Raw genomic sequence first — 42,843 nt, 5'->3', positions numbered from 1 at the left:
TCCAATAGTCTTCGCAGAAGTATTGGTATGTCTCCTCCTTGCTTAAGTGTTTTGTTTTTCCACTACAAATATATGTTACATTATTCCTGTCCAGGGTCAAGTCATCGTTTATTTTGACTTCAAGATAGTCGTATCCTCCATTTTCATTTGGAATGTTGTATACTTTCTTTCCCTGCAGATATCCTGGGCGAGTGAATGTATATGTGTCCATTGCCGAATGCCAGTCCTTTTCATCTATCATTCCATCCCTGTATTTGACGCCTCCATCCTGTATTAAAATCATCGCAGTATATAATCCGATTGCGGCTGATGATGCACCAGTCAATGTCTTGCTCAATATGAAGCTAAGGGCTTTTTGAGCCAAAACGCTCACGGGATGAATCTTGTTCAATTTGTCGGTCAGTTGGTATAATCCTGGTGATGTAATTTTTATGGTTTCCCTTATTCCCGCAAGGATGTCCTTGGGTATGATTGTCACTCCGCAGCAATCTTCTGATGTTGCAATTTGAGATCCTTTATAAACCGCATCATTATGGGATAAAACTACATTGCATACTCCACTTGTAGTATTCAGGATAATAGCGCTGTTATTTTCACCAAATAGATATATTAAGTCACTGAACTGGGTAATGCTGTAATTGCCATTAGCTATTGATGAAAACACATTGGCTTGAGAATTTGAAGCGTTGTGTAGGAATCTTTTTGCAACCAAGGAAAGTGAATAGTCTTCAATGTTTGGTAGGTTTAAGGAATTTATTAACCTGAATAATGCAACGTTCTTTTCATTTCCTTTGACTACCATTCCCATATCCGAATTCAAAACATGTAGGTATGTATCATCTAGATTTATTCCGCCAAGTATTGTCAAACTTTTGTCCCGTCTCCATTCCACATCATATTCCTTGGTGTAATTGTTGGCCAGCTTGTCTGCAATCCATGCAGTCTCAAGGGATGCCATGAACATTCCGTAAACGTTCATCACTCCAAATTTATTGAGGTAACCCGGGCCTGCCGAAAGCCAATTTTCAACGATTTTCGTAGTAATCTTTTCATTGATTATCGCATAGCTTTGCAGGACTTCAAAGCCGAAAGTGTACCGGTATTTTTCTCCAAGTCCATAGCTTATTGTTTCACATTTTTCAAGCTCTTCTTCTCCATCAATTACAAATTTGGTTATGATGTCTTCCCTTGACGGATAACCCACAATATATTTTCCAAAATAGCTCAGTGTTACGGGCTGCCATGTATTTGCAAATTTTATTAAATTGCTCTGGTTATTTGTCAGGTCATCATAACTTTTGTAATAATATTCTCTGAGATTTTTTCCATACAGCTTGGCCAGATTGTATTTGATGCCATATTCATCATAATTCACGGTATAGAAGTTTATTTTGGCTTTGATTTTGTCATTTTGCACATAGGTGATTGTTTCGCTGTTTTCAAATCCTTTGTCTGCATAGGCTCCAAACATTTCAGTATTGTTCTTACATGTATTTCTGTACTCGATTTCTGTAAAATCGGGGCTTGCTGAAATGATGATGCCGGTCCCTTTCAATTTCGATTTGTCAATGTCACTTGTGATTTCACTTCCATCAAAAGGCACCAAATGACTTTCTGACCCGATAATTCTTGTATCAATGCCGGAAATAGCTGAACGTGAAAACATGTATTCCTTTCCGTTAATCAGAATTGTGAATATCTCATTTTTTGGCATTCTGATTATTCCATTTGGCCCTGTTTTTACCACATACGCGGAATTATGAAAGACATATTGGTTCGAAACGTTGACATAACTGGGAATCAAGGTTATGTGGCTGAACAGGCTGTGTTTTATCAACGGTTTTACAGTTATCTTATTTGTTTTCTTAAGTCCGTCGAATTCTGTTGTTATAGTGTATGTTCCAGCTTCCAAATCAATCGACAAACTTGCCATTCCGTTTTTATCGGTCGTTTTGGCATATGTTTTTTTATTTACCTTTATGGTGATTTTCTTATTGGGAGACGGCTTGCCGTAACAGTTAAGGATTTTCACGTTAAATTTGCTTTTGTCTTTATAGGTCATTGTCAAATCAGTTGTTTTAATCAAGGAATTGATGGTGATTGTTTTTATGATGGTTTCTGCTGTTTTTGGATTAATTGAGGATATCCTGTAGGATCCAGGTTTCAAATTAATTTTTAGTTTGGCAACACCCAGATTATCTGTTTTTGCAGAATATGTCTTGCCGTTCAATTTAAATTTGACTGCGGTGTTTTTCAATAGATTCCCTTTTGTATCATAGAATTTGGATGAATATTCCTTTGGATTCTTATAAAATTTTGTAAGATCATAGCATTTTATGGTGCTTTTGATGTTTACAGTGCTTTTCTCACTTTGTTTTGCATATTTTCCATCCCCTTCAAAGGTAGTGAGGACAATATAATTTCCACTTTTCAAATTCAGATTAATCGAAGCAGTCCCTTTTGAGTCGGTTATCTTGTTATAAGTAGCTCCATTAATCGAAATTTTTACTTTAGCTTTGCTGATGGCTTTTTTGCTTTCATCTTTCAAAGTAACGCTGAATTTATGTCCGTCTTTGTAGTACATGTTTACATTGGGGGCATTTAGAACGACTTTCTGTTTTGTTGCTTTTTGTGTAGCCGTTATTACTTCATTAGTCTTTAAGCTTTCACTTTCAAGTTTCACATATTCGTTGGGGGCCTGGCATATGTCCTGATTTTCATCAGTGCATGCCCGATAAATGGTTTTTTGGGTTTCATTTTCACATTCCGCTGCAGATACTGCACAGATTAAAAAGAAAAATAAGAAAATGAAACATATGGTGTTTATTTTCCGATTCATAGTATTAACCTTCTGTTAATTTTTTCATCAAATTAACAATTAAACTATGATAATCGGTTTATATATTCTTTAATTTTAAATTTAAATAGTAAATATTTATTAAAATGAATTTTTAAACCTAATTGTCCTAGTATATTATCATAATACACATATAAGTAAATTCACTGTCTGCAATTTTCTTTAAAGTGGATGCAACAATTCTTTCGTCAGGATAACTTAGGCGTTCACAGACCACAACTTTCCTTGTCTCTTCAACACCATTGTCCAGTAAAAATTGAGCCATGTCCTTTACTTTTCTTGAAGGAAGTGCAATGGTTGTTTTTCCATTGTTGATGACAGGCATAATGTCTTCAATATTCTCTCGGCCGTGGAATGTCATAACGTTTGCATTGTCCCATTGGATATGGTTCTTTGCGGCAGCAAGCTGAAGGGAACTGATTCCAGGTATCACTTCAATGTTTCCCTTGTCAAATCCCTTTTCGGATGAAATCCTTAAAACTGTGTTCAATACTCCTGAAAAGCCAGGATCTCCTGTTGATAATATTGAAACGCTATTTCCTTCACAGGCCAGTTGAACTCCCTCTTCGAGTTTGTCAAGCAATTCCTTAACGTTGAATGCGATTTTGTTGTTGACATCATCGAATAATTCGATAGCGCGTGTACTTCCCACGGTATAATCACTGGCTTTAACGGTATCAACAGCTTTTTTTGTTAAATATTCGCTTGAACCAGGTCCAATTCCAACAATATAAATTTTTCCGGTCATTTTAATCATCAATCTCTAAAGTTTGTCTAAATGTGTCTTTTAAGTTATCGCGAATTTCGTCTGTGTATGCATTTTCATTTTTCAGAGTAAACATTGCAAGCTCATAAACGATTTTGTTCATGGATTTTCCATATTCAGTAAGATAGTATTCTGTAGTGACAGGGGTTGTGTTCAGAACCTCTTTCCTAATCAATCCGTTTTCTTCCAATTCTTTTAAACAATTGGATAATACCTTATTGCTTAAATCGGGCTTATCTTCCTTAAACTCCTTGAAACGTTTTTTACCAAAGAACATATCTCTGATGATTTGTATGCTCCATTTTTTGTTAATCAGATTAAGTGTCCTGTCAACTGGGCAAACAATTTTCTCTGTATCCATAATAATAGTTCTATTTGTATCCTTAAAAATATTTTCTTATGGTTACTTTCAAGTAACAAGGTTCCTTTTTAGTTACTAAATCATTTAAATAGTTAGATTGATATTATAATTATTATCGGAGGGATTTAAATTAACAGTCAGGAACAATTAGATTTTTTAATTAAATACTTGATTGATGAGCGTGATGATTTAATCGAAATTCCCGATAATTTCCATGACAAAAAAGTATTGTTCCGCTCTTTAATGAACATCAGAATGCCGGGTGAGGTATCTGACGAATTTTTAAATATTCAGGACGAATATTTGACCAGTGAAACATTGAATAAAAAATTAACATCTTTAAGTGACATTGATGAAGTTAAGGGAAAAATTGCTTTATGGCAGGGCGATATTACAACTTTAAAAGTCGATGCAATAGTAAATGCAGCCAATTCCAAATTATTGGGTTGCTTTATTCCAATGCATAACTGCATAGATAATGCAATCCATTCTGCAGCGGGCATTCAACTGAGGGAGGAATGCAATGCCATAATGAAAACACAGGGTGCGGATGAGGAAATAGGACAGGCAAAAATTACAGGAGCTTACAATTTACCTTCCAAACATGTAATTCATACCGTAGGGCCTGCAATTCCTCAAGGGACTTTGCCTTCTGATGATGATTGCAAAAAATTGGCGAGTTGCTATAAGTCCTGTTTGGACATTGCTGATTCTAACAAATTGGAATCCATTGCATTTTGTTCCATTTCAACAGGTGTATTCAATTTTCCTCAAGAACTTGCTGCAGAAATTGCCATCGATACAGTCACAGATTATTTGAATTCAAATGAAACTACATTGAAATGCATCGTTTTCAATGTATTTTCGAACAACAGTTATTTGACCTATAAGAAGTTATTGTTTGGTGAAAAGTAATGGATAAATTTGTTTTAAGATTGGATAAAGCGATAAAAGCTATTGATGATGCTGATTACATAATCATTGGTGCAGGTGCAGGATTTTCTGCAGCTGCAGGAATAGAATATGTTGGTGAAAGATTTGAAAGGTATTTTGAAGATTTCATTGAAAAATATCATTTCACTGACATGTACTCTTCAGGATTTTACCCTTTTGAAACTTCAGAAGAAAAATGGGCATATTGGGCAAGGCATATTTTTGCAAACCGGTTTGATGTCGGCAAAACAGATCTTTATCAGAAGTTATTGAAATTAGTGGAAAATAAGGATTATTTTGTCCTCACAACCAATGTTGAATCCCAATTCTGGATTAACGGTTTTGAAGACGAGCGAATATTTGCCACTCAAGGGGATTATGGGCTGTTGCAATGCGAAAAAGCTTGCCACAATAAGTTATATCAGAATTATGACCAGGTTTTTGAATGGTTGGAAAAAACTGAAGACTGTAAAATTCCAACTGAATTGGTTCCAATTTGTCCAGTTTGCGGTGGAGAAATGGATTTAAACTTAAGAAAAGATAATTTCTTCGTTGAGGATGAAAAATGGCATGAGATGCATGATAATTATTCTAGATTTCTGGAGCATGTCGATGAAAATAAAAACATAGTATTTCTGGAATTGGGTGTCGGATTCAACACTCCAGTCATTATAAGATATCCCTTTGAGCAGATGACTTATAATTGTCCTAACGCAACATTGATTAGATTGAACCGTAGTCATGCGGAGGCAATTCCTGAAAATATCGATAAGACAATCAGCTTTGACGAAAACATTTCTGAAATTTTTGATTATTGGCTTTCAAGACTTTAAATCTTCTAGTTCATGTTTTAGGAATTTATAGATGGATGGTGCACCCACCAGTTCTCCAGGGTCTTTCCATTCTGAAGGGTATAATATAAACGGCTTTGTCTGGTCTCCTCCAAGTCCTCCGTGGGAACCAATCAATTCCTCAAAAGCACATACCTCATCATTTATTTCATCATAAAAACTGTTTACAAGAATATCTGGCATATTTTTAAATGAATTTTGATGCTTTAAGTGTCTGGCAGCATTTTTTCCAAAACCTTCAAGAGGGTTTTCACCTACAATTTTGTCGCTTTCCAAGTAATAGATTCCATCCTTGCCTATCACCATTCCTCCGTTTGTCATAGAGTTTACAAGGATAAATCCGATTCCAGGATGGTTAACAAGGCCAGGAATTAAATCTGGAAACAGCAATACTAGTTCTTCATAGCTTAGGCGTTGTTTCCATTGGGTCAAATAAATCAAGCCAAGGTTTCCAGATCCCAAAACGATAAGTTCAGAATCTTCTGCCTTTTTAGCGCTGTGTTCAACTGTTTCGTAACCTTTGATATAATCTAAGCTATTTGTGTATCTTTTACGCAAATTGACATATGTTTTATTCTCAAAAATAATTTTTGGCTTTTTGTTTCTAAGTTCTTCCCTAATGTTTTGCAGAGGTTCTCCCTCTTCAAACAAATCGTCATGTATATCTCCAAATCTGTTTTTAAGGGTTCTTATTTGTTTATTTTCTGGAATAACTGCATCTCTGAAGTGGTCAATATTATAAGCATTTCCAAACATTTTCAAATCGTCAGGAAGGAATCGTCTTACATAGTTTCCTAATGAAATTCCATATCTTTGCTTGAATGTTGCCCCGTTTGATTGGCCGTGGTCAGATAAAACCACTAATTTGTAGTCTCTGTCGCTCATTTCGATTGCGGAAGTTATCTTTGAGAATTGTGAGTCTATCATTTTCAATGCGCCCCAGACGTCTTCGTCCTGCACTCCGGAATGGTGAGCTATTTCATCGTAGCCCATATAAGTGGAATACGCAGTATCAATGTTTCCAGTCAATATTTCATTTGTCAAGACGTCTGTTGTAACTTCCCTAAGCGCCACATTAGCTCCAGCTCTAACTGCAGCATAAACAATGGTTCGTCTAAGGCGAGGCTTTATATTTTTTAATCTATGAACAATTTGGGATTTCAATTCAAGAATGATGTCCCATAAAAAGAGTATAAATAATCTTTGGAAGTTATATGAATCCAAGAATGTAGCGTTCAATGTCTTATTATATAACTTGCTCAATCCTCCTAATTTGGATGAGGTTAATGTGGGGATTTTGCTGTCTCCTGAAAACATGTTTGCAATGCTGATTCCATCAACAAGCAAACCGTGCCCATCACTGATTTTTTCTTCTATTTCGGGAGCATCGCTTAATTTTCCTGAAACTACAATTCTATTGTCATTTTCTTTTTCAACCCATCTATACGCTACAATGTCCTTATTATTTCCATGCAGGATTCCCGCTTGGCTCGCTCCGGTCTGTGATGACAGATTAGTTTCCCATCCTTTCAGGGTATGTGTTTTTTCATCAAGATACTTTTTGATGTTTGGCATCACACCTTTTTCAATGGCTTTTTTCAATGTATTTATTGATAATCCGTCTATTTCAACCATTATCAATCCGGGATATCTTTTATTATAAGGGGTTTTTTGTTCCAGAGCATATTTCAGTATCTTCTTGATATAGCTGTCGTAGTAATTGGTGTTTGTAATATTTGTGGTGAAAGTTGTAGCTATTGCCATTACAATTGGAAATTGCAGAACTCCATAGATGCCTGCTGAAACTCCAGGAACAAAAAGTGATGCTATATAAAATATAAACGAATTTATGAATAATGATCCTATCCCAAAAGTGAATATGATTAATTTCATAAAGAATCTTCTGAATATTGGCCATAGCGCAGCATTTGCGATAGCTACGGCTATTACTATAATTATCGCATTGTACCATGGGCCGACTGTGAAATCGGCGCTGATGTAATCTAGGATATATATTGCAATAATGTTGGATGCAACTAATAATAATGTAGTTATTATTGTTCGAAGTGATGAAATTAATCTATTTTTAATCATTCTATCTTAATCTTTTGTTTTTTTGATGTTTTTAATGTTATTATTGTAATTTCTGGTTTACAATTTATTCTTATTCTAAACGAATTTGTGCCGAGACCCTTGCTTGTATATTGAATCATATTCCTGACCTTGTAAAGTCCAACAGGATATCTTCTGGAATCAGGGCCTCTGAATGGTGTTGTTTCAAATTTGGGGATTATGAATTGCCCTCCGTGGGAGTGTCCAGAAATTTGAAGGTCAAACAGATTGGTTTGTGAAGATTCATCCGCAAAATCAGGTTCATGGGCGAGCAAAATGCTTGGAACATGTTTTGGCATTTTGGCTATTACCTTGTCCAAATTATCCGCACACACTGTAGAGCTGTCAACACCGCAGATATTCAATCTTTCTTCACCTATTTTAATTGTGCAGACGTCATTGCTCAAATCGGTAACATGCGCGTTTTCAAATATTCTCCTGATTTTATTGGCATCCATCCAATGGTCATGATTTCCCAGGACTCCGAATTTTCCGTATTTTGCATTCAGCTTCTTGAACGATTCTTCCAATGATTTTTCATACCCGTCAATGACATATGAGAAGTAATCCCCTGTTAATGTTATCAAATCTATGTTCAGGGTATTTACATAATCGACAAGGTCTGATAGGTATTTCGGATTAATCCATTGGCCCAGATGGATATCGGTCAGGTTTAAAATCCTTAAATTGTGAAAGTTCCAACCTAAATTCTCAAGTTCAATGTCTATTTCAACCAAGTCGATATCTTCAACATCAAACTTTTTTTCGGGAAGAGAATTGGTCATCACATCTTGAATTTCCTGTCTGATTTTCATAGCCTGAGGTCTTTCAACATCTTCATCTTTCATTAAATATTAATTAATTCTGAAACTATTTATAATTTTAAAAACATACATTTAGTTGTTATTAAGTATTAAGTGATTATTATGCTTCAAATTGCAGTTTGTGGAAAACCGAATGTTGGAAAATCATCTTTTTTCAATTCAGCAACTGCATCTAGTGTAGAAATGGCTAATTATCCATTTACAACTATTGATGCAAATAAGGCTGTTGCTCATGTAATTAAAGATTGCCCATGTAAAGAACTGGGCGTTACATGCAATCCACACAATTCAATATGTGTTGATGGAAAAAGATTGCTTCCGATTGAATTAATAGATGTTGCAGGATTAGTTCCTGGAGCACATGAAGGAAAAGGATTAGGTAATAAGTTTTTAGATGATTTAATGCAAGCTAAAGTATTCATCAATGTTATTGACGCTTCTGGTTCTACAGATTTGGAAGGAAACCCTGTCGATGCTGGAAGCCATGATCCACTTGAAGATTTGGAATTTTTGGAAAACGAGATTGTGATGTGGATGTATGGAATATTGTCTAAAAATTGGGTAAGGCTCATAAGAAAAGTCGGTGCTGAGCATCTGGACATTTCAAAAGTATTGTTTGACCAATTGTCTGGTACAGGAATATCTATTGAGGACATTATTGAAGCAAAAAGGACTATCGAACCGGACTATAACAAGTGGGAAGAGGAAGATTTGATTGAGCTTACTAGAAATATTTTACATATTGCAAAACCTATGATGATTATTGCAAATAAGGCAGACTTGCCAACATCTGCAGCCAATATAGAAAGAATCAAGGAAAAGTATCCTAATGTAATTCCAACATCCGCTGAATCTGAAATCGCACTTGTAAGGGCGGCAGAAGCCGGTTTGATTTCATATGTTTCAGGTGATGACCACTTCGAAATATTGAAAGGTGATGAATTAAATCCAAATCAAATCAAAGCTTTAGAATATATTCAAACAAATATTTTAGATAAATATGGCAGCACTGGTGTTCAGGATGCTTTAAATTACGGCATTTTTGACTTGTTGGATAGAATTGTCGTTTATCCTGTTCAGGATGAACACAAATACACAGATCAAAAAGGAAATGTATTGCCTGATGGATTTTTGGTTCCAAAAGGCTCCACTCCACGTGAATTGGCTTACATTGTTCACACAGATATTGGTGATAAGTTCATGCATGCAGTAGATGCAAGGACACATATGCGCATAGCCAGTGATTATGAACTGAAAGATGGTGACATTGTCAGCATCGTGACTAGAGGTTAAACCCTCTACTTTTTTTATTTTAAAGATTTTCATGCCAAAATTAACTAAAAATATAAGTCCTGACGAATTCAGGGAGTATTATTTTTTAAAGGAAGAATTAAAGGATTTTTGCCGATTGGAAGGTTTGAAAATAAGCGGTAGCAAGGAAGATTTGGAAAATAGGATAATCCACTATTTGTCTACCGGTGAGGAGTTAAAGGAGAATCCCATTAGGCAATATCCTAGCAATAACTTATCTGAAATTAGTCTGGATTCCAAATTAGGTGATAATTTTAAATGCAGTGAAGATAAGAGGGCATTTTTTGAAAAAGAAATCGGCAGCAGTTTTAAATTTAAGGTTAAATTCCAAAAATGGTTAAAATCAAATCCTGAAAAAACTTATAGGGACGCCGTTGAAGCATATTATGAGATTCAAAATTCAGGCGAAAAAACTAAGATTGATAAGCAATTTCAATATAATCAGTATATAAGAGATTTCTTTGAAGACAATGAAAATAGGTCATTGGATGATGCAATAAAATGTTGGAAATATAAAAAGAGTCTTAAAGGCCATAACAGATATGAAAAAAGTGATTTGGAGGCATTATTATGAAAAAGGTAAAGATTACCGTCATGAGAAAAGTCAGGCACGATGATTTGATAGAGAAATATGAAAATCCGCTGGAGCATGAATGTGATGTCGAAGAGGGGGATGTTTTCATAGCTAATGGGTGGCTGAAACCTGATAATTTCTGTGATAGTGCATGGGAAAGTCTTTCACCATTCGTTCTAGCTTTAGCAAATGGGGCAAGCGATTTTTATGACGGCTGGATGAAGAACAAAAGGTCCGCAATGATATCCTGCAATGATGGATTCAGGCCAGTAAGCTTTCTTTTGGAAACCCTTGACGAGGATGCCGATTAAGTTATTATAATAATTTAAATAAAACAAATACCATGGCTGAATTAATTGATAAGAGTTTTAGTTTCATTAAAGAAGAGATTATTTTTTCAGTATCATTAATATTGGCCATTATTTCCTGCTTTTTTGTCCATCCCAATATCAACTATTTGAATTATATTAATTGGGACACGATCATCTTGCTTTTAGTCATCATGGTCGTTGTTGAGGTTTTAAAAAATTTAGCTGTTTTTGAGATTTTGGTCCGTAAGCTATTGGTCAAAATTGGGAATGCAAGAGAGCTGATTTTAGTTTTGGTTTTTACTTGCTTTTTAAGTTCCATTTTCATCACGAATGATGTTTCATTGATTATTTTTGTTCCATTTTCCATATTGGCTTTAAAAAAAGTTGACAGAATCGATTTAACAATAATCACAGTTTCTTTACAGACAATCGCTGCAAATGTAGGGTGTATGGTCCTTCCTATTGGGGCTCCTCACAATATCGTAATGTATACCGTCTCTAATATTCCTTTCGAGTCATTTTTCTTATTGCTCCTACCGTATATAATTGTATCTGTTGTATTTTTGGCAATATGTATGTTATTCGTTCCAAAAGACAAGATTTCACTGCCTAAAATGAGCAAAATAGGAGTAGATAAAAAAAATTTCGTTAAAAGGGTTTTTTTAGGTGTTGATTATTACCTGCTTTTAACTTTCATAGCTCTTTTTATCTTGATTGGTAATTTGGAGAATATTTCGGTTTTCAATTTGTTTTTCAAAAAATGGATCATTGGAAATGAGGTTTTGTGGGGAATTATAGCATCTCAAGTAATTTCGAATGTGCCTGCGGCAATGCTACTTAGCGGTTTCAGCACTAATTATGAAGCAATTATTGTTGGAATTAACATTGGAGGTTTTGGAACGCTCATAGCATCTATGGCAAACCTTATATCTTATAAGATTATTGTTCGCGAATATAATGAATTCAAAATCAGATATTTTATTGTATTTACAGTTTTAAATGTAATCTTGTTGGCTATTTTAATAAGCCTTTATATGATTGTTAAATAATGGTTTGCTGTAGTGCTGTCGATATTTTCACTATTCATCAAGAACCTTGATATCATTAAATGCATCATAGTCGGATACATAAATCATGCATACCTTGTCTTTCATTCCAAATACAAAGGAATAGCCTTCATTGTCGTATTTTTGGTAATATCCTGAATGGCCTAGCATTTTAGTTGGAGAACCGCCTACAGTTGCCGCAACTTCATTACCGTTAATTCCCGAACCCGGTGTTCTGGTTATACCGATTTCTATATAGCTTTCATCATTGCTCCAGCCCATGGCGCTTGATTTGACATTGCCGTCATAACTGACTTCAGTCCTTGAAGGTTCACTTACATAGTCTGCAGGAATTTCAAATTCAACATTATCTACTTCAACAATTTGGGTTTGGGGAGTCAAAAGGGCAAATGCGATTAAAGTGATGATTATAATTCCTCCGATTATTAATGGAATTTTAAATTTTTCAAAAAAGTTTTTATTTGGTGCAATGGCCTTTTCACCGCAATTAGGGCAGAATATGGCTTCTTCTTTAAGTTCAACACCGCATTTTCTACAATATTTTACCATTTTTGACCTCAATCATGCTAATCCGATAGTTATGTGGATTTAAGATATTTTATTTCATTCTTTGAATTAAGTTATCATATCAATTAACAATTAAATATTTCCTTTTATGCATAAGTTTTTAAGTAACTTCATTCAAACTATCAACGGATTAAACCGATATTTTTGTGAGGAATAACAATGAAAATATGTAATCAATGTGGTGAAAGGGTTGAAGACAAATCAAACTTTTGCCCGCACTGCAAATCAAATTCATTTCGGCCGGTTGGAGAAGTAATAACTCCTAATCAAGATGGAATTAAATATAATTTGCTCTATTGGGAGCATGATGGGGGATATGTTTTATCAAAGTCCAAATTAATTTCAGTATCTGTATTCGTGGTATTTTTCCTAACAGCATTCTCTTCACAACTGGTGGGGGGCATGATCTTAGTCGCTTTAATTTTAGCGATGATTACATTCCTTTTAGGATTAGGATTTCATAAAATATTAGGTCGTGAGAATAAATCAGAGATTTTATTGAAATACAATGATTATGGGATAATTACCGACTTGAAGCATTTATTATTCTATTGGCAAAACAAAAAAACCGGAGCATATGCATTTTCAAAAACCAAATCAATTTCAGTTTTGCTATTTCTATTGATTGTAGTAGTGTCTTGCATGTTCAATCCACCGAATGTCCTTGCAGTTGTTCTTGCAGGAGTAATTTTTACAGCACCGCTGTTTGTAGTGGGTTGTGGAATTCATTTGCTGACAAATTCAAACCCTGAAGGGAAAATCGTTCAAAAGAAAATTGAAAATAAGTCCAAACCACAAATCAAGATTAAAAAACCAAAAATTCTTGAAAAATCTTCACAGAAAAGTGAAAAATTTGGCCAATACAAATCACAGGTTGAAGATTTGCACAAACAATTCAATTCAAAAGATAAAAATGCTAGAAAATTAATTAAACAACGTTTTGAGCCTCCTCAATTAACCTATACTAGATTCATTGCTGTTGTGGACAAATCAGAGGAGTTATTTAATCGCGAATATGATTCTGCCATGAATTTAATTAGGTTGGGCGATGAAAATTCTCCTAAAATTGAAGCTGAAATAAAATCAAAAATTGAAGTTTTAAAGTCTATTATTCAAAAAATCGATGATTTGTCCAATGAGTTGGTTCTGGCAATGGATTCTTCAGATGACCATGATGTGGATAATCTAATCGGTGATATGGAAAATCTAATAAAATCAGTAAAGGATTATAATTGAGTTTAATTTTAGAATTTAAACTACTAACAATATTTTATGAATGATATTGTTAGTAATTTTTCCTATTTTTTTTGAACGGGATTTCTTAATTGTTACTATTCATCCCACAAATCAGCCACTTTATTTGCAATGAAAACACAGCAGTCAACGCATGGGGATTTGTCTTTACCGTTGTTGGTTATTGTACCGCAACATACACTTCCGTATTCCTCTTTAAATGTATTAAATATTTCTTTTGCATTTGCCTTAATTTTTGACGGGTCGTCTATAACTAGTCCGTTTGCAATTATTGCACCAGTAACTGCACCGCAGGTTCCTTCATCGAAGGTTCCGCCTATTCCTCCTGCAAATCCACATCCCAATTTCACCATTTCTGGTTGTGTAATGGGATATTCTGCGGTTTCGCAAAGCCCCATCAATGTTGATTCAGAACAGCTTTTGAATTCTCTGTATTCTCTAATTTTTTCCTCTAAAATTTGTTTGTCGAGTTTCATAATGCAATCTCCTGGATTTGTTAATTAATTATATTAATTAAGAATTAAAAATAGTTATTTGTTAAAAGTTTATTAGGTGATAAAAATTATACATCCAAGACCGAGTCCGATTGCTGCTACTCTTTATACCTTAAGGGACATGAATGTCGATGTTATTGTCATGCATGGGCCTACAGGATGCTGTTTTAGGACAGCTAGACTTTTAGAGGGTGATGGAGTACGTGTTGTAACTACAGGAATGTCCGAAAATGATTTCATATTGGGTGCTGGTGAAAAATTAGCCGATACATTGGTTGAAGCTTATGATGCATTCCATCCAAAACTGATGGGCATTGCAGGAACTTGCGCAAGTATGATAATTGGTGAAGATTTGAAGGAAGCAATAGCAACTGCCGATTTGCCATGTACTGTTATTCCGGTTGAATCCCATGGTGGATCCGGTGAAGGGGACAATACTGTAGGGGCAATAATGGTTTTAGATGCGGCAGTCGAATGTGGAGTCATTTCCAGGCAAGAGGCCGACAGACAAATTGAAATGCTTGAAAAAGCAACCGAAGTTGAAAAAACTCGAGGAATGGCTCAAGGCAAGTACATTAAACCTAATTTTGGAGATTCTAAAGAAAAAGTTGCTAAAACTGTTGTAAAAGCATTGAAAGATAATAAAAAAGTGGCTTTCGTACTTAATGTTAAAAAAGAAACATCATATTTATTTGCAGATATCATCGATTTTGACTACACAGAAATCAACCCAGAAAATAAGCCGATTTTTGTAGCCAATTTGGATGAGAATATTGGACTTCCAAGAATCAGGCAGCATGCGATAAACATTAGAAGCCAGCTGGATATTGAACCTGATTTTATTACTGGAGGACTTGATGAGTATCCTATAACAGCCGATAAAGCTGCAGAATACCTGAATGATAAGGATTTGGATTTAATTGTAGTGTTCGGTGTTCCTCATGCATTTCCAATAGAAGATTTTGAAGTTGAATCAGTTGCAGTAACCGATGGGCCTCGTTTGGTGGAACCTCTAAAGGAATTGGGTTATACTCACGTTGTTGCAGAGCTTGATGCACATTCAAAAACTTTAGGAACTGATGAAATAGTATTTTCTGACTTTGGTGGCATGATCAGGTCAGCAATCGGGTGGTTGGACGAATGATAACGATAATTGATTATAAAAGTGGAAACTTGAAAAGTATCTCAAACGGGTTTAAAAAAATAGGTGTTGACTTCCAGATAACCGATGATGCCCAAATCATTGCAGATAGCGATTATTTGGTTTTGCCAGGTGTTGGAGCTTTTGGAAGCGCCATGGAAAATTTAAAGCCTTTTGAAGATGTTATTCATGAGCATGTTTCAGATGACAAGCCGTTTTTAGGAATCTGTCTTGGCCAACAGGTGCTTATGAGTTCAAGTGAAGAATCTCCTGGCGTTAAAGGCCTGGACCTATTCAAGGGTCATGTCGAATTATTAAAGGGAGATGTGAAAATTCCTCATATGGGTTGGAATCAACTGAAAGTTTGTAATGATTCACCTATCTTAGAGGGAATTGATAAAGAATACTTTTACTTTGTTCATTCTTATCATGTTGTTCCGGATGATGAAGGCATCATAGCAGGAACTTGTGATTATGGTGGAGATGTTGTAGCGTCATTAAGCCAAAACAATTTATTTTCAACACAATTCCATCCAGAAAAGAGCGGTATTGCAGGACTTAAAATTTTAAAGAATTTCACTAATTTGGAGATATAACTATGGATATTGAAGGATTTGTAAGAAAAAGAATCGATAATTATGATTACGATGATTTAGCTGACATGTTGGCTATTAGGATTAGAGAATATAAAAATATCAATGAAGAAAACTCTATAGAAATGGCTAAAGCGGTAATTGATGAAGTAGCTACTACCTTAAAGTTGAATGATAGCGATGACGAATTTCTAAAAGAGATTGCATCTGTTAATAAGGCTGATGTGCTCATGGGAGAGATGGGTGTAGGATCTCGTGGAGCGGGCGATTTCTTTGTTCACAGGAAAATAGCTGAAATCGTATCATCAACAAATACAGCTTCACTTGTAAATCCGTCAGAACAGGACGACGGAGGGGTTGTCAAAGCTCCAGTTAAAAATGATGAAGTTTATATCACAACAGCTGTTGATGGAATACACTCACGTTTAAGTGAATATCCATTTTTAGGCGGTTTTCATGTAACAAGAGCAACACTTAGGGATGTATGCGTAATGGGTGCAGACCCTGTTGCAATTCTAAGCGATGTCCACCTTGCAGATGATGGGGATGTTGCTAAAATATTTGACTTCACAGCAGGAGTTGCCGCAGTTTCAGAACTTGTAGATGTTCCGATTGTAGCAGGAAGCACACTGCGTGTCGGCGGAGACATGGTTTTAGGAGATAGGTTCGTTTCAGCTGTTGGAAGTGTCGGTGTTTCCCCATATCCTCCGACTGCAAGAAAAGGAGCGACAGAAGGTGATGTTATCCTTTTAACTGAAGGATCCGGGGGAGGAACAATTACAACAACCGCACTTTACAACGGATTCTTTGACGTTGTGTGGGATACAATGAACGTGAACTTTGTTCAGGCTTCACATGCTTTGTTTGAAGTTGATCTTGTCAAAGACATTCATGCAATGACTGACGTTACAAATGGAGGTCTTAGAGGAGATGCTCATGAAATATCCAACACAACTGGCGTTGGTTTAGAGTTTTATGAAAAAGAAATCAGGCAAATGGTAGCTCCAAATGTGTTGAACATGCTTGAAACATTGAACATTGACCCATTAGGAGTTTCAACCGATTCATTGATGTTGATTGCACCTCCTGAAATTGTCACAGATATTAAAAAGGCAGTCGGTAAATACGATGTGGCAATTTCCGAAATTGGTGAAGTGAACAATTCCGGAGAACCGATTTTAATTAAAGAGGATGGTTCAAATGAAAAATTAGTTCCATTATTTAGGGAGGCTGCATACACTAAAATTAAAAAGTTAGTTGGTGAAACAACTCCTGAAGACTTTGAAGAAATGAAAAGGAAAGTTCAGGAAGCTTCAGACGCAGCTATCGCTAAAAAAGATAAAGTGATTAATCACATTCGTGCAAATTAATTTTTGCACACTTCAACTCTTTTTATTTATTTTAATCTACAATTTTAATTCATGTTAGATGAAAAGGGAAATTTTTTTATTATAGAGGCAATTTTAGCAATAATTTTGCTTTTGATTGTAATTTTAGCTTTTAATTCCCTAATTTTATTCCAAAATTCAGATTATTCTTCAGATATAAAAAATTCCATGTCCGCTCAGGAAATCATGGAAGTTTTGGATGGCAAAATCAATTTCACAGACCAAAGTTTTTTAGGTGATATTTCAGCTATTTTGAAAGAAAAGAAAAATTCAAAGGAATCCATTCAGGAAGTTTCCCAGTTGTGTGATGAGAAATTTAAAACTTTCAAACTTCAAAATTATAGATTCAGTGAAAACAATCTCCTTGATGGGAAAACGTTGGCCAGTGATGGAGATTACTCAAAAGCAAAGGACATATCTGTTGCTTCAAGGGATTATGGCGATTATTCTTACACATTGTCTGTATGGTAATTATTAAATACTATGAAATCGATAACATTAAATGTTATCTTATTTTGTTTTGCCCCGATGGTGTAGTTTGGATAACACATGGGACTGCGGATCCCATTCCCCGGGTTCAAATCCCGGTCGGGGCATTTATTTATCGTGATTATTATGTTAAATGCTAATTCTTATGTTACTGACCAAGAAGGTATTGGTGGAACTATTAGAAACCGATATGAAGATTTTTATGTAGAAGAAATTCCTGAAATCATTCCTGAAGGTGAAGGCCCAAACGTTTACATTTGGATTGAAAAATTGGGAAGGACCACACTGGATGTTGTTTTGGATATTGCCCGTGATTTGCACATTTCCAGAAAAAGAATGGGCTTTGCCGGAATGAAGGATAAAAAGGCTTTGACACGCCAATGGATTTGCATTGCGAATATGGATTCTGAAGAACAGCTGCAACAAGTCAAGGCACTGGATGGGAATATCTATAAAACTGATTTTTTGAAAATTGTCAGAGGACGAAAAAAGCTCAGAATGGGCCAACTCAAAGGCAATAAATTCAGAATATTAATCAAGGATTTGGATGACATTGAAAAAAGTGCAGATGTTGCCAATGAAGTTTTAAAGCAGCTTGAAATTACAGGAGTTCCTAATTATTTCGGATGGCAAAGATTCGGAAAGCCAAGGACCAATACTCATTTGGTTGGTGAAGCTCTTGTTGAAAACGATTTGGAAAAAGCCGTTGGAATCTACATCGGAAACCCTTCAGAAGATGAAAGCGAGGAAAATCAGATGGCAAGACAGGCCTATGATGATGGAAATCTGGAAGAATCTCTTAAGTTAATGGGTAAGGGAATGAGATATGAAAAGATGATGATTAAGGAATTGATTAGGGATTCTAAAAAAGGTGAATTAACTGACAAATCATACATGAACGCCCTTCATGCACTTCCAAAACCGCTCCAGAGAATGTTTGTTCACGCTTATCAATCCTATCTGTTCAATGAAGCAGTTAGCAACAGGGTTAATATGGGAATTAACAAATATATCGAAGGAGATATTGTAATCGACACAGAGGAGCATATTGTTCGTGATAAGACTCCTGAAGAATTTCAGGAATTGATTGATAATTTTCAGGCTAATCCAACTTGTCCGTTGTATGGTACAAAGGTTCCTTATGCTGGTGGTGAAGTGGGGGCGATGGAAGAGAATGTATTGAAAAGTTATAATTTGGAAAAATCTGATTTTGAAGTTCCAAAAATGCCTCGTCTGGGTAGTCATGGCCTTAGGCGGGCCATGCGTTTCCAGGTGTGGGATGCATCAGCAACTGCTATGGATGATGGGGTTTTATGTGAATTTTCAATCAATAAAGGTTCATATGCAACTGCAGTGCTTAGAGAAATCATGAAAAAGGATGTAGTTTAAGTTTTTTATATTGTAATTAATAAATTGATATATGGTGTTAATATGGTGACTTGCCCAGAATGTGGAAAAGATGTAAAAGAAGCAAAATTTTGCTCAAATTGTGGAGCTCTTCTTCCCAAAGCTGAAGAAATAGTATCTGAAGAAGTTGAGGAAACTACTATTGATGCAGCTTTTGAAGAATCATCTGAAGATGGAGTTGAAGAAGCTGTTGATGAGGAAGTTGTTGAAGAGGATGCATCTGAAGAAGTCCAAGAAACTCCTGAAGAAGTTGTTGAGGAAGAGTCAACTGAAGAAGCTGTCGACGATGCAGTTGAGGAAGAACCTGCTGCTGAAGAAGCCGATAGCGCTAAAAAGACAAAATTCTGTTCCAATTGCGGAACTCAAGTTGATATGAGTACAGCCTTCTGCCCTCAATGCGGATTCAGATTAATTCAAGAAGAACAACCTCAAACCAAATTCTGCCAATCCTGCGGTAAAAAAATTGATATCAATTCTGAAATCTGTCCGTACTGCGGTGTCAGGGTGGCTAACATTATGCGTTCTTCTGAAGAGAAAAATGTTCTTTTATCTGCGATTTTAAGCTTGTTATTCCCTGGTTTAGGTCATTTATACCTTGGTTTAAATAAGAAAGGAATTTCATTTATTGTCGCTTACATTGTTTCAGCCATTCTTGTATTCTTAGTAATTGGATTCGTTTTAATAGTAATTGTATGGCTTTGGGCATTAATCGATTCTATTAAAGCAACAGAATCTATTAACAAAGGGGAATTTGTTGAGGATAAATTATTCTAAACGTGATTTTATGATTAAATGTAGAAATATTGCAAAAGGTAAAGGTAAAGGTGAATTGATAGTTTCATCTGAACCAATTAGCTTTTTAGGTGGAGTAAATCCTGAAAATGGAGAAATTATTGACCCTACTCATGAGTTAAAAGGGGAAATAATCAAGGATAAGGTATTGTTCATTCCCGGAGGAAAAGGTTCCACAGTAGGATCATATGTAATTTTCCAAATGATGAAAAACAATACTGCTCCTAAAGCAATTATCTGTCTCAATGCTGAGCCGATTATAGCTACTGGAGCTATCATGTCCGATATTCCGATGGTGGATTCACCTGAAAACACCCAAGAATTAACAACAGGAACTTTAGTTGAAGTTGATGGGGATAATGGAACTATAGAAATATTATAAAGTGATAAAATGCAAACTCTAATTGAAAATGTAAACATTGTCAATCCGTTTGAAGAAGTTGAAACCCATAAAAATGTTTTAATTGAAGATAATATCATCAGGGAGATTTCTTCATCAAAGATTTCCACTAAACAGGATGCAGATGTGATTGATGGGGATGATAATTATTTACTTTCCGGTTTTATTGATTGTCACACCCATATTTTTGCAAAGGGTTTTCACAAAGAAGAAAACATGGCAAATCCTTTAGGAATTCATTTTTATAATGCTGTTCCTCATGCCACTCAAACAATAAATGCCGGTGTTACAACAATTAGGGATTGCGGTTCTGCCGATTTAAGTTTCAAGCTCGCTCAACAAAGAAAGCTATTCATAGCTCCTAAAGTTCACTTATCAATCACTCCTTTAGTCATGACTGGAGGGCATTTTGATTTGTTTCTGCCTTCAGGTTGGGACATGGAGATAATCTATCCCGGTTTTCCTAAAGGAAGATGCGATGGCATTGAAGAAGTGTTAAAAAAGACCCGTGAAGTAAAAAGGGCAGGGGCAGATTTCATAAAAGTGATGGCAAGCGGAGGAGTATTGACAACAAATAGTTCACCGGAGTTTGCTCAATTCAATAAAAAAGAGCTCAAAACCATTGTTTGCGAAGCTAGTGCAAATGATATGAAAGTTTCAGCTCATTGTCACAGTTTAAAAGGAATGAACAATTGCATTGATGCAGGATTTTCATCAATTGAGCATGGAACATTCATTGACAGAAAAACAGCTCAAAAAATGGTTAAAAAGGATGTCAGTTTAGTTCCAACACTTCTGGTTCATCAATTTTTATATAAAAACGGTTTTCCTGCATGGGACAATTATGCTGACGAAAAGACTGAAAAGCTAAAAGAAATTGTTAAAGTCCACAAGGAAAACATTTCGGTTGCTTATGAAGAAGGAGTTAATATTTTGATGGGAACTGACAGTGGAGTCATTCCTCATGGGCATAATCTGGAAGAGTTAATTCATCTAACTGATATTGGCATGAGCGAAGATGAAGCGATAGCTAGCGGAACCATCAGGGCAGCAGAATTTTTAGGAAAGGATAATCTGGGTCTTGTAAAGGAAAATTATTGTGCTGATTTGATATTGACAAATGCCAATCCTTTGGAAGACATTTCTATTTTAAGCGATAATGATAATATTTTAACTGTTTTGCAAGACGGAGTCGTGGTTAAATGAAACTGATAATTGATGAAGAGTTATGTACTGCATGTAAGCAATGCATGCAGGTTTGCATTCGTGACAACATTATTGTAGATGATTTTGCTGTTGAAACAGGCAGCAATTGCTTCGAATGCGGTCATTGTATGGCTATATGTAAACAGAAAGCAATCACACTTAAATCTTATGAAGGAAAGGAAGATAGAATTCAGGATTACAATCCTCGCGAATTGCCGGTGGGGTATGATGATTTGCTTCAATTTTTAAAACAAAGAAGATCCATTCGCTGGTTTAAAAATAAGAAAATCGATAACGAAACTTTTGATAAATTATTTGAAGGGGCATATTACTCACCATCAGCTCAAAATGAGCAGGATGTTGAATTCGTAGTCTTGGATGATAGACTGGACGAGTTCATGGGCCTTGTTTATGATATCATTAAAGTAGAGGAAGATGAATTTTTCAGAATTAAGGAATTCGGCGATTACTTAAAGGACAACTCTACAAAAGAATTCCATCCCCTATTGTGGGAGGGAAAACAACTTATTTTAACATTTTCAACAGATAAGACAAGTGCGGTCATTGCAAATGCCCGTCTGGAATTGCTGGCATATTCTTTAGGCTTAGGAGGTTTCTATTCATTGTTCATACTGAAAGCTGATGAGATAGATCATGATAGGCTGATGGAATTTTTCCCTGACATTGATAAGAATAAGCATATGTACTCCACTTTCATTATAGGATACCCTAAGAAAAGATTTAGAAGGACAATTCCCCACAAGGACATAAAAGTTACTTATTTTTAGTGTTACCTAAACTTTTATATCATTTAAAAGTCAAATGTTTTTTTATACATTAGACGGTTGTGATAGTTATGGTAAAGCATAAACATATGGATTTGCCAATTGAAGGGATGCATTGCGCCTCTTGCGTTTTAAGCGTAAACAAGACTTTCGGTAAAGTTGAAGGCGTAGAAGAAGTTGATGCGGACCTGTCAGCAAATAAATTGCATATTACTGTAGACACTAAAAAAATCTCTTATGAGGAAATGGAAAGGCTGGTCAAAAACTTGGGTTTTGAGCTTCACACTGATGAAATGACTCTAAGAATCCAAGGAATGCATTGCGCTTCCTGCACCATGAATGTTGAAAATTTTCTAATTAGGCTGGATGGAATCTTTGATGTAAAGGCGGATTTAACATCTCAATCTGCAAAAATAAGATATGATTCCTCCAAAGTCACATTGGATGAAATCGAAGAGGTAATCACTTCTCTGGGTTTTGAACTTTTAGGTGTAGAAGGTCAAACGGAAATCGATGAGGAAGCAATATATCAACAGGATTTAAGGGAAAAACGCAATAGAATCATTGTCGGTTTATTCTTCTCAGTAATTTTAATGATTTTAATGTTCAGCGGATGGGATCCGTTGATGGGCATTGTACACTCTTTCAATCAATCAACAGGTTTAAACATATCTTCAATGGGATTGTTATCACTAATTGTCAGTATCGCACCGTTTCTTTATGTGTCTTTACCAATTTTAAAAGCAGGAATCAATGGATTAATGCATAAAAACCTGAATATGGATGTAATGTATTCAATGGGTATTTTGGTTGCATATATTTCAAGTATTTTGGGAACATTTGCAATAGTTCTGGACCATTCATTCATGTTTTATGACTCAGCAGTGATGCTTCCGTCATTTTTAATGATTGGAAGGTATCTTGAGGCTAGGGCTAAAAAAAGAACTTCAGATTCCATACGCGAATTGATAGGACTTCAGCCAACTGTTGCAACTGCAGTTGAAGTTGATGAATCCGGCGAAATTATATCTCAAAAAGAGGTTTCCATAGCTGATATAGTCGTTGACGATTTGCTGCTGGTCAAACCCGGCGAAAAAATCCCTGTGGATGGTGATGTTGTCGGAGGTGAGTCCTATGTTGATGAATCAATGATTAATGGAGAGCCGATACCTAAAGTGAAAAAAGATGGTGAAGAGGTCTTTGCAGGTACAATAAACCAGGATGGTGTTTTGTATATAAAAGCTAAAAAGATTGGTAAGGAAACAGTATTGTCAAATATCATCCGTTTGGTTGAAAAAGCTCAAAGTTCAAGGCCGCCAGTTCAAAAGTTTGCAAATACTATTGTTTCATACTTTATTCCGGTTATTCTAACAATAGCCATTGTAGTATTTTTAATATGGTATTTAGTTTTAGGAGAGTCTCTGTTATTCTCTTTAACATGTTTGATTTCAATATTGGTCGTAGCATGTCCTTGCGCATTGGGTCTTGCTACTCCAACAGCAGTTACAGTTGGTGTTGGAAGGGCGGCGGAATATGGTATTCTAATTAAAAATGGGGATACCTTGGAAAATGCTGGCCAGATTGATGTTGCAGCTTTCGATAAGACAGGGACCATAACAGAAGGAAAGCCTGAGGTAGATGATGTGATTGCTTATGGAATTTCCGATGAGGATCTGATAATGCTCGCAGCATCCGTAGAACAGAATTCAAACCATCCGATTGCTAAAGCTATTGTAAACAAGGCCAAGGAATTGGATATTGAGCTTAATCAGATTTCTGGTTTTGAAAATGTAACCGGTAAAGGATTAAGAGCGGAACTTAACTCAAGTGAAGTATTGGCGGGAAATCTCGCTTTAATGGAAGCTTATGGTGTTGATGTTTCTAATGATTTGATGTCCAAATACAGAGAACTTGAAAGTTCAAGCAAAACAATAATATTTTTAGCTCAAGATAAATCAGTTAAGGGAATTTTAAGTCTTTCAGATAAAGTTAAAGCCAATTCCAAAAGAACAATAGATGAACTCCACAAGATGGGTGTTGAAACTTACATGTTGACAGGAGACAATGAAGCTACAGCACTCACTGTCGCCAAGGATGTCGGAATTGACAATGTTAAAGCAGGTATTCTTCCTGAAAACAAACTGAATATAGTAAAAGAAATCCAATCCAGTAATACTAAAAAGGTTTTATTCGTTGGAGACGGTATCAATGATGCTCCTGCCCTTACCCAAGCTGACATTGGTGTGGCTATGGGAAACGGTACTGATATAGCTATGGAGAGTGGGGATATTGTTGTTATGGAAGGCGATTTGGAAAATGTCGTTGCAGCAGTGCAATTCTCTAAAAAAGTAATGAGAAGAATCAAGGAAAACATTTTTTGGGCTTTCGCTTACAATACAATTTTAATTCCTATTGCTGCAGGAGTTTTATATCCCGCCTTTGGAATAACATTTGAACCTGCTTTAGCTGGTCTGGCAATGGCTTTAAGTTCAGTGACAGTTATTTCCCTGTCATTAATGCTTAAAAGGTATGTTCCTGAAATAAAAAGAAAGTAAATTAATTGATTCATTAATCAATTAATTCTAATTTTAATTTTCCGATTTTTGGTGCTAGGAAGTTATAGAATATTGCAAATAGTGCCGCTTCTATGAATCCAGTTATGACGGAACTGATTACATTTGTTAGAAGTGTTGCTATGTTTCCTCCGCTAATTAACATGATTATTGCAAATATCAGGGTCAATATTCCGTTTATTATTGCAACAGCAATGGCAAGGCTCATCAAATCTATTGAATCCAAAGCAGTCATTTCATTTTCATTAGATAATTCTACAGTAATTGCTTTCCCTTTTTTTGCAAGAATATTGTAGATGTATGCTCCAATCAAAGTAAAAACGAATGTTATAACAAATGTACCAAAAATGAATAATATGATTGTCATTGGCTGATTTATAAGTATTAAAAATTGATAAATCTCATAGGCTAATAATTCCTGTCCACCAAACATTAAGGTTTGAATTGTAGCATTAAGTACTAATGGTAAAATGAATACGGTAACTAAATAGAGCAATAATACCTGTATTGTAGCAATAACTGCAAGCATGGTTGCAGTTTCGTTAGGTGAGATTTTGACAATCTGGTTTTCGTCCAATGTAAATTTAATTGCATTTAATTTTGTGGATAAAAGATTGTAGAATAATCCTTGTGAAAAACTGTTGTATATTGTATACATGAATGTGCCAACTATTATTGTTGGTATGATGAAAACAGCTATTCCGATATTTCCTGGAGATATTATTCCTATGCCGATTGTTAGGACTAAAGCGGATAAAATTGAGAATAGCACTGCTATTCCAGTCATGATTAAAGTGTATGAACTCAAATCAATCGATTTTATCTCTTTTACAATGCTCATTGTTACACCTAGAACCATTCTTCGGATTTTTCAAGCAATTCGTCAATAATTTTTGGAACTGAACCGATGTATGTGTGAGGATCCATAATCTTTTCGACATCTTCTTCAGTCAAGAATTTTTTAGCGTCTTCATCCTCTAAAATCAATTCTCCAAGCAATAATTTTTCTTTGTTGGCCTTGATTGCATTTTTCCTCACGATTCCATATGCAGTCTGTTTTCCCATTCCTGCACGGGTAAGTTCAGCCATCAATCTTTCAGCCATGATTAATCCGTTTGTGAGATTTAGGTTTCTTTCAATGTTTTCATCATAGAATACCAAATTGCTCATTAACTTGATTGTCAGGTTTAAGATATAATCAGTTAAGATGCAGCTTTCCGGAAACATTATTCTTTCACATGAGGAGTTGGTCAGGTCTCTTTCATGCCAAAGAGGGTTGTTGTCCAAAGCGGCGTTTACATATGATTTAATGATTCTAGCAACTCCACAGATTCTTTCTGCTGTGATTGGATTCATTTTATGAGGCATGGTGCTGCTTCCAACTTGTTTTTCAGGGTCGAAGTATTCGCCGACTTCCATAAGTTCAGTTCTTTGCAGGCTTCTGATTTCCAGGCCGATTTTGTCCAGGGTACTTGCTATATTAGCTAACACGCTAATAAATTCAACATGGTTGTCTCTTTGAACGACTTGGTTTGTAATTGTAGCTGCGGGAAGACCTAAGATTTCAGCTACTGCCTTGTGTATTTCCCAGCCTTGTTCGCCTAAAGCAGCAGTGGTTCCGACTGCTCCATCCATCATTCCAACACACACGTTAGCTTCCGCATTTTCTAATCTAACGTACTGTCTGTGAAGTTCATCTGCCAAAATACCGAATTTCATTCCATAGGTTGTTGGAAGCGCATGCTGACCGTGTGTACGTCCAATGCACACTTTCATTTTATTTTCTTCAGCAAGTTTGAGCATGATTTTTGTTAATCTTTCCAGTTTTTCTTTCAATACGTCAATTGAATCTTTAATAAGCAATGAGTTTGAACTGTCTACGATATCATTAGATGTGGCACCAAAGTGAACATATTCGCCGGCACCGTTTTCGCATACTTCGGTAATTCCTTTTGACAATGCTGCAATATCGTGGTTAGTTTCTGCTTCAATAGCTTTCACTCTTTCCAGTTTGACAAATTCTGTTGTAGCCTTTGCAGCTATTTCATCTGCAACTTCCTGAGGAATTATTCCGAGTTTGCCTTCTGCTTGTGCCAATGCAGATTCAACATCTAACATTCTTTGTAGTTTATTTTCTTCTTCCCATATTCTCTTCATTTCGGGGGTACCGTATCTAAATTCAATAGGGTGTATAGCCATATTATCATCTCAATTATAATCAATTTATAATACATTACTATTTTGTCAATCGATATTTTTATATTTTGTTCAAACTGCCGGCTGATTCATGGGATGTGAAATTTATTGGGGCGATTTTGTTTCATAGTACTTAAACAAATTTAGTTAAAATTCAAAAAAAATTAAAAAATAGTTATTATTAATTCATAAAAAACAACAAGTTTATATAGTTTATTAAAAAAAATATTATCAATATTTATACAATTGTAAATATGTGATGGTATGGAAACTAAAATAAGACAGTTCCGCCAAAAATTGGGCATGACGCAACAAGAACTTGCCGATTTAGTTGGTGTGACTCGTCAAACAGTAAACGCTTTAGAAAATGCACGCTATAACCCTTCCTTATTGTTAGCACATAATATCACTAAGACATTGGGAAAAAAGTATATAGAAGATATTTTTATCTTTGACGACTAAATTCAATTATAACAATCACGTCCTTAGTCATGTTATTTATAATAATACTAATTTAGCGAATGAATTCACTCGTAATTCTGCTTGTCCTAGTTTATATTAGCAATGCGTATCTTTAAATTATAATTGTCTGTTTGATAATATGTCTGCATTCAACGATAAAATTAAAAGCATATCCATTAAGGAAATATTGATTTTGATAATTTTTTCATGCATTTTCATATATACGTTAATGTTTTTCGGCATTGACATAAATGAAAAGTATTTTTATTTAATATTAATCTTTTATTTTGTTTTTAGGCTGAGAGACTGTTTTGAGGAATTTAAACATGATGTGAAAAATATTTTCTCAAAAGTCTCATTTAAGGAAATTCTAGGCATTGTTTTTTTGAATATCTTCTTTTCTTATGGAATGTTGTACTTGGCAAGAGTTGGGGGCAGTATTTTATCAATCAAAAGCCTGACCCTTGTTGGTGGGGGCACTTTGTTTTCAATTGTAGTGATATCCCCTATTGTAGAAGAATTGATTTTCAGGGGTGTTTTTCTAAATAAATTGCAATTGGTCGTTCCCACATTGTTTGCAGTATCGATTTCCTCTTTATTGTTTGCCTCCCTTCACGCTTTCGGAAGCATCTTTTCAGCATTCATATTCGGAGTTTGCATTTCAATTTTATATTTGAAGACGGAAAATATTCTAGTTGCAATTTTCACACATTTTTTAAATAACCTGATTGGTGAATCGATCTTTTATGCTGATTCCCAAAAGATATTATTTTCAAATGACCTGGTCATGGCGATTATGTCTGTTTTGGCTGTCATTTCATTTATTTTGATTGTTAAATACATAATTTCATCATGGAATAATTTAAATAATTCAAAAATAAACTAATTTTAAAGGTGTTTAATCATGGATTTGAAAAAAATCGGGATTGCTCTAATTTTCATTGGAATTGTTTTGACTGTAGTTTTCATAGGCGATGATAAAATTTTTGTCCCTGCGTTAACAGTTACAGTTTTAGGATTTTTCCTCACAGTTGTCGGTTTTGTTATCGAAATCCGCAAAAGGAAAATCATCAATGATAAGCTTGACAAGGATATCGAAACCATCCTTCAGCCGATGATTACCAAATATTCAAACTTAAATAAGGAGTACCGTTCTCAATATGATGGTGATGAATATGTTCAAAAAAGGATGCAGTTGAACAGCGATTTGGAAAGGGAACTTACAGAAAAACTTCCTTATTTGGAAAGCAGGGAAATAAAAAAGATAGTCATCGAATTCAGCCGTGAACAGGACAAACTAATTTAAATTTTTTTTTAAAAATTTTATAATGTACAAAAAGTTACAACAAGGTTTTAAATAGTACATTGTACTTATTATATTATAGAGTGATAGAATGTATTCCCCAAGTTTAGAAGAAGTAAAAGAATTATGTGGAGGTTGCGACTATAAGCGCATTCCAATATCCTATGAATTATTTTCAGATATTGCGACTCCAATCGAAGTTTTAAGAATATTGAAAGGCATCAGCAATCATTGTTACATGCTGGAAAGCATAGAGGATTCACAAAAGTGGGGAAGGTACAGTTTTTTAGGTTTTGATCCTCTTCTTGAATTTACATGTCAAAACGGATTAGTCCAGATTAAAGGTGATGCGGATTTTAAGGAGTTTAATGATGATTTGATTGAAATCAAAACAGAAAATCCCAGCGAAATCATAAAAGAATTGGTTTTAAAGAACAAATCTCCAAAATTAGAAAATTTGCCTCCTTTCACTGGAGGATTTGTAGGTTATTTCGCCTATGACTATATAAAGTATTCAGAGCCTTCACTTAATCTGGATGCTGAAAATCAGGATAAGTTCAAGGACATTGATTTGATGTTATTCGATAAGGTCATAGCATTTGATAATTTTAAACAGAAGATAATCATCATGGTCAATATGAAAACAGATGATTTGGAAAGGAACTACAAGAAGGCCTGTGATGATTTAAAATCAATAGCCAACTTAATTAAGAACGGTAAAAAAACAGAAATTGAACCTTTAAGATTGAAGTCCGATTTTGTTCCCGCATTTTCACGTGAAAAATATTGTGACATGGTTGATAAAGCGAAAGATTACATTAAGGAAGGCGACATTTTCCAGGTAGTTTTGTCAAATAGGATAGAGGCCGAAATTTCAGGAAGTTTGTTCGATACATACAGGGTTTTGAGGACAACAAATCCGTCCCCATACATGTTTTACTTTTCAAGCAATGACATAGAGATAGCCGGAGCATCTCCGGAAACTCTAGTTAAACTCAATGACCGCAAATTATATACTTTCCCTCTTGCGGGAACAAGACCCCGCGGAAAAACGGAAAAAGAGGATTTGGAGTTGGAGCAGGAATTGCTCAGTGATGAAAAAGAGTTGGCAGAACATAACATGCTTGTTGATTTGGGCAGAAATGACATCGGAAGGATTTCTGAAATAGGTTCTGTAAAAGTGGAAAAATACCTGTCAATCGAGAGATTTTCACATGTGATGCACATCGGTTCCACTGTAACAGGAACATTAAGAGGCGATTTGGATTCTCTTGTGGCAATCGACTCAATTTTGCCTGCAGGAACATTGTCCGGCGCTCCAAAAATAAGGGCTTGTGAGATAATCAACGAACTTGAAAACAACAAAAGAGGAATTTACGGCGGAGCTATTGGCTATGTGGATTTGAGCGGAAACGTTGACACATGCATTTCAATCAGAATCGCATTTGCAAGAAACAATAAGGTTTTCATACGTTCCGGTGCGGGAATTGTTGCAGACAGTGTTCCTGATAAGGAGTATGATGAATGCTTGAATAAAGCCGCTGCAGTCATTAATGCATTGAAAATTGCTGATGGGGGATTAGAATGATTCTTTTAATTGACAATTACGATAGTTTTTCATATAACTTGTTTCAATTGGTTGGTGAGCTCAACTCTGACATTTCAGTATATAGAAACGATAAGATAACCATTGAGGAGATTAAAAATTTGAATCCTGAAGCCATTATTTTATCTCCAGGACCTGGAAAACCTGAAAATGCAGGAATCTGCATTGACATAGTCAAGGAATTCCATGATAGGATTCCAATTTTGGGAGTCTGTCTGGGCCATCAATCAATTTGTGCTGCATTCGGCGGCAGGATTTCTTATGCTAAAAGGCTGATGCACGGCAAATCCTCAAAAATTTCTCTTGACTATGATTTCATATTCAAAGGGTTGCCTACAGAAATCAGTGTTGGAAGATATCATTCTTTGAGTTTGGCAGAAGATACACTTCCATCTTGTTTGGAAATCATATCAAAATCAAGGGATGATGGTGAAGTCATGGCAGTAAAACATAAGGATTTCAACGTTTATGGACTTCAGTTCCATCCTGAATCAATATTGACGCCTGACGGTTTAACAATTATAGAAAATTTTTTAGAAAAAGTTGAAAAAGGGATTTTATGATTAAAGAAGCAATTTTAAAAGTATATAAACATCAAGATTTAACTTATGATGAAGCATACCAGACCATGGATGAAATCATGAGTGGTGAAGCCAGTGAAGTTCAAATGAGTGCTTATTTAACAGCAATGTCGATGAAAGGCGAAACCATTGAGGAAATTACCGCTTCCGCTAAGGCTATGAGGGACCATTGTGTAAGGTTATTGAATGACGAAGAGGTTTTGGAAATCGTTGGAACCGGTGGTGATGGTTCCAATACATTCAATATTTCAACCACATCTTCAATTGTAATTTCTGCAGCAGGCGTTTCTGTTGCAAAACATGGAAACAGGTCTGCATCAAGCAAATGTGGTGCTGCCGATGTTTTAGAGGAATTGGGAGTCAACATTCATATAACTCCTGAAAAAAGTTTGCAGTGCTTGAAAGAGATCAATTTATGTTTCCTGTTTGCTCAGAATTATCATTTGTCAATGAAATATGTTGCAGGTGTGCGTAAGGAACTTTCAATAAGGACAATTTTCAATATTTTAGGTCCATTGACCAATCCTGCTGGAGCTTCAATGCAGGTATTGGGCGTTTATGAAAAGGATTTAATTGAGCCTCTGACAGAAGTTTTAAACAATCTGGGAGTTAAATCCGCAATGGTTGTCTACGGTTTGGATGTAATGGATGAAATTTCAACAAGCGCCAAAACTGCCGTTTGCGAAATCAAAAACGGAAAAACAATGTCTTATGAAATCTCACCGGAATATTTTGATATGGAATTCTCATCTAAAGATGACCTTGTAGGGGGAGATGCAAAAGAAAATGCAAAAATCACATTGTCAATTTTAAACGGTGAGAAAGGACCTAGAAGAGATGCTGTCTTATTGAATTCTGCCGCAGGATTATATGTTGCAGGCAAAGTAAACTCCTTAAGGGAAGGAGTCAAGTTAGCTGAAGAGATAATAGATTCCGGAAAGGCTTTAAAGCAACTTGAAAAGTTCATTGAAGTTACAAACAGATGATATTATGTTGGAAAAAATCGTTGCCAAAACCGAAGAGAGACTGATTGAGGCCAAAAGGGAAAAACCTTTGGAAGATTTAAAAAATGAAGTTTTAAAAATGGAAATTTCCCATAACTTTCCTTTTAAAGAAGCATTAAATGATCCTGAAATCGCAATCATCGCTGAAGTCAAAAGGGCTTCTCCTTCAAAAGGCATGATTGCTGAAGATTTTGATTATGTTGCAATTGCACAGGAGTATGAAAGTGCCGGCGCTTCGGCCATTTCAGTCTTAACAGAACCTTATTTTTTCAAAGGGTCCAATCGTTATCTAAAGGAAATTTCACAAAACGTTTCAATCCCTCTTTTGAGGAAGGATTTTGTCATTGATGAGTACATGATTTGGGAAGCAAAGTTATTGGGTGCTTCATGTATTCTTTTAATAGTTTCAATATTGGACAATGTTCAGCTAAAGAAATATTTGGACTTGGCTCATGAATTGGGTTTATCTGCAATTGTTGAAACTCATGACGGTGATGAAATAAGAACTGCAATGAATGTCGGTGCAGAAATCATCGGTGTGAACAACCGAAACCTAAAGGATTTTACTGTAGATATTGAAAATAGTATTAACTTACGTAGATGTGTAAGTGACAATATGATATTTATTTCAGAAAGTGGCATCAAAACAAAGGAAGATGTTACCAAATTAAAAGAAAATAATGTTGATGCTGTTTTAATTGGTGAAACTTTAATGAAAAGTGATGATAAAAAATCTTTGATTTCGGAGTTGAAGAATGGTTAAAATCAAAATTTGTGGACTTAAGAGATTGGAAGATATTGAGATAGCAAATAAATATAAACCCGATTATGTAGGTTTTGTATTTGCTGATTCTAAAAGGAAAGTGTCTCATGATTTTGCTTTGGAAATGAAAAATAATTTGAGTCCGGACATACTTTCTGTTGGTGTTTTTGTTGATGCGGACATTGATGAGATTATTGATTTATATGAGGGTGGTGTAATTGACATTGCACAGCTTCATGGCAATGAAAGTGAATACTATATTAAGAAATTAAAAGAAAATACTAATGATGAACTGATAATTATTAATGCAATTGAAATGTCTGGCGAAAAAAATTTGTTGGAATATGATAATTCGTTTGCAGATTATTTGTTGCTTGACAGTGGAAAAGGAAGCGGAAAGACTTTCGATTGGCGTTTGATAAGAAAAGATTTAAGAAAAGAATTCTTTTTGGCTGGAGGTATTGACATTTCCAATGTTAGGAAAGCCATTGAAGAATTCAATCCTTATGCAATTGATTTAAGTTCAAGTCTTGAAACTAATGGGATTAAAGATGAAAATAAAGTTAGAGAAATTATGGAGGTTATAAATTGAGTAAAGGGAGATATGGTGAATATGGGGGACAGTACATATCTGAAACGTTAATGAACGAATTGCTTTACTTGGAAGAGCAATATAATCATTATATGAATGATCCTGATTTTGTAGAAGAGCTCAACACCCTTTTAAAGGAATATGCTGGTAGACCTTCTTTACTGTATTATGCTGAAAGAATGACTGAAGACCTTGGAGGGGCTAAAATATATTTGAAGCGTGAAGACCTGAACCACACTGGAGCTCATAAAATCAACAATGTTCTAGGTCAGGTTTTGCTTGCTAAAAAAATGGGAAAGACAAGAGTAATTGCTGAAACCGGTGCAGGGCAGCATGGTGTGGCAACCGCAACTGCAGCTGCATTGCTTGATATGGAATGTGAAGTATTCATGGGAGAAGTTGACACAAAAAGGCAAGCATTAAACGTTTACAGAATGGAATTGCTGGGAGCGAAGGTCCATTCAGTTAAATCAGGAACTAAAACTTTAAAAGATGCTGTAAATGATGCGTTCAGAGATTGGATTGCACGTGTCCATGATACAAATTATGTAATCGGTTCTACAATGGGGCCTCATCCATTTCCAATGATAGTTAGGGATTTCCAAGCTGTAATCAGTGCGGAAGCACGTGAACAGTTTTTAGAAAAAGAAGGTAGGCTTCCTGATGCAGTAATTGCATGTGTAGGTGGCGGAAGCAATGCTATGGGTGCATTCTATAATTTCATTGAGGATGAGGACGTGAAATTGATAGGATGTGAAGCCGGTGGAAAGGGTATCGATACACCATACAATGCTGCTGCATTGACCAATGGAAAAATTGGAATATTTCATGGAATGAAGTCCATTTTCAACCAGGGAGACTATGGTCAAATCGCACCTGTTTATTCAGTATCTGCGGGACTGGACTATCCCGGAGTAGGTCCGGAACATGCTTACTTGAGAGATACGGGCAGAGCCGAATATGTCCCTATCACTGATGAGGAAGCAGTCAACGCTTTTGAATACTTATCAAGAATGGAAGGTATCATTCCAGCTATTGAAAGTGCCCATGCCGTTGCATATGCAATGCAATTGGCTCCGACTATGGATAAGGATGAAATAATCATGGTTTGCCTGTCAGGAAGGGGAGACAAGGATGTCCGATCCATTGCAGAATATAGGGGAGTTGATTTAAATGAGTAAAATTGCTAATGCATTTCAAAATGGCAAAGCATTCATAGGTTTTTTAACTGCGGGAGATCCTACAATTGACAAGACAGTTGAATACATATTGGCTATGGAAGAGGCCGGCTGTGACTTGATAGAAATAGGAATTCCTTTTTCTGATCCTATGGCTGAAGGTGTTGTGATACAGGATGCCAATGTACGTGCATTGAAGCATAACACTACAACCGATGATGTCTTTGATATCGTAAGGAGAGTACGTCTGCAAACTGATGTTCCTTTGGTATTTTTAACTTATATCAATCCGGTATTCTTTTACGGATATGAAAAATTCTTTAAAAGATGCAATGAGTTGGGAATTGATGGAATCATTTCTCCGGATTTGCCTTATGAAGAGAAAGGTGAAATTGCAGAAATCGCCAAAAAGAATGATGTTGATGTAATCTCATTGATAGCACCGACTTCAAAGGAAAGGATTCAAATGATTGCTGGAGAAGCAAGCGGTTTCATATATGTCGTTTCTTCATTGGGAGTTACAGGAATGCGCAGTGAAATTAAAACTGATTTGGGTGCAATAATTTCAGACATTCGTGATGTTACCGATATACCTGTAGCGGTCGGTTTTGGAATCAATACTCCTGATCAAGCTAGAGAAATTGGCAATATTGCCGATGGAGTCATTGTTGGAAGTGCAATTGTCAAAATCATTGAAGAAAATGGGGAAAATGCTACAGAAGCATTAAAGGATTATGTTTCAAGCATGAAAAAGGCTTCAAATGAATAATATTACTATAATGAAAAAATTTATATAAATAGTTCCAACAAAAATATATGTATAATTTATAAATTTTAAACATTAAACTTAGAGGATTATTTATGTTTAAAGCAGAATTAAGCGATTCTAGTATATTGAAAACAAGTTTTGATGCTATTTCATCTATTGTTGATGAAGTACAAATTCAAACTGATAGTGAAGGCATGAGATTAGATGCCTTAGACCGTAGTCACATAACTTTTGTACATTTAGAGCTCAAATCAAGCTTATTTGATGAGTATATTTGTGATGTTCCAGAAAAAATCAACATAGATACTGACGAATTCATGAGAGTTCTCAAACGTGCAAAATCACAGGATAGAGTTCTAATGTCTGTTGATGAAGGTAATTTTATCATTACTTTTGAAGGCGATGCAACAAGAACATTCAAAATAAGATTAATCGATATGGAATATGATAACCCTGTTCCACCTAATATCGAGCATCCAACTAACTTCAAAGTTCGTTTCTCTATCTTAAAAGATTGTATTAACGATATTGATATATTTTCAGATAAAATTGCACTTCAAGTGGATGAAGACTACTTCATTGCATCTGCAGACGGCGAATTCGGTGATGCAAGTATCAAGTATCTTCACGGTGAAAATATTTCAGAACATGCAAAAGCTTTATTCTCATTAGATAAAATTAGAGAAATGCTTAAGGCGGATAAATTTTCAGAGGAAGCTGAAATTAGTTTAGGTACTGACATGCCGTTAAGCTTAACCCTTACTATGGTTACAGGCGATGGTAAACTTAGTTTCTTGCTTGCTCCTAGATTAGAAACAGATGAATAATTTCATTTGTTCTACTTTTTTTATTTTTTAAAAGTTATTTTTTTAGAGATGGTATTAAGTGGATCTATATCGAAAACTGCGTGAAATTCAAAAAAAAGAGCGTAATAATGGTACTTTAGCTCGTGTAGAAGAGACATTCTATAATGATATTCATGATTATTTAGATGAGCTAAAAAAGGAAGCTATCAGCGATCCATTTTCCAACGTTCCTCAAATTTTACATGAAGCTCAGAGGATAGCAACAGAAATCTGTGAGAGAAGAGAGCATAAAATCACAAATGCAGCTGTTGTAAACATCCACAGGTCATATCATCTATTTACAGGCAAACCTCAGTTTGATTTGGTTGATACAACTCCATTGAACTTAACACCTGAAGAGGAGAAATTCTATTTTTCGTTGATTGACACATTGAAGAATCACCGGGGAAACATTTCACTGGAAAAGTTGTCTGATGATGATGAGGAGATTGAAGAGCCTCAAATTATCAAACCGAAGGAGACTCAGTCAAACACTCTGATTTCTGAAGAGCCTATTAAATCAGAACCTGATGTTGCAGTTCCAAAACCTGTTGTCGATAAAAAACCGGAGCCTGTAAAGCAACCTCAAAAACCTGCTCCTAAGGTACAAAAAAGCCTTGAAGAAAATCCTAACGCTTTTGATGAAAACGAAGAATTTTATGATTTTGAGTCCAAAAGAATTGCTAAGGACACAGAACTTGTCACCATGTTGGTTTTTGATGAAGTAGGCCAAATTATAGGCGTTGACGAAAAAATCTACGGTCCATTCAGACCCCAAGACTTAGTGACTTTGCCTTTAATAAATGCGAAAGTATTTTTCAAAAATCGCAAGGGCAGACAGGTTAAAATTTAGGTCATTGCCATTAACTTTAAATAACTTGATAGATAGATATACTAACCGTATCTATTTGTGATAATAAAAAATTATATTTTTTTATATAATTTGGATTTTTGCTGTCTGTAGACTTGATGCGTTACAATGCAGTTTTAATCTCTAACGTTTTTTAGCATAAACTGAGTTTAGATAAATTCACTGATAGATTTATAATGACTTATTAATTACGGTGAAAAATATGAAAATACCAAAAGAAAAAAGAACATACTGTCCTCATTGTAAAAGACATACAATGCACGAAGTTCACACTGCTAAAAGGAGAAAAGCTAGTGAGTTAACTTGGGGACAAAGACAATTCAGACGTGTAACTGCTGGTTACAGAGGTTATCCAAGGCCTTTACCTGCTGGAAATAAACCTGTTAAAAAATTAGACTTAAGACTTAAATGTAAAGAATGTGGTAAATCTCACATCAAACAATCTTTCAGAACAGGAAAACCTGAATTTGTAGCTAAATAGGTGATTAACATGGTTAGTAAAGGTAGAGGAAACTTTTTAAAAGTTAAATGTTTAGATTGTGACAATGAACAAGTAATATTTGATCGTGCAGCATCCGATGTAAAATGTATTATTTGTGGTAAAACCCTTGTCAAATCTCGCGGTGCTAAAGCTAAAATCACTGCACACATTGAAAAAGTTTTAAACTAGATTTCTAGTTTTTAACTTAATTTTTTACTATTTTTTATAATTTTTATTAATGTTGGTGAGAGTATGGTAAGAAAAAGTCAAGAATGGCCTGATGAAGGAGAACTTATTGTAGGTACAGTTTACAAAGTTCTTAATTATGGGGCTTTTGCTAAATTAGAAGAATATCAGGGCAAAGAAGCTTTTATTCATATTTCTGAAGTATCTTCTGGTTGGGTAAAAAATATCAGGGACCACGTAAGAGAAAACCAAAAAATCGTCTGTCGTGTTCTCAGAGTTAATCCTAAAAAAGGGCATGTTGATGCTTCTTTAAAAAGAATCCGTGAAGATCAAAGAACTAAAAAAATCCAACATTGGAAAATTGAACAAAAAGCTGAAAAATTTTTAGAATTATCTGCTAAATCTTTAGATAAAAGTTTAGATGAAGCTTACGATGAAGTAGGTTACGAACTTATGGACATCTTTGGTGATGTTTACGGTGCTTTTGAAACCGCTTCAGATGAAGGTGCAGAATCACTTACTGAAGAAGGAATTCCAGAAGAATGGGCTAATGCTATTACTGAAGTAGCTAAAAAGAACATTACTCCTCCTGAAGTTCACATTAGTGGTTATGTTGATATTGAAACTTTTGTGCCTAACGGTGTGGAAATTATTGTTGCTGCTCTTAAAGCCGCTGAAGACAATGGTGATGATGAAGAAGAGATTAAGGTCCAATGTGTTGGGGCACCAAGATATAGGATTACAGTAAAATCCACTGATTATTTATTGGCTGAAAAAGCTCTTAAGGCTGCGGCTGATAGATGCATTGCTGTTGTTGAAGAATCTGAAGGAAATGGTTCTTTCTTAAGAGAGTTAGATAATTAGATTCTTATGAATATGAAAATGAATAAATGTCCCGAATGCGGGATTTATACTTTAAAAGACGCTTGCCCAAAATGTGGCAGTAAACTTAAAGTGATTTATCCTCCAAAATTTTCTGTTGAGGATAAATATGGAAAATATCGTCGTATATTGAAAAAAGAATCAATGAAGGAGTTATAGGTAATGAATGCTACAGAAATCACTGTTTTAGAAGAAATTGAATTAGACAACCCTATTTTCATTGAAGCATTACCGGGCATTGGTCATGTTGGTAAATTGGCTGCCGATCATATGATTGATGAATTCGAAGCAACTAAATTTGCTGAAATCTATTCTCCAACTTTCCCTCCTCAAGTTCTTGTAAAGGATGAGGGAGTTATTGGAAACATGATTAATGAATTATATTACTTGAAGGATATTGGTGAAGATAATTTGGATTTGATTATCCTAGTGGGTAATACCCAATCCTTATCTCCGGAAGGCCAATACTTAGCATGTAAAGAAATCCTGGAATTCGTTAAGCAATACGGAATTAGCAGAATTTTTACATTAGGCGGAATGGCTACCGGTCAACCAATAGAAAATCCTAAAGTTCTTGGAGCGGCTACTCATGCAGAAGATGTGGAACTGTTAAAAGAAGCTGACATTGAGATAAGGTCTAATGATGGGGGCATTGTTGGAGCTTCCGGATTGTTCTTGGGCCTCGCTGTTCGTCAAGGAATTCATGGATCCTGCCTTATGGGTGAAACTCCAGGTTATTTCATTGATGCAGAATCCGCTGAAGCAATATTGGATAAGTTATCATTTTTACTCAATTTTGAAATCAACGTGGATAAATTAGAGGAAAGGGCTGAAGAAACCAGACAAATGATTGCTCGTGCTCAACAAATGGAACAAGATTTAATTAATAAGGCTAATGCGGGAACAGCAGATGATTTAAGATATATTGGTTAAACAATATATCATTTTTAACTTTTTTTTAACATGAATATTCTAGTCATACCAGATACTTCAATGATTGTCATTCCATTGATTGAAAAGAATGGACACACTTATTTATCTCCATCTAATTTTTCCAAATATGATAATATGGACATTTGCGAGGGAAACTTCTCTTTTGATTTTTTGAACAATTATTCTTCAAGTGAAATTCCTTCAGGTGTGAAGGGAAGGTTGTTTTTATTGGCCAATGTTTTAAATGAAGCTGATGCGGCCATAATTATTGGAAGACGCCCTAAAAATTATCAAAAAATATACAATGCATTGAATGATCTGATTTTATTTGGTGGAAACTCTTGCAATAATTTCCATAGCCTGGCAGTTAAGATGGTTTGCGATTTGAACATTCCAACATTAAAGCTTGCATATCCCACAACTCAAGGCCAAATAATTAATTTAATCGATAAAACCAATTTATTTTTAGGAAATTTGAATGAGAATTCCGGAATTGTTAATGATGACAATTTAAATACTGATTTATACGTAAAAAAGGAAAAATATCCTGTCAATGATATAAAGAAGATATTAAATAATTTAATATAATATAAGATGGTAATTTTTATATATGTTGGTAAATGCTGATTTTCACATTCATAGCTGTTTTTCGTCCGCATCATCAAAGGACATGCTGATTAAGAATATGGCTCCAAAAGCAAAGCTGAAAGGCTTGCAGCTTTTGGGTACAGGCGATGCGTTTCATCCTGGTTGGTTGGACATTATTGAAGAAAGCACAACCTACTTGGGCGACGGAATATATGGGGCTGACGGCATGGATTTTGTTTTGACAACTGAAGTGGAAGGAAAACATAGGATTCATCATGTAATCATTATTCCAAACATTGAAATTGCCCGCGAATTATCTGATAAGCTGGTGTCTAAAAACAAGCTTGTTGACGGCAGGCCAAGAACAAATTATTCCGGAGCGGAATTATTGGAATTGGTAAGGGAATATGACTGTTTGATTGGTCCGGCACATGCATTCACCCCATGGACAGGCATGTACAAGTCATACGACAGCATTTATGATTGCTATGAAAAAAAGGTAGATTTTGTGGAGTTGGGCTTGTCCGCAGATACGTTCATGGCAGACAGAGTCAGTGAACTTAAGGATTTTCCGTTTTTGACAAATTCAGATGCACATTCCCCATGGCCTCACAGATTAGGTAGGGAATTTAATGCATTGGAGATGGAAGATATTTCATTTTCTTCAATAAAGTATGCGATTAAACACAACAAGATTAAAGCAAATTATGGGTTGGTCCCGAATCTTGGAAAGTATCACATGACTGCATGCATCAAATGCTATAAATTAATCGATCCGTTAGTTGCAAAGGAAAATAAAATGAAATGTGGCTGTGGCGGAAGAGTTAAAAAAGGTGTCGATTACAGGATTTCAGAAATTGCTGATTATGCTGAACCAAAACACCCTGACTTCAGGCCGAAATATGTTCATTTGATGCCTTTGGCAGAGTTGATTTCAACCGTTTATGACAAGGGGGTCACTACAAAAACAGTTCAGGGAATATGGCAAAAGCTGGTTGATAGTTTCGGAACTGAAATTGATGTTTTGATTAATTCACCTATTTGTGAAATAATGAATATTGATTCTAAAATCGCTCCCGCCATAGAATCATTTAGAAAGGGCACTATAAATGTGATTCCTGGTGGTGGCGGAAAGTATGGTCAGATTCTGTTTGATGAAACTCCAGAACCAAAAAAAGAAGCTAAACCAATCACTTTGGATGATTTTTAAAAACGGACTTGGAGGGATTTGAACCCTCGATCTTAAGATTAGGAGTCTTACGCCCTTCCAGACTAGGCTACAAGCCCATAAAAATATTTAAATCCGTGAAATTGTCTTTAAAAAAAGCTGATTGTAATGAGAGCGGACCCGCCGGGATTTGAACCCGGGGTCTTCGGATTAGAAGTCCGACGCCCTATCCAGCTAGGCTACGGGCCCTTTAAGTACAACAATAATTAATTTATTTTTTTTGTTATATATATTTATCTATTAAATGAAAAAATAAAAAGAAGATTAAAAAATAATCTTTTTTTACATTCTGCTTACACTACCGGTTGCATCGTTAATACCGATACTGTCTACAGCAGTACCATTTTCATCATAGATTGTAGCATACCAGTATCCATCTGAATAACTTACAGATCCAGCATAACATCCTGGTTCACCAACAGCACTATCAGCAATACTTTGTGCTTCAGAGTATGATAATACAGTACTTGATTGTGAATTTTGTGAGCCTCCTCCGTTATCATTTGATCCGGAGTTTGATCCACTGCCGTCGCCTGTTCCTGAACCTGATCCACTACCAGAACCTGATCCGGAGCCTCCACTACCCCCGTCACTGGTACCTGTTGATGCAGAGGAACCGCTTCCGTTAATCACAGCGGTACTATTTCCAATTCCATGTCCGGGATTCTTATTATCTGAAGCAGACATACTGGATAAATCTGAAAATATTGGGCCATCACTGTTAGTTATTCCATATGCTGCAACTGCTGCTGCAATACATAATACAATAATTATGGATATTATAATATTTTCTTTTTCCAAGATTTTCCCTCCATAAAATTCTATAATATAGAATAGTATTAGTATACTTTTTCATATTTTATATATGTTTCTATCTATAATTATCCTATTAATTTATAAGTAATTTAATACATATAGTATTAATGTTAGTTTCTAAGTTATAAAATTGAGGTGACAAATTTGAAAGATAGAGTAGTTATATCCCCAACAACTCGTCAAGAAGGCCATGCCGAATTAGTCATGGAAGTCGACGATGAAGGGATTGTTACAAAAGGGATGTATTTTAGTATAACTCCTGTAAGGGGTTTAGAAAAGATGGTTCTTAACAAAGCTCCTGAAACCGCTCCTGTTTTATGTCAAAGAATCTGTGGAGTATGTCCAATTCCACATACTTTAGCATCAGCTGAAGCTATGGACATGGCATTAGGAATCGAAATTCCTAAAGCAGGTAAATTGTTAAGAAAAGCTGTCGCAGCAGCACACAGTATTAACAGTGCAGCAATTCACCACTTCTTAGTTGCTCCTGACGTTGTCCCAGA

The 42,843-nt window shown here is 35.4% G+C and carries 47 protein-coding genes and 3 tRNA genes; 38 read left to right on the top strand and 12 right to left on the bottom strand.

Features of this window, described 5'->3' with window-relative positions; translation table 11 throughout:
* The 3 genes from Q0W25_RS05215 to Q0W25_RS05205 form a co-directional block, all read right to left on the bottom strand.
* Positions 1-2,839 (bottom strand): hypothetical protein (locus Q0W25_RS05215; protein ID WP_298519741.1); only part of this gene is annotated, 2,839 nt, incomplete at its 3' end.
* Between the two features lie 127 nt (positions 2,840-2,966).
* Positions 2,967-3,605 (bottom strand): cobalt-precorrin-7 (C(5))-methyltransferase, encoded by a 639-nt coding sequence (locus Q0W25_RS05210; protein ID WP_298519738.1) that lies wholly within the window; start codon positions 3,603-3,605, stop codon positions 2,967-2,969.
* 1 nt (position 3,606) lies between these two features.
* Positions 3,607-3,984, bottom strand: a complete 378-nt coding sequence (locus tag Q0W25_RS05205; RefSeq protein WP_297825794.1) for a helix-turn-helix domain-containing protein — start codon at positions 3,982-3,984, stop codon at positions 3,607-3,609.
* Between the two features lie 129 nt (positions 3,985-4,113).
* On the opposite strand from Q0W25_RS05205, the gene Q0W25_RS05200 reads away from it, so the two are divergent.
* Complete coding sequence (locus Q0W25_RS05200) at positions 4,114-4,899, top strand: protein-ADP-ribose hydrolase (protein ID WP_298519747.1); 786 nt, start codon at positions 4,114-4,116, stop codon at positions 4,897-4,899.
* Positions 4,899-5,750 (top strand): hypothetical protein, encoded by an 852-nt coding sequence (locus Q0W25_RS05195; protein ID WP_298519736.1) that lies wholly within the window; start codon positions 4,899-4,901, stop codon positions 5,748-5,750. Before Q0W25_RS05200 ends, Q0W25_RS05195 begins: the two co-directional genes overlap by 1 nt.
* On the opposite strand, the gene Q0W25_RS05190 is transcribed toward Q0W25_RS05195, so the two are convergent.
* Together Q0W25_RS05190 and Q0W25_RS05185 are read right to left on the bottom strand one after the other, a co-directional pair.
* Complete coding sequence (locus Q0W25_RS05190) at positions 5,739-7,862, bottom strand: phage holin family protein (protein WP_298519733.1); 2,124 nt, start codon at positions 7,860-7,862, stop codon at positions 5,739-5,741. The two genes, Q0W25_RS05195 and Q0W25_RS05190, sit on opposite strands and share 12 nt — an antisense overlap.
* Positions 7,859-8,728, bottom strand: a complete 870-nt coding sequence (locus Q0W25_RS05185; protein WP_298519730.1) for a metallophosphoesterase — start codon at positions 8,726-8,728, stop codon at positions 7,859-7,861. Before Q0W25_RS05185 ends, Q0W25_RS05190 begins: the two co-directional genes overlap by 4 nt.
* Before the next feature lie 78 nt (positions 8,729-8,806).
* Here Q0W25_RS05185 and Q0W25_RS05180 point away from each other — a divergent pair, with 78 nt between their 5' ends.
* From Q0W25_RS05180 to Q0W25_RS05165, 4 genes are read left to right on the top strand one after another with little or no spacing between them, the layout of a single operon-like run.
* Complete coding sequence (locus tag Q0W25_RS05180; RefSeq protein ID WP_298519727.1) at positions 8,807-9,997, top strand: redox-regulated ATPase YchF; 1,191 nt, start codon at positions 8,807-8,809, stop codon at positions 9,995-9,997.
* 31 nt (positions 9,998-10,028) lie between these two features.
* On the top strand, positions 10,029-10,589 hold the full coding sequence (locus Q0W25_RS05175) for a DUF6434 domain-containing protein (protein WP_298519725.1): 561 nt from the start codon (positions 10,029-10,031) through the stop codon (positions 10,587-10,589).
* Positions 10,586-10,900, top strand: coding sequence for a TIGR04076 family protein (locus tag Q0W25_RS05170; protein WP_297825778.1), 315 nt, complete (start codon positions 10,586-10,588; stop codon positions 10,898-10,900). Before Q0W25_RS05175 ends, Q0W25_RS05170 begins: the two co-directional genes overlap by 4 nt.
* 32 nt (positions 10,901-10,932) lie before the next feature.
* Positions 10,933-11,949 (top strand): SLC13 family permease, encoded by a 1,017-nt coding sequence (locus Q0W25_RS05165; RefSeq protein ID WP_298519722.1) that lies wholly within the window; start codon positions 10,933-10,935, stop codon positions 11,947-11,949.
* Positions 11,950-11,979: 30 nt separating this feature from the next.
* Here Q0W25_RS05165 and Q0W25_RS05160 read toward each other — a convergent pair whose 3' ends face one another.
* On the bottom strand, positions 11,980-12,516 hold the full coding sequence (locus Q0W25_RS05160; RefSeq protein ID WP_297825772.1) for a zinc ribbon domain-containing protein: 537 nt from the start codon (positions 12,514-12,516) through the stop codon (positions 11,980-11,982).
* Between the two features lie 177 nt (positions 12,517-12,693).
* Between Q0W25_RS05160 and Q0W25_RS05155 the strand changes: the two genes are divergently transcribed.
* Complete coding sequence (locus Q0W25_RS05155; RefSeq protein ID WP_298519718.1) at positions 12,694-13,770, top strand: zinc ribbon domain-containing protein; 1,077 nt, start codon at positions 12,694-12,696, stop codon at positions 13,768-13,770.
* Between the two features lie 95 nt (positions 13,771-13,865).
* On the opposite strand, the gene Q0W25_RS05150 is transcribed toward Q0W25_RS05155, so the two are convergent.
* Entirely contained in the window at positions 13,866-14,264 is a 399-nt protein-coding gene (locus tag Q0W25_RS05150; protein ID WP_297825766.1) for a C-GCAxxG-C-C family protein, read from the bottom strand.
* Between the two features lie 88 nt (positions 14,265-14,352).
* Between Q0W25_RS05150 and cfbD the strand changes: the two genes are divergently transcribed.
* From cfbD to Q0W25_RS05095, 11 genes are all read left to right on the top strand, one after another.
* Positions 14,353-15,426 (top strand): Ni-sirohydrochlorin a,c-diamide reductive cyclase catalytic subunit, encoded by a 1,074-nt coding sequence (gene cfbD, locus Q0W25_RS05145; RefSeq protein WP_298519744.1) that lies wholly within the window; start codon positions 14,353-14,355, stop codon positions 15,424-15,426.
* A complete protein-coding gene (hisH, locus tag Q0W25_RS05140) occupies positions 15,423-16,019 on the top strand; it encodes an imidazole glycerol phosphate synthase subunit HisH (protein WP_297825762.1) in 597 nt (198 codons plus the stop codon). Before cfbD ends, hisH begins: the two co-directional genes overlap by 4 nt.
* A 2-nt stretch (positions 16,020-16,021) precedes the next feature.
* On the top strand, positions 16,022-17,386 hold the full coding sequence (locus tag Q0W25_RS05135; protein ID WP_298519713.1) for an AIR synthase-related protein: 1,365 nt from the start codon (positions 16,022-16,024) through the stop codon (positions 17,384-17,386).
* 51 nt (positions 17,387-17,437) lie between these two features.
* Positions 17,438-17,875 carry a hypothetical protein gene (locus Q0W25_RS05130; RefSeq protein ID WP_298519710.1) on the top strand — a complete coding sequence of 146 codons (438 nt, stop codon included), beginning with the start codon at positions 17,438-17,440 and terminating at the stop codon, positions 17,873-17,875.
* A gap of 51 nt (positions 17,876-17,926) precedes the next feature.
* Positions 17,927-18,000 (top strand) — tRNA-Arg (locus Q0W25_RS05125).
* A 19-nt stretch (positions 18,001-18,019) separates the two neighbouring features.
* On the top strand, positions 18,020-19,282 hold the full coding sequence (gene truD, locus Q0W25_RS05120; RefSeq protein WP_298519707.1) for a tRNA pseudouridine(13) synthase TruD: 1,263 nt from the start codon (positions 18,020-18,022) through the stop codon (positions 19,280-19,282).
* 42 nt (positions 19,283-19,324) lie between these two features.
* Complete coding sequence (locus Q0W25_RS05115; protein ID WP_298519705.1) at positions 19,325-20,074, top strand: zinc-ribbon domain-containing protein; 750 nt, start codon at positions 19,325-19,327, stop codon at positions 20,072-20,074.
* Positions 20,075-20,084: 10 nt separating this feature from the next.
* Positions 20,085-20,474: a DUF126 domain-containing protein gene (locus Q0W25_RS05110; RefSeq protein WP_297828114.1), complete on the top strand. Its 390-nt coding sequence runs from the start codon at positions 20,085-20,087 to the stop codon at positions 20,472-20,474.
* Positions 20,475-20,483: 9 nt separating this feature from the next.
* Positions 20,484-21,698: an amidohydrolase family protein gene (locus Q0W25_RS05105; protein ID WP_298519701.1), complete on the top strand. Its 1,215-nt coding sequence runs from the start codon at positions 20,484-20,486 to the stop codon at positions 21,696-21,698.
* Positions 21,695-22,486, top strand: coding sequence for a nitroreductase family protein (locus Q0W25_RS05100; protein ID WP_298519698.1), 792 nt, complete (start codon positions 21,695-21,697; stop codon positions 22,484-22,486). Before Q0W25_RS05105 ends, Q0W25_RS05100 begins: the two co-directional genes overlap by 4 nt.
* Before the next feature lie 68 nt (positions 22,487-22,554).
* Positions 22,555-25,038 (top strand): heavy metal translocating P-type ATPase, encoded by a 2,484-nt coding sequence (locus tag Q0W25_RS05095; RefSeq protein WP_298519695.1) that lies wholly within the window; start codon positions 22,555-22,557, stop codon positions 25,036-25,038.
* Positions 25,039-25,051: 13 nt separating this feature from the next.
* Here Q0W25_RS05095 and Q0W25_RS05090 read toward each other — a convergent pair whose 3' ends face one another.
* Positions 25,052-25,897 (bottom strand): hypothetical protein, encoded by an 846-nt coding sequence (locus tag Q0W25_RS05090; protein WP_298519692.1) that lies wholly within the window; start codon positions 25,895-25,897, stop codon positions 25,052-25,054.
* Positions 25,898-25,905: 8 nt separating this feature from the next.
* Positions 25,906-27,255 (bottom strand): adenylosuccinate lyase, encoded by a 1,350-nt coding sequence (gene purB, locus Q0W25_RS05085; RefSeq protein ID WP_298519689.1) that lies wholly within the window; start codon positions 27,253-27,255, stop codon positions 25,906-25,908.
* A 261-nt stretch (positions 27,256-27,516) separates the two neighbouring features.
* Here purB and Q0W25_RS05080 point away from each other — a divergent pair, with 261 nt between their 5' ends.
* The 19 genes from Q0W25_RS05080 to Q0W25_RS04990 all read left to right on the top strand — a co-directional run bounded on the left by Q0W25_RS05080 (position 27,517) and on the right by Q0W25_RS04990 (position 41,506).
* Positions 27,517-27,714 (top strand): helix-turn-helix transcriptional regulator, encoded by a 198-nt coding sequence (locus Q0W25_RS05080; protein ID WP_297827360.1) that lies wholly within the window; start codon positions 27,517-27,519, stop codon positions 27,712-27,714.
* A gap of 409 nt (positions 27,715-28,123) precedes the next feature.
* Complete coding sequence (locus tag Q0W25_RS05075) at positions 28,124-28,600, top strand: CPBP family intramembrane glutamic endopeptidase (RefSeq protein ID WP_298519684.1); 477 nt, start codon at positions 28,124-28,126, stop codon at positions 28,598-28,600.
* A gap of 18 nt (positions 28,601-28,618) precedes the next feature.
* Positions 28,619-29,020, top strand: coding sequence for a hypothetical protein (locus tag Q0W25_RS05070; RefSeq protein ID WP_298519682.1), 402 nt, complete (start codon positions 28,619-28,621; stop codon positions 29,018-29,020).
* A gap of 88 nt (positions 29,021-29,108) precedes the next feature.
* Positions 29,109-30,605, top strand: a complete 1,497-nt coding sequence (gene trpE, locus Q0W25_RS05065; protein ID WP_298519679.1) for an anthranilate synthase component I — start codon at positions 29,109-29,111, stop codon at positions 30,603-30,605.
* Entirely contained in the window at positions 30,602-31,186 is a 585-nt protein-coding gene (locus tag Q0W25_RS05060) for an aminodeoxychorismate/anthranilate synthase component II (RefSeq protein ID WP_298519676.1), read from the top strand. The genes trpE and Q0W25_RS05060 overlap by 4 nt, the downstream gene beginning before the upstream one ends.
* Positions 31,183-32,190 carry an anthranilate phosphoribosyltransferase gene (gene trpD / locus Q0W25_RS05055; RefSeq protein WP_297827344.1) on the top strand — a complete coding sequence of 336 codons (1,008 nt, stop codon included), beginning with the start codon at positions 31,183-31,185 and terminating at the stop codon, positions 32,188-32,190. The genes Q0W25_RS05060 and trpD overlap by 4 nt, the downstream gene beginning before the upstream one ends.
* A 4-nt stretch (positions 32,191-32,194) precedes the next feature.
* Positions 32,195-32,971, top strand: a complete 777-nt coding sequence (gene trpC, locus Q0W25_RS05050) for an indole-3-glycerol phosphate synthase TrpC (protein WP_298519672.1) — start codon at positions 32,195-32,197, stop codon at positions 32,969-32,971.
* Positions 32,964-33,563, top strand: coding sequence for a phosphoribosylanthranilate isomerase (locus Q0W25_RS05045; RefSeq protein WP_298519670.1), 600 nt, complete (start codon positions 32,964-32,966; stop codon positions 33,561-33,563). The genes trpC and Q0W25_RS05045 overlap by 8 nt, the downstream gene beginning before the upstream one ends.
* On the top strand, positions 33,560-34,744 hold the full coding sequence (trpB, locus tag Q0W25_RS05040; RefSeq protein ID WP_297827336.1) for a tryptophan synthase subunit beta: 1,185 nt from the start codon (positions 33,560-33,562) through the stop codon (positions 34,742-34,744). The genes Q0W25_RS05045 and trpB overlap by 4 nt, the downstream gene beginning before the upstream one ends.
* On the top strand, positions 34,737-35,510 hold the full coding sequence (gene trpA, locus Q0W25_RS05035; protein ID WP_298519667.1) for a tryptophan synthase subunit alpha: 774 nt from the start codon (positions 34,737-34,739) through the stop codon (positions 35,508-35,510). The genes trpB and trpA overlap by 8 nt, the downstream gene beginning before the upstream one ends.
* Before the next feature lie 92 nt (positions 35,511-35,602).
* A complete protein-coding gene (pcn, locus tag Q0W25_RS05030; protein WP_297827330.1) occupies positions 35,603-36,337 on the top strand; it encodes a proliferating cell nuclear antigen (pcna) in 735 nt (244 codons plus the stop codon).
* Positions 36,338-36,395: 58 nt separating this feature from the next.
* Complete coding sequence (locus Q0W25_RS05025; RefSeq protein ID WP_298519666.1) at positions 36,396-37,208, top strand: hypothetical protein; 813 nt, start codon at positions 36,396-36,398, stop codon at positions 37,206-37,208.
* A gap of 220 nt (positions 37,209-37,428) precedes the next feature.
* On the top strand, positions 37,429-37,707 hold the full coding sequence (locus Q0W25_RS05020; RefSeq protein WP_297827324.1) for a 50S ribosomal protein L44e: 279 nt from the start codon (positions 37,429-37,431) through the stop codon (positions 37,705-37,707).
* A 9-nt stretch (positions 37,708-37,716) separates the two neighbouring features.
* Entirely contained in the window at positions 37,717-37,896 is a 180-nt protein-coding gene (locus tag Q0W25_RS05015; protein ID WP_067044971.1) for a 30S ribosomal protein S27e, read from the top strand.
* 63 nt (positions 37,897-37,959) lie between these two features.
* Positions 37,960-38,757, top strand: coding sequence for a translation initiation factor IF-2 subunit alpha (locus Q0W25_RS05010; RefSeq protein ID WP_297827321.1), 798 nt, complete (start codon positions 37,960-37,962; stop codon positions 38,755-38,757).
* 6 nt (positions 38,758-38,763) lie between these two features.
* The gene (locus Q0W25_RS05005) at positions 38,764-38,934 is read left to right on the top strand and encodes an RNA-protein complex protein Nop10 (protein ID WP_298519665.1); all 171 of its coding nucleotides are present in this window, start codon (positions 38,764-38,766) and stop codon (positions 38,932-38,934) included.
* 3 nt (positions 38,935-38,937) lie between these two features.
* The gene (locus Q0W25_RS05000; protein ID WP_297827318.1) at positions 38,938-39,708 is read left to right on the top strand and encodes a proteasome assembly chaperone family protein; all 771 of its coding nucleotides are present in this window, start codon (positions 38,938-38,940) and stop codon (positions 39,706-39,708) included.
* A 30-nt stretch (positions 39,709-39,738) separates the two neighbouring features.
* Entirely contained in the window at positions 39,739-40,296 is a 558-nt protein-coding gene (locus tag Q0W25_RS04995; protein ID WP_298519662.1) for a DUF2112 family protein, read from the top strand.
* Positions 40,297-40,318: 22 nt separating this feature from the next.
* Positions 40,319-41,506, top strand: a complete 1,188-nt coding sequence (locus tag Q0W25_RS04990; RefSeq protein ID WP_298519659.1) for a TIGR00375 family protein — start codon at positions 40,319-40,321, stop codon at positions 41,504-41,506.
* Positions 41,507-41,509: 3 nt separating this feature from the next.
* On the opposite strand, the gene Q0W25_RS04985 is transcribed toward Q0W25_RS04990, so the two are convergent.
* The 3 genes from Q0W25_RS04985 to Q0W25_RS04975 all read right to left on the bottom strand — a co-directional run bounded on the left by Q0W25_RS04985 (position 41,510) and on the right by Q0W25_RS04975 (position 42,325).
* A tRNA-Arg gene (locus Q0W25_RS04985) sits at positions 41,510-41,583 on the bottom strand.
* Positions 41,584-41,639: 56 nt separating this feature from the next.
* Positions 41,640-41,713, bottom strand: a tRNA-Arg gene (locus tag Q0W25_RS04980).
* A gap of 93 nt (positions 41,714-41,806) precedes the next feature.
* Positions 41,807-42,325, bottom strand: coding sequence for an endoglucanase (locus Q0W25_RS04975; RefSeq protein ID WP_298519656.1), 519 nt, complete (start codon positions 42,323-42,325; stop codon positions 41,807-41,809).
* Between the two features lie 159 nt (positions 42,326-42,484).
* On the opposite strand from Q0W25_RS04975, the gene Q0W25_RS04970 reads away from it, so the two are divergent.
* Positions 42,485-42,843: nickel-dependent hydrogenase large subunit (locus tag Q0W25_RS04970; RefSeq protein ID WP_298519653.1), on the top strand; the 359-nt coding region annotated here is incomplete at its 3' end.

This window comes from uncultured Methanobrevibacter sp. (assembly GCF_947166415.1).
In the GTDB taxonomy this organism is placed as follows: Archaea; Methanobacteriota; Methanobacteria; order Methanobacteriales; family Methanobacteriaceae; genus Methanocatella.
This window is presented reverse-complemented; position numbering and strand designations above follow the sequence as displayed.

Coding starts and splice junctions, on each gene's coding strand:
- Q0W25_RS05210 (WP_298519738.1), bottom strand. CDS start 3,605: ATGACCGGAAAAATTTATATTGTTGGAATTGGACCTGGTTCAAGCGAA.
- Q0W25_RS05205 (WP_297825794.1), bottom strand. CDS start 3,984: ATGGATACAGAGAAAATTGTTTGCCCAGTTGACAGGACACTTAATCTG.
- Q0W25_RS05195 (WP_298519736.1), top strand. CDS start 4,899: ATGGATAAATTTGTTTTAAGATTGGATAAAGCGATAAAAGCTATTGAT.
- Q0W25_RS05190 (WP_298519733.1), bottom strand. CDS start 7,862: ATGATTAAAAATAGATTAATTTCATCACTTCGAACAATAATAACTACA.
- Q0W25_RS05185 (WP_298519730.1), bottom strand. CDS start 8,728: ATGAAAGATGAAGATGTTGAAAGACCTCAGGCTATGAAAATCAGACAG.
- Q0W25_RS05180 (WP_298519727.1), top strand. CDS start 8,807: ATGCTTCAAATTGCAGTTTGTGGAAAACCGAATGTTGGAAAATCATCT.
- Q0W25_RS05175 (WP_298519725.1), top strand. CDS start 10,029: ATGCCAAAATTAACTAAAAATATAAGTCCTGACGAATTCAGGGAGTAT.
- Q0W25_RS05170 (WP_297825778.1), top strand. CDS start 10,586: ATGAAAAAGGTAAAGATTACCGTCATGAGAAAAGTCAGGCACGATGAT.
- Q0W25_RS05165 (WP_298519722.1), top strand. CDS start 10,933: ATGGCTGAATTAATTGATAAGAGTTTTAGTTTCATTAAAGAAGAGATT.
- Q0W25_RS05160 (WP_297825772.1), bottom strand. CDS start 12,516: ATGGTAAAATATTGTAGAAAATGCGGTGTTGAACTTAAAGAAGAAGCC.
- Q0W25_RS05155 (WP_298519718.1), top strand. CDS start 12,694: ATGAAAATATGTAATCAATGTGGTGAAAGGGTTGAAGACAAATCAAAC.
- Q0W25_RS05150 (WP_297825766.1), bottom strand. CDS start 14,264: ATGAAACTCGACAAACAAATTTTAGAGGAAAAAATTAGAGAATACAGA.
- hisH (WP_297825762.1), top strand. CDS start 15,423: ATGATAACGATAATTGATTATAAAAGTGGAAACTTGAAAAGTATCTCA.
- Q0W25_RS05135 (WP_298519713.1), top strand. CDS start 16,022: ATGGATATTGAAGGATTTGTAAGAAAAAGAATCGATAATTATGATTAC.
- Q0W25_RS05130 (WP_298519710.1), top strand. CDS start 17,438: ATGTTAGATGAAAAGGGAAATTTTTTTATTATAGAGGCAATTTTAGCA.
- truD (WP_298519707.1), top strand. CDS start 18,020: ATGTTAAATGCTAATTCTTATGTTACTGACCAAGAAGGTATTGGTGGA.
- Q0W25_RS05115 (WP_298519705.1), top strand. CDS start 19,325: ATGGTGACTTGCCCAGAATGTGGAAAAGATGTAAAAGAAGCAAAATTT.
- Q0W25_RS05110 (WP_297828114.1), top strand. CDS start 20,085: ATGATTAAATGTAGAAATATTGCAAAAGGTAAAGGTAAAGGTGAATTG.
- Q0W25_RS05105 (WP_298519701.1), top strand. CDS start 20,484: ATGCAAACTCTAATTGAAAATGTAAACATTGTCAATCCGTTTGAAGAA.
- Q0W25_RS05100 (WP_298519698.1), top strand. CDS start 21,695: ATGAAACTGATAATTGATGAAGAGTTATGTACTGCATGTAAGCAATGC.
- Q0W25_RS05095 (WP_298519695.1), top strand. CDS start 22,555: ATGGTAAAGCATAAACATATGGATTTGCCAATTGAAGGGATGCATTGC.
- Q0W25_RS05090 (WP_298519692.1), bottom strand. CDS start 25,897: ATGAGCATTGTAAAAGAGATAAAATCGATTGATTTGAGTTCATACACT.
- purB (WP_298519689.1), bottom strand. CDS start 27,255: ATGGCTATACACCCTATTGAATTTAGATACGGTACCCCCGAAATGAAG.
- Q0W25_RS05080 (WP_297827360.1), top strand. CDS start 27,517: ATGGAAACTAAAATAAGACAGTTCCGCCAAAAATTGGGCATGACGCAA.
- Q0W25_RS05075 (WP_298519684.1), top strand. CDS start 28,124: ATGTTGTACTTGGCAAGAGTTGGGGGCAGTATTTTATCAATCAAAAGC.
- Q0W25_RS05070 (WP_298519682.1), top strand. CDS start 28,619: ATGGATTTGAAAAAAATCGGGATTGCTCTAATTTTCATTGGAATTGTT.
- trpE (WP_298519679.1), top strand. CDS start 29,109: ATGTATTCCCCAAGTTTAGAAGAAGTAAAAGAATTATGTGGAGGTTGC.
- Q0W25_RS05060 (WP_298519676.1), top strand. CDS start 30,602: ATGATTCTTTTAATTGACAATTACGATAGTTTTTCATATAACTTGTTT.
- trpD (WP_297827344.1), top strand. CDS start 31,183: ATGATTAAAGAAGCAATTTTAAAAGTATATAAACATCAAGATTTAACT.
- trpC (WP_298519672.1), top strand. CDS start 32,195: ATGTTGGAAAAAATCGTTGCCAAAACCGAAGAGAGACTGATTGAGGCC.
- Q0W25_RS05045 (WP_298519670.1), top strand. CDS start 32,964: ATGGTTAAAATCAAAATTTGTGGACTTAAGAGATTGGAAGATATTGAG.
- trpA (WP_298519667.1), top strand. CDS start 34,737: ATGAGTAAAATTGCTAATGCATTTCAAAATGGCAAAGCATTCATAGGT.
- pcn (WP_297827330.1), top strand. CDS start 35,603: ATGTTTAAAGCAGAATTAAGCGATTCTAGTATATTGAAAACAAGTTTT.
- Q0W25_RS05020 (WP_297827324.1), top strand. CDS start 37,429: ATGAAAATACCAAAAGAAAAAAGAACATACTGTCCTCATTGTAAAAGA.
- Q0W25_RS05015 (WP_067044971.1), top strand. CDS start 37,717: ATGGTTAGTAAAGGTAGAGGAAACTTTTTAAAAGTTAAATGTTTAGAT.
- Q0W25_RS05010 (WP_297827321.1), top strand. CDS start 37,960: ATGGTAAGAAAAAGTCAAGAATGGCCTGATGAAGGAGAACTTATTGTA.
- Q0W25_RS05005 (WP_298519665.1), top strand. CDS start 38,764: ATGAATATGAAAATGAATAAATGTCCCGAATGCGGGATTTATACTTTA.
- Q0W25_RS05000 (WP_297827318.1), top strand. CDS start 38,938: ATGAATGCTACAGAAATCACTGTTTTAGAAGAAATTGAATTAGACAAC.
- Q0W25_RS04995 (WP_298519662.1), top strand. CDS start 39,739: ATGAATATTCTAGTCATACCAGATACTTCAATGATTGTCATTCCATTG.
- Q0W25_RS04990 (WP_298519659.1), top strand. CDS start 40,319: ATGTTGGTAAATGCTGATTTTCACATTCATAGCTGTTTTTCGTCCGCA.